Raw genomic sequence first — 54,861 nt, 5'->3', positions numbered from 1 at the left:
GGAGCGGCGCCTGTGGCGCGACGACCGCGCGGCCGGGGCGGCGTACACGGCGCTGTGCGTGGGCGCGGTCGCGGCCGGCGCGCTCGCCCTGGACCGTACGGTCGGGCGGCGTCCGTCGGGCCGGGCGGCGCTGGCCGCGGCGGCCACCTGGACGGTGCTCGGCGGCACCTCGCTGACCCGGGAGGCCCGGACCATCGGACGTTCGCTCGCGGCAGGCGATCTGACGGCCGCGCGGGAGCGGCTGCCGCACCTGTGCGGGCGGGACCCGAGCGCGTTGGACGGCCAGCAGATCGCCCGGGCGGTGGTCGAGTCGGTGGCCGAGAACACCGCCGACGCCGTGGTGAACGCGCTGACCTGGGGCACCCTCGCGGGCACGCCCGGCCTGCTCGCCTTCCGCGCGGTGAACACCCTGGACGCGATGGTGGGCCACCGCTCGCCCCGCCACGCCCGCTTCGGCTGGGCCTCGGCCCGGCTGGACGACGTCGTGGGGTGGCCGGGCGCCCGGCTGACGGCGCTGCTGACGGTGGCCGCCGCCCCGGAGCCCCGGACGGCCTGGCGGATCTGGCGGCGCGACGGTTCCGCGCACCCGAGCCCGAACGCCGGTCAGGCCGAGTCGGCCTTCGCCGGCGCGGTGGGCGTACGGCTGGGCGGAACGCTGCGGTACGGCGAACGGCTGGAGCACCGCCCGGTCCTGGGCGCGGAGTTGCGGCCGGTGACGGTGGACGACATCGAGCGGGCCTGCACGCTGTCCCGGCGGGTGGGCGCGCTGGCCCTGGGTACGACGGTCGCGGGGCACGTCCTGCTGCGGCTCCTGGTGAAGAGGAGTGGGACATGACGAACGCGCTGCTGGTCGCCGGGACGACCTCGGACGCGGGCAAGAGCGTGGTGACGGCCGGGATCTGCCGCTGGCTGGCACGCCAGGGCGTGCGGGTCGCGCCGTTCAAGGCGCAGAACATGTCGCTGAACTCCTTCGTGACCGCCGACGGCGCCGAGATCGGCCGTGCCCAGGCGATGCAGGCGCAGGCCGCCCGGGTGGAGCCGGAGGCGGCGATGAACCCGGTGCTGCTCAAGCCGGGCGCGGACGGCCGCAGCCAGGTGGTGCTGCTCGGCCGGCCGGTCGCCGAGGTCGGCGCGCTGGACTACCGGGAGCGCAAGCCCGTCCTGCTGGAACGCGCCCTGGAGTGCCTGGCGGACCTGCGCCGCCGCTTCGAGGTGGTGGTGTGCGAGGGCGCCGGCTCGCCCGCCGAGATCAACCTGCGCGACCGGGACATCGCCAACATGGGCCTGGCCACGGCCGCCGGACTGCCCGTCGTGGTGGTGGGCGACATCGACCGCGGCGGGGTGTTCGCGGCGATGTACGGGACGCTGGCGCTGCTGTCGGCCGAGGACCAGAGGCACGTCGCGGGCTGGTTCGTCAACAAGTTCCGCGGCGACGCCCGGCTGCTGGCACCCGGTCTGGAGATGCTGCACGGGCTGACCGGCCGCCCGGTGCTGGGCACGCTGCCGATGCTGCCGGGCCTGTGGCTGGACGCCGAGGACTCGCTCGACCTGTCCACGGTGGTGGACCGGGTGGACGGCCGCGGGCCGCTCGGCGCGGACGTGCTGCGGGTCGCCGTGGTGCGCTTCCCCCGGCTGTCCAACTTCACCGACGTGGACGCGCTGGCGCAGGAGCCGGGCGTGCTGGTGCGCTGGGCGACCAGGCCGGAGGAGCTGGCCGACGCCGACCTGGTGGTGCTGCCCGGCACCCGGGCCACCGTGGCGGACCTCGCCTGGCTGCGCGGACGCTGCCTGGAGCCGGCCCTGAAGGCGCGGGCGGCGGCCGGGCTGCCGATCCTCGGGGTCTGCGGCGGGTACCAGATGCTGGCGCGCTCGATCGACGACGAGGTGGAGTCCGGGGCGGGGCTGGTCGACGGGCTCGGCCTGCTGCCGACCCGCGTGCGGTTCGGCCCCGCGAAGGTGCTCGCCCGGCCGGCCGGCGAGGCGTACGGGCAGCGCGTCGAGGGCTACGAGATCCACCACGGAATCGTCGCCGTCGAGGGCGGCGAGGCCTTCGTCTCCGACGGCCGAGGGCGGGGTCTGGACGGCTGCCGGGTCGGCCCGGTCTGGGGCACCACCTGGCACGGCGTGCTGGAGAACGACGGCTTCCGCCGTGAACTCCTGCGCGAGACCGCCGCCTTGGCCGGCCGGGCGTTCGTCCCGGCGCCGGACACCTGCTTCGCCGAGGCGCGCGAGGCTCGGCTGGACCGGCTGGGCGACCTGATCGAGGAGCACGCGGACACCGACGCGCTGTGGAAGCTGATCGAGGGCGGGGTGCCGGCGGCCGGATCGCTGCCGTTCCTGTCGCCCGGGGCACCTGGGAGTGACGCATGACTGACGTCCGCTATCCGTTCACCGCGATCGTCGGCATGGCCGACCTGCGGCTCGGGCTGCTGCTGAACGCGGTCTCCCCGGCCGTGGGCGGGGTGCTGGTGCGCGGCGAGAAGGGCACCGCGAAGTCCACCATGGTGCGCGCGCTGGCCGGGCTGCTGCCCTCCATCGCCACCGTGGACGGCTGCCGCTTCGCCTGCGACCCGGCCGCGCCCGACCCGCAGTGCCCGGACGGGCCGCACTCCGCCGCCACGGGCAGCGAACGGCCCTCCCAGCTGGTCGAGTTGCCGGTCGGCGTGGCCGAGGACCGGATCGTCGGCTCGCTCGACCTGGAGCGCGCCCTCGCCGAGGGCGTCAAGGCGTACGAGCCCGGACTGCTCGCCAAGGCGCACCGCGGCGTGCTCTACATCGACGAGGTGAACCTGCTCCAGGACCACGTGGTGGACCTGCTGCTGGACGCCGCCGCGATGGGCCGCTCGTACGTCGAGCGCGAGGGCGTGTCGGTGCGGCACGCGGCGCGCTTCCTGCTGGTCGGCACGATGAACCCGGAGGAGGGCGAGCTGCGGCCGCAGCTGCTCGACCGCTTCGGCCTCACCGTCGAGATCGCCGCCACCCGGGATCCGGCCGAGCGCGCCGAGGTGGTGCGGCGCCGGCTCGCGTACGACGCGGACCCGGCCGGCTTCGCGGCCCGGTTCGCCGCCCAGGAGCGCGAGCTCGCCGACCGCATCACCGCCGCCCGGGAGTTGCTGCCCAAGGTCGAGCTCGGCGATGTGGCGCTGCGGCAGATCACCGCCGTGTGCGCCGCGTTCGAGGTGGACGGGCTGCGCGCGGACATCGTGATGGCCCGCACGGCCGTCGCGCTGGCCGCCTGGGCGGGGCGGCTGGAGGTGCTGGAGGAGGACGTCCGCAAGGCCGCCCAGCTGGCCCTGCCGCACCGGCGCCGCCGCAACCCCTTCGACGCTCCGGGGCTGGACGAGGAGCAGTTGGACCGGACGCTGGAGGAGCACGCGCAGCCGGCGGAACCGGAGCCTGAGGGCGACGGACCGACGCCGGACGGGGACGGGGACGGCCCGGACGGCCCGGACGGCGGACCCGACGGCAGGGGTCCGGACGGCGGTCCTGACGGCGGCGGGCCGGACGGGGGCGGCCCCGACGGCGGCGGCCCCGACGGCGGCGGCCCCGACGGCGGCGGCGCGCCCGAGCCGTCCGACGACGGCGCCCCGGAGAGCTCCGCGACGGACGGCGACGACCAGCCGCGGCAGCCCGTCCCGGCCCAACACCCCGCCCCCGCCCGGGAAACGGCGCCGGTCGCGGCCGGCGAACCGTTCCGGACCCGGCTGTTCACCGTGCGGGGCACCGGCCACGGCGCCCAGGGCCGCCGCTCCCCCGCCGAGACCACCGGCGGGCACACCGTCCGCGCCCGGCGGCCGCAGGGCCCGCTGAGCCGGCTGCACCTGACCGCTACGCTCCAGGCCGCCGCGCCGCACCAGGTGGCGCGCGGGCGGAGCGGGCGGGCGCTGGTGCTGCACAAGGACGACTTCCGCGAACAGGTGCGCCAGGGGCGGGAGTCCAACCTGGTGCTGTTCGTCGTGGACGCCTCCGGGTCGATGGCCGCCCGGCAGCGGATGACCGCCGTCAAGGGAGCGGTGCTGTCCCTGCTGATGGACGCCTACCAGCGTCGCGACAAGATCGGCATGATCACCTTCCGCGGCGCCGGCGCCGAGCTGGCGCTGCCGCCCACCTCCTCCGTCGAGGTCGGCGCGGCCCGGCTGGAGTCGCTGCCGACCGGCGGCCGGACCCCGCTGGCCGAGGGCCTGCTGCGGGCGCACGAGGTGCTGCGGGTCGAGCGGCTGCGCGACCCGAACCGGCGCCCGCTGCTGGTCGTGGTGACCGACGGCCGGGCCACCGGCGGCGGGCGGGACGCGCTCGCCCGGTCGCAGCGCGCGGCCGCGCTGTTCGCCGCGCAGGGCACCGCGAGCGTGGTGCTGGACTGCGAGTCGGGGCCGGTCCGGCTGGGCCTGGCCCGCACCCTGGCCGGGCGGCTCGGCGGCAGCGCCGTCAGCCTGGACGAGCTGCGCGCCGAGGGCGTGGCTTCGCTCGTCCGCGACAGCCGCCCGGTGAACCGTTCGACCACTTCGATGCGAAAGGCGGCCTGAACCGACATGCCCAAGGGTGTCCCCGAGAGCGTTCCCGACGACGGCCTGACGACCCGCCAGCGCCGTACCCAGCCGATCACCGCGGTGCACACCGGCCCCGGCAAGGGCAAGTCCACGGCCGCGTTCGGCATGGCGCTGCGGGCCTGGAACCAGGGCTGGTCGATCGGGGTGTTCCAGTTCGTGAAGTCCGCCAAGTGGAAGGTCGGCGAGGAGAACGCGCTGCGCGTGCTCGGCGCCTCCGGCGAGGGCGGCACCGTCGACTGGCACAAGATGGGCTCCGGCTGGTCGTGGATCCAGCGCACCGCCGAGCAGGAGATGTCCAGCGAGGAGGCGGCCAAGGAGGGGTGGGAGCAGGTCAAGCGCGACCTCTCGGCCGAGACCTACCGCTTCTACGTGCTGGACGAGTTCACCTACCCGATGCACTGGGGGTGGATCGACCCCGAGGAGGTGGTCGCCGTCCTCGACGACCGCCCGGGCAGCCAGCACGTCGTCATCACCGGCCGGTACGCGCCCGAGCCGCTCACCGGATTCGCCGACCTGGTCACCGAGATGACCAAGGTCAAGCACCCCATGGACGCCGGCCGCAAGGGCCAGCGCGGTATCGAGTGGTAGAGCGTTGAGCACCGTCCCCCGTCTCGTCGTCGCCGCGCCCTCCTCCGGCGCCGGCAAGACCACCGTCGCCACCGGCCTGATCGCGGCGCTCGCCGCGCGCGGGCTGGCGGTGTCCCCGCACAAGGTCGGCCCGGACTACATCGACCCGGGCTACCACGCGCTCGCCGCCGGACGTCCGGGCCGCAACCTGGACGCCTTCCTGTGCGGGCCGGAGCGGATCGCACCGCTGTTCCTGCACGGCGCGGCGGGGACGGACGTCGCGGTGGTCGAGGGGGTCATGGGCCTGTTCGACGGGGCCTCCGGGCGCGGGGAGCTGGCGTCCACCGCGCACGTCGCCAAGCTGCTGCGGGCGCCCGTGGTGCTGGTCGTCGACGGCTCCTCGCAGTCCCGGTCGGTGGCCGCGCTGGTGCACGGCTTCGCCTCCTGGGACCCGCAGGTGCGGCTGGCCGGGGTGATCCTCAACCGGGTCGCCTCCGACCGGCACGAGCAGCTGCTGCGCGAGGCCCTGGAGGAGGGCTCCGGCGTCCCGGTGCTGGGCGCGCTGCGCCGCTCGACGGCGGTCGCCACGCCGTCCCGACACCTCGGGCTGATTCCGGCGGTGGAGCGCTCGGCGGAGGCGCTAAAGGCCGTCGCGGACATGGGCGAGCTGGTCGCCGCCTCGGTCGACCTCGACGCCCTGCTGGAACTCGCCCGCACGGCACCGGACCTGGACGCCGAGCCGTGGGACCCTTCGACCGAGGTCACACCGGTGGCCGGCCGGCCGCGGATCGCGGTGGCGGGCGGCGCCGCGTTCTCCTTCTCGTACGCCGAGAACGCCGAACTGCTCGGCGCGGCGGGCGCCGAGGTCGTCCCGTTCGACCCGCTGCACGCCTGCGCGCTGCCCGCGGACACCGCCGGGCTGGTCATCGGCGGCGGCTTCCCCGAGCTGTACGTGCGGGAGTTGAGCCGGAACACCGAACTGCGCGGCGCCATCGCGCGGTTCGCCGCCTCGGGCGGGCCGATCGCCGCCGAGTGCGCCGGACTGCTCTACCTAGGGCGGGAGTTGGACGGCCTGCCGATGTGCGGGGTGCTGGACACCGCCGCCCGGATGACCGAGCGGCTCACCCTCGGCTACCGCGAGGCCGTCGCCCTGCACGACTCCCCGCTCACCCGGGCCGGCACCCGGCTGCGCGGGCACGAGTTCCACCGGACGGTCTGCGACCCCGGCGCGGGCGAATACCCCGCCTGGGGCTGGCACCTGCCGACCGGGCCCCGCACCGAGGGTTTCGCGGGAGGCAACGTCCACGCCTCCTACCTGCACCTGCACTGGGCCGGCGCGCCCGCGCTGGCCTCCTCGTTCGCGGCCGCGGCCGCGGCCGCGGCGCACCGGGCGGGCCGGTAATTCCGGCTGCGCGCCGGCCGGCCTGTTCCTAGGATGCGCGCATGCACGTGATCGTCCTCAACGGGGGCTCCAGCTCCGGCAAGTCGAGCATCGCCCGCCGCCTCCAGGAGCTGCTGCCGGAGCCGTGGCTGCACCTGGGCGCGGACACCATGGTCTCCACGCTGCCGCCGCGCCTGCTGGGCGGCGGCGAGGGCATCGGCGGGCTCCAGGGCGGGGACGGCGCGGTGCAGGTCGGGCCGGTCTTCGCCGCGCTGGACGCCGCCTGGACGGCCGGAGTCGCCGCGATGGCCCGGGCCGGGGCGCGGATCGTGGTGGACGAGGTGTTCCTCGGCGGCCCCGCCTCGCAGCAGCGCTGGCGCTCCGCCCTGGAGGGCCTGGACGTGCTCTGGGTCGGCGTGCGCTGCGACCCGGCGGTGGCCGCGGCGCGGGAGGCCGCGCGCGGCGACAGGGCGGCCGGAATGGCCGCCGCGCAGGCCGAGTCGGTGCACCGGGGGGTCGCCTACGACCTGGTCGTGGACACCGCGCAGGCCTCGCCGGACGCCTGCGCCCGGCTGGTCCTCGCGCGGGCGGCGGGGCCGCGCTGAGCCTCGCGGAGCGGCGGCCTCCTGCGGTTGACTGGCCGCGACCGCAGTCCCTTCCAGTCGGAGGCACCCGCATGGCCAGGCAGCACACGTACACCGCCGAGATCAGCTGGACCGGCGACCGGGGCACCGGCACCAGCGACTACCGCTCCTACTCCCGCGACCACGAGGTGTCCGCCGAGGGCCTTCCGGTCATCCTCGGCTCGGCCGATCCCGCCTTCCGCGGCGACCCGGCCCGCTGGAACCCGGAGCAGCTGCTGCTCGCCGCGCTCTCCCAGTGCCACCTGCTGTCGTACCTGCACCAGTGCGCGGTGAACGGGGTCGTGGTGACCTCGTACGTCGACCGGCCGGTGGGCACCATGGCCGTGACGCCGGAGGGCGGGCACTTCACCTCGGTGGTGCTGCACCCGCGGATCGAGGTCGCCGAGGCGGGCATGACGGAGAAGGCACTCGCCCTGCACGCGGAGGCGCACCGGGGCTGCTTCATCGCCGGCTCGGTCAACTTCCCGGTGCGGCACGAGCCCGAGGTGACGGTCGCGGGCCGGGCGTAGCGGGCCCGCCCGAGGGCGCCGGGGCCGAATCCGCTCCTAGCCCTTCGCCGGTTCGCGGTCGAGCAGCGCGGCGACGTAGCCGGCCACCTCGTCGCGCAGCTCCTCCGGGGTCGGCACGTACCAGTGGCCGCTGCCCGCCGTGGAGTTGAACAGCACGCCGTCGCACCAGCGGATCAGCCGGCGGGCGTCGGCCGTCGGGTCGGTGGAGCCGGCGCGGGCGAGCAGGACGGCGGCGAGGTCGGTGAAGCCCGCGCCGAAGCGGTCGTAGACGGCGCGCAGTTCGGGCCTGCGGGTGGCCTCCAGGGCGAGCTCCAGCCGGGCCAGGGTGAGCCTGCGGCCGGTGGTGAGTGCCTGGTACAGCGCGTCGGCGCCGAGCTCGACCAGCAGCTCGCGTGCCGGGGCGGCGGGCGCGAGCCGCAGCCCCTCGGTGAAGGCCGGCTGGTCGGCGGTCTCCCGCTCGAGGATCCGGGTGAGCACAAGTTCGAGCAGGGCGGCCCTGGTCCGGGCGAGGTTGGAGGTCGAGCCGGCGGGCAGGCCGGACTCCTCGTCCACGGCGCGGTGGGTCAGCCCGCGCAGGCCGCGGTCGGCGAGCAGGTCGATGGCGGCGTCGGCGATCAGGGTCGGGCGCGCGGGTGTCATGGATCTGATCATGGCCTTTCGACGGTCTCCCCCACCTCACGCCCCCCACTTCACTACAGCCGTAGTTTACCGGACACTACACATGTAGTACGGTGCTGGACAGCTGGCACTACATCTGTAGTGCGAGGAGAGGAGTCCCTCATGGATCTGCAGCAGGCGATCGTCATCGGCGGCGGCATCGGCGGCCTCACCGCCGCCCTCGCCCTCCACCGGCAGGGCATCCCGGTCACCGTCCACGAACGCGCCGGCTCCCTGGAACCCGTCGGCGCCGGACTCGCGCTCGCCCCCAACGCCCTGCGCGCCCTCGACCTGCTCGGCGTCGGCGCCCGACTGCGGGCGCTCGCCGCCCCGCACCCGGCCGTCGGCGTGCGCAACCCCTCCGGCCGCTGGCTCGCCCGCACCACCACCGCCGCCTTCGAGGCCCACTTCGGCGACCCGATCGCCGCCGTCGCCCGCGCCGACGTGATAGCCGCGCTGGTCGACGCCCTGCCGGAGGGCACCGTCCGCACCGCCTCCCCCGCCGCCCTGGTCACCCCCGGCGACACCGAGGAGCCCGCCGTCGTCCGCACCCCCGACGGCGAGCAGCCCGCCGGACTGGTCGTCGCCGCCGACGGCATCCGCTCCGCCACCCGCCGCCTGCTCTTCCCCCACCACCCCGGCCCGCGCTACAGCGGCTTCACCACCTGGCGCACCATCGTCTCCCCGGACCGCCGGCCGTCCGCCGCCGGCGAGATCTGGGGCCGCGGCCGGCTGGCCGGCATCGTCCCCCTCGCCGACGGCCGGGTCTACCTCTACTTCGCCGCGCTCAGCCCGGCCGACACCCGCGCGGCCGACGAACACGCCGAACTCCAGCGGCTGTTCGGCGACTGGTGCGCGCCCCTCCCCCAGCTGCTCGCCCTCGCCGAACCCGACCGGGTGCTGCGCAACGACGTCTGGGACCTCGCCGACCCGCTCCCCGCCCACCACCACGGCCGGGTCGCCCTCCTCGGCGACGCCGCCCACGCGATGTGCCCCTTCCAGGGCCAGGGCGCCTGCCAGGCCATCGAGGACGCCGTCGTCCTCGCCTCCCTCCTCACCCCCGCCTCCGACCTCGCCGCCCCGCTGCCCGCCTACACCGCCACCCGACTGCCCCGCACCACCGCCATCGTCACCGCATCCCGCCGCGTCGGCACCCTCGTCGCCGTCCGCACCCCCGCCGCCACCTTCCTGCGCGACACCGCCCTCACCCTCCTCGGCCTCCTCCCCACCCGCACGGTCCTCAGCCGCACCAACGCCACCTTCGACTGGCACCCCCCGGCGCTCGACACAGAGGCCTGAGCAAGGCCGCCGCCGGCCCCGGATGTCAGTGCCGGGCGGCAGGATGCGGGGCATGGGTGACTCCAGCCGGGCCATCGCGGCGTACTGGGACGCGGCCGCGTCGGCCTTCGATGACGAGCCGGATCACGGGCTGCGCGGGGAGGTGACGCGGGAGGCATGGGTGCGGCGGCTGCGGGGGTGGCTACCGGCGGTGCCGGGGGACGTGGTGGATGTGGGTTGTGGGACCGGGTCGTTGGCGGTGGTGGCCGCGGCGGACGGGCATCGGGTGACGGGGGTGGACCTGTCGCCGCGGATGGTGGGGCTGGCCCGGAGGAAGGCGGCGGCCGCCGGGGTGGCGGCGGGTTTCCTGGTGGGTGACGCCGGGGCGCCGCCGCTGCGGGCGGGCGGTTTCGACGTGCTGCTCTGCCGCCATCTGGTCTGGACGCTGCCCGAGCCGCGGCGGGCGCTGCGTGCCTGGGTGGAGCTGCTGCGCCCCGGCGGGCGGCTGGTGCTGGTCGAGGGGCGCTGGCGCGAGGCCGGGCAGGCCGTGACGCCGTACGTCGCCGGAGCGGGGCCCCTGCCCTGGGACGGGGGCGTCGGGGCGGAGCGGCTCTCGGCGGCGGTGCGCCCGTGGGCGGCCGAGCTGCGGGTGGAGCCGCTCAGCGGGGACGCCGACCTCTGGGGCGGGCCGGTGGACGACGAGCGCTACGCGCTGATCGCCCGGGTGTGACGGGATCTCACGCGCCGCCCCGGAAGGTCCCGCTGAGCGGGTCGCCGCAGAAGCAGGCCGCGCAGCGCAGCCGGGTGTAGATCGCCACCGCCCCCATGCACACGTCCTCCCGGCCGTCCAGCCGGGACGTGGAGGCAGCGGGCTTCCCGCAGTCCAGGCAGCGGCGGTGGGGGCGGGCGGCGACGGAGCAGGCGCGGCAGAGCAGGTGGGTGGGGTGCTCGGCGTGGACCAGGACGGGCTGCGGCCCGCCGTGGAGGAGGTGGTCGCACCAGGTGCAGGACTCGTCCTCCTGCGCCGCGAGCATCCTGGCGCGGGCCTCCTGTTGCCACTCGGCCGCCTGTTCCAGCGGGACCGTCACCGGCGGGCCCCAGCCGGCGGCGGCGAGCCACCGGGCCCCCTCGGCGCCGGCCGCCCGCAGCTGGTCGTCGACGGCGATCTCCCTGGGTGTCCTGCGGTTCATCGGTCTCCTCCGGTGTGTGCGCTACCGCAGGGTCAACGCGGCCGGGGAGCCGGTGGACACGAGGCGTCAGTCGAGGAGCCGTTCGGTGTCGCCGTGGGCGACGAGGAGCTTGTGCAGCAGGGCGTCGAGCTGGGCGCGCTCCTCGGGGTCGAGGGCGGTGAGGAGGCGTTCCTCGTTGCGGATGTGGCCGGGCAGGGCGGCGTCGATGAGCTCCTTGCCGGTCGGGGTGAGGCGGACCAGGACGGCACGGCGGTCGGTCGGGCAGGGGTTGCGTTCGACCAGGCCCTTCGCGCAGAGCTTGTCGACGCGGTTGGTGATCGCGCCGGATGTGACCATCGCGGACTTGAGCAGCGCGCGGGCGTTGAGCTCGTACGGTGCGCCGGAGCGCCGCAGGGTCGCCAGGACGTCGAACTCGGAGGAGTCGAGGCCGCAGGTGGCGAAGTACTCGCGCAGGGCGTTGTCGACCCGGACGTTGAGCCGGCGCAGCCGGCCGATCAGGGCCATCGCGTCGAGGGAGAGGTCGGGGCGGTTCCTGGCCCACTGTTCGGCGATGTCGTCCATGGTGTCGCGCTGGTTCATGCCTGCCGCCCTCTCTCGTCCTCGGTTCCCCCGGTCCCAGATACCTTAACATTCACATACTTGACGTTCGCCTATCCCGGGCGTAGGAATATCTCAACGTTCAGATAATCAACGTTGAGGAGAACGCCATGGACCGCAAGCGCGCAGCGATCGCCGCCACCGCCGCTCTCGCCCCGGCTGCCTGGGGCACCACCTACCTGGTCACCACCCAGCTGCTGCCCGAAGGCCGGCCGTTGCTGCTCGCCGCCCTGCGCGCGCTGCCGGTCGGGCTGCTCCTGCTGCTGATCGGCCGCAGACTGCCCAGGGGGCGCTGGTGGGGCCGGGCGGCGGTGCTCGGGATGCTCAACATCGGCCTGTTCTTCCCGCTGATGTTCGTCGGCGCCTACCGCCTACCTGGCGGCGTCGCGGCCACCCTCGGAGCGATCCAGCCACTGCTCGTCGCCGGCCTCTCGATCGGCGTGCTCGGCGTCCGGCCCGGACGGCGGGCCCTGCTCGCCGGGGTAGTTGGGGTCGGCGGGGTGGCGCTGCTGGTGCTGAAGAGCGGGGCCCGGTTGGACGGCGTGGGGATCGCGGCGATAGTCGCCGGGATCGTGCTGATGGCCATGGGCACCGTGCTGATCCGCCGGTGGGGCCGCCCCGAGGGGGCGACACTGCTCGACCTCACCGCCTGGCAGCTGCTCGCCGGGTCGGTCTTCCTGGTCCCGCTGGCGGCCCTGGTCGAGGGCGCACCGCCCGCCCTGAGCGCCACCAACCTGGCGGGCTTCGCCTACCTCGGGCTGTTCAGCACCGCCCTCGGGTACGTCCTGTGGTTCCGCGGCATCGAGCGCCTGGGAGCCGGGCCGGCGTCCTTCCTCGGGCTGATCAACCCGGTGGTGGCGACGGTCGGCGGCCTGGTGGTCCTCGGCCAGACGCTGACGGCCTGGCAGTGGCTCGGCCTGCTGCTGGCGCTCGGCGCGCTGCTGGTCGGCCAGTCCCCGAGCCGCCCGGCCGCCGCAGCGGTGGCGGCAGCCGGCCAGGCAGCGGGCCAGGCAGACGGGCGGACGGCGGGCCAGGCAGCCGGCCGGGTGGTCGCCCGGTCGACGGACCGGGCGGTCACGCCGCAGCCCGCGCCCACCCGCACGGCCAAGGCGCTGCGCGCCGCTCAGCCGGTGGCGCGGACGTAGATGTCGGCCGCGCCGGGCAGCCCGCCGGGTACGGCGACGACGTAGATCCGCCGGGCGCCGGCCGGGTGGGCGGGCTCGGCGGACGGAGTCCAGCCGGCGGTCGGGGTGGGCGTCCAGGTCGGCGTCGGATCCGGAGTCCGGGTCGGGGTCGAGGTCGGAGCAGGGGTCGGGGCCGGGGCCGGGCCGGGGTGGGATCGCCCGCCTCGGCCCCGGCCTCCGTTTCGGCGGAGGCGGCTCCGGGCTCGGCGTCCCCGTCGGCGTCGGGATCGGCGCCGGACCCGGAACCGGGACCAGCTCCGGCGTCGGCACCCTCGGCGCCCGCGGCGCCCTCGACACCCGCAGAGGCCGCGGCGACCGGAGCGGGAGCCGGCGCCGGGGCGGTCTCGGACGGGGACGCCCCGGCCGACGGCGTGGCGGGGGCGGGGGTGGAGACGGCGGCGGGGGCGGGGGCGGGCGCCGAGGGGAGCACCTCCGGCAGCTCCGGCGCCTCCGCCGGCTCGTCCCCGCCCAGCGCCGCCGCGAGGTCCGGCGGCAGCGGGGCGGCCGGCCCGGGCGCCGGCAGGTCGTACGTCTGCAGGAACTCGCCCAGCCCCGGGTCCTTGCCGCCGCCGAGCCGGTAGTGCAGGTAGGCGACCGGAGCGCCGTCCGACGTCCGGGTGTAGACCGTGCGGACCGGCAGGTAGTACCGGCCCGCGCCCGGGTGCTGGGACGGGTGGAGGCCGGCCAGGCGTTCGGCGCGGTCCCGGTCGGTGTCCCGGCCCGCCTGCCCTTCGGTGAGCGCGTTGACGCCGCGCACCACGAGGGCCGCGGCGACGGACACGCCGAGGACCAGTCCGACGGCGACGGTGCGCCGCAGGACCGGGCGGCCGTGCAGCGCGGGCCAGGAGTCGGCCACCGTCCGCTCTGGTGGGATGCCGTCCACGGTGTCTTGCTCCCCCGTCTCGATCACGACGCCCGGCCCGGATGTTCCCCCGGGACGAATCCCCCGGGGCGTTCGATCAGGACGTCACATTCCGCTCGACGTGGCACCGTAGCCCAGAGTTCCTCAGCCCAGGTAGGCGGGGGCGACCGCGGCCTTGGTGACGAGCCGCACGCTGCCGGAGCCGTCCGCCGGGACGCTCCAGAGGTCGGCCCCGTAGTCCCCGGGCAGGGCGTAGAGCAGGGTGCCGTCGTCGGACCAGAGCGCCTGGTCGTCGATGTTGCGCTGCTCGGCGGTGGCGGTCTCGGTCATCGTCCTCAGGTCGAGGACGTACAGCCGCCACGGGGAGTCGGCGGGCAGGCCGGGGACGCGCTTCTTGTACGCGACGCGGGTGCCGTCGGGGGAGAGCGAGGGGCACTCGACGTTGTCGTGCAGGGTGGTGAGGGTGCGGGCGGTGAGGTCGCCGCGGACGAGGTGGGTCTGCCCGGCGCTGGCCAGGGTGGCGTAGAAGGTGTCGTCGTCGGCGAAGGTGACGCCCCAGAGGTTGATGTCGTGGGCCTGGTACGGGTGGCCGTCCTTGATGACGGCGAAGTCCTCGAGGTTCTCCCGCAGGTTCCAGTCCCGCACGTCCACGATGGAGGAGCGGGTGGAGAAGTCGGTGCCCGCGTACGAGTCGCCGCTGACGAAGACCGTCCAGGCGACGAGGTGCCCGGACGGGGAGACCCGGGCGCGGGTGGGGATGCCGGCGGCGGGGAAGGAGCGCCGCTCGTGCAGGCGGTCGTCGAGCACGACGGCCCGGTAAGTGTCCTCCAGCGCCCCGTGCTGCGCCTGCAGGCAGATGCCGGTGCCGGCGGCGGCGTGGAAGCGCAGGCACTGGACGCCGGAGGCGGTGCGCGGGCCGTCCGGCCGGTCGGCGGGGACGGCGGTGATCTCGTCCCGGTGCGGGCCCCAGGCCATGTTGCGGAACAGCAACTGCCGTCCACTGCTCGGCACTTCCAGGGAGACGGCGCCAGGGCTGACGGCCGGCCCGTCGGCCTGGGCGCGGTCGCGCTCGGCGGTGCGGTCGGCCGCGTAGAGGACGGCCCCGGTGCCGACCGCGCCGAGCACCAGCACGGCGACCAGCAGCACGATCACTCTCGTGCGGTTCTTCAGGTTCACGGACTCTCCTCGACGGCGACGGGTTCCGACCGGTGCAGCACCGCCGCGGCGCCGCCCACGCACAGCGCCAGCGCCCCGGTGGACCACGCCAGCGCGCTCACGCCGCCCACCGCGCTCCACAGCGCGCCGAACAGCAGCGAGCAGGCGAAGCGGGCGAGCGCCTGCCCGGTGCCGACCAGGGCCAGTCCGGCGCCGCGCTGTTCGGCGGGCACCGCGTCGGCCGCGGCGGCGGCGAGCACTCCGTCGGTGGCGGCGTAGAAGGCGCCGTGCAGCACCAGTACGCAGATCACCGCGGGCAGCCCGCGCAGCGGCGACAGCAGCAGCCCGTACCCGAGCAGCAGCACGCCGTGCCCCAGCAGGAAGAGCCGTCGGCGGCCGATCCGGTCGGCGAGCGAGCCGAACGGGACGGCCAGCAGCAGGAAGGCGGCGGCGGTGCCGAGCGGCAGCAGCGGGAACAGGCTGACGGACAGGCCGAGCCGGCGTTGGATCAGCAGGTAGAGGAAGGAGTCGCTGACGGTGGTGAGCCCGAGCAGCACGGCGCACAGGGTGAGCCGGCGCAGGCCGGGCAGCCGCAGCAGGGTGAGGCTGTCGCGGAGCGAGGGCACGGAAACTGATGCTCCACCATCCTGTTGCCGGTTGGGCACGAACAGCAGCAGGATCAGGACGCCCAGCGCGGCGACGCAGGAGCTGACCGTGAACACCGCGTCGTAGCCGTGCCGTTCACCGCCGTCGGCGAGCAGCGGACCGCCGGCCAGGCGCAGCACCAGGAAGGCGGTGAGCGGGCCGAGCAGGGCGCCGGCCGTGTCCATCGCCCGGTGCACGCCGAACGCCCGGCCGCGGTGGGCGGGTTCGGTGGCGAGCGAGATCATCGCGTCCCGGGGCGCGGTGCGCAGGCCCTTGCCGGTGCGGTCGACGGCGATGACGGCGCCGATCAGCGGCACGGTGTGGACGAACAGCAGCAGCGGGCGGCACAGCGCGGACAGCCCGTAGCCGACGGCGGCGACGGCCTTGTGGCGGGCGGCTCCGTCGCGGCCGCGGCGGTCGGCGAGGTGGCCGCCGGCCAGCCGGACCAGGGCGCTGAAGCCGTTCTGGATGCCGTCGAGCAGCCCGAAGCCGAGTGGGGACAGGCCGAGCCCGGTGAGCAGGTAGAGCGGCAGGACGGCGTTGACCATCTCGGAGGAGACGTCGGTGACCATGCTGACGGCGCCGAGGACGAGGACCGTCCCCGGCACGGCGCGCAGGGGCGCACCCCGCCGCGCCTGGCCGGCGGCCGGCGCGACGGGGCCCTTCGAGCTGCGGGAGTCCGCGACGTACACGGGCGTCAGTTCCAGATGCCGGTGATGTCGGCGGCGCCGGCGGAGTTGCCGGCGTGGGCGTTGACCCCGGCCAGGTCCTCCAGGGTGTGCAGCACGTCGTAGTGGTTGTAGCGGGTGGCGGTGGAGCTGCCGGGGGTGACGTGGGCGCCGTAGACCAGGGTCGGGATGCGGTTGCCGGACAGCTTGTTGTCCTCGTCGAAGGTGACCACCAGCAGGCTGTTGTTGCTCTTGGCCCACTGGGCGTACCCGTCGAGGTTGCTCTGCAGCCAGGAGTCGCCGGTGCCCACCGAGCAGTCGTGCATGTCGTCGCACAGGTCCGGGACGACGAAGGAGACCTTGGGCAGGGTGCTGAAGTCGGTCGGGAACGCGTCCATGCCGTAGGCGGTCGAGGTGGGGACGTTGCCGAAACCGAACCACGGGTTGTGCTTCTGCGCGTAGTTGTCGACGCGGCAGTCGGTGGCGCCGGGGGCGGGCAGGCCCTCGTTGTAACTGGCCCAGCTCTGGCCCGCGTCGAGCAGCTCGGAGGCCAGGTTGGGCTGGTCCAGCGCGCCGACGTCCACGCAGCTGTCGTCGACGATGCCCTGCGAGCTGCCCGAGAACAGCATGTAGTAGTTGGGCTGGCTGGGGTGGGTGAGCGCGTAGGACTGGGTCAGCGTGGCGCCGCCGGCCGCCAGCGTGCGGTTGATGTACGGCGCGGCCGAGCTGCCGATGACCTGCGAGTAGGCGTGGTTCTCCAGCATCACCACGACGATGTGGTCGGGCGAGGGCAGGCCGGCCGCGGTGTCGGCGGCGGCGCTGTCGCCCGCGGCCCACAGGCCGAGCGAGCCGGCGACCAGGCCGAGGCCGCCGGCGAGGGCGGTGAACGGGCGGAGCGTGCGACGACGGGCGGGGCGAGGCTCGGCGGCGGGGGTACCGGGGGTGCGCAGTCGTGCGAAGACCATGGGGTCCTCCGGGGTCGGGGCTTCCGGGCAGGAGCGCCGAGAACAGTAGGATCGCGGCGTGTCGTGTACCGCACAAGGGAGGTGAAGAACAGGCGAACAGCTGCGACGCGGTCACCACACGCAGCAGCCGGCGCCGGCGGTGGATCTCACACGCGCCGCGATTGACCCGTTTCGGCCACCCGTGGTGGGATCACGGGGGCTTGGACGAAGGGGCACGGGACGTGATCGGACTGATCGCCGTCGGCGGTGCGGTCCGACCGCTCGCGGCCGATCTCCCGGTCCTGCGGGTCGTCGACCGGGACGACCGGGGCCACGGCGACGTCCTGGTGTTCCCCCGCACCCTGGTGGTCGGGATCGGCGCGGGCAGCGGCGCCGAACGGACCGAGGTGCTGCGGCTGCTGGCGGACACCCTGGCGGAGAACGGCCTCGCCCGCGCCTCGGTGGCCCGGCTGGCCACCGTGACCGGCAAGGCGGACCACCCGGCGGTGCGCTGGGCCGCGTCCCGCCTCACCGGGGTGGCCGTGGACGAGCACCCCGCGGAGCGGCTGGCGGCCGTCTCGGTGCCGAACCCGTCCCAGCTGGTCGGTACGGCCGTCGGCACGCCGAGCGTCGCCGAGGCGGCCGCGCTGGCCAGCGCGCCGGGCGGCCGCCTCGTGGTCGCCAAGCGGAAGTCGGCGACGGCGACGGTGGCGATCGCCCGGGCCGCGGTGCCCGGGCGGCTGGTCGTGATCGACCTCGGGCCAGGCTGGGCCGACCGGTTGGGACCGCGGGCACTGACGGAACTGCGCGCCGCCTCGGTGGTGGTGGGCCGGCCGGACGCGGTCGAGGCGGTAGCCGGACTGCTCCGCCCGACGCCGTGGCAGGCCGCCGCGACTGACCCCCGGACGGTGCCGAGCGCCGGCGGGTGGGCGGGGCCCTGGACCGGCGAGGCGGTGGACGGCACCGGAGCGGCGGTCGACCACCTCGGGGCGGCCGCCGAACTCGCCGCGCACGGCCACGCCGTCGTGCTGGTCACCCTCGGCGACGGCGCGGAGCCCGCAGTGCCACCCGGGCCGTACGACCTCCACCACGTACCCCCGCCGGCCACCGAAGCCGCTCGGCCAGCTCGACCGGCACGACCCTCCCGACCAGCTCGGCCAGCTCGCCCCGCCCGACCAGCAGGAGACCCCGCGTGACCACCACCGAACCCGACCTGCGCCACCACGGCGACGCCGAGGTCCGCGCCGACGGGCGCGCCCTGGTCGACCTCGCCGTCAACGTGCGCACCGGCACGCCCCCGGCCTGGCTCCGCGAGCACCTGGCCGCCACCCTGGGCGACCTCGCCGCCTACCCTGACCAGAGCGCCGCCCGCGCCGCGGTGGCCGCCCGGCACCGGCGCCCGGTCGACGAGGTGCTGCTCACCTCGGGAGCGGCGGAGGCCTTCGTCCTGCTCGCGCGCGTGGTGACGGCACGTCACATCGTGGTGGTGCACCCGCAGTTCACCGAGCCGGAGGCGGCACTGCGGGACGCCGGCCACCCCGTGCATCGGGTCCTGCTCACCGCCGAGGACGGCTTCCGGCTCGCCGCCGTCCCCGAGGAGGCGGACCTCGTCGTCCTCGGCAACCCGACCAACCCGACCTCGGTGCTGCACCCCGCCGAGGCCGTCGCCGCGCTCGCCCGGCCCGGACGCACCCTGGTGGTGGACGAAGCCTTCATGGACACCGTCCCGGGCGAGCGGGAGTCCCTGGCCTCGGTGCGGGGCCTGCCCGGCCGGGTCGTCGTCCTGCGCAGCCTCACCAAGACCTGGGGGCTGGCCGGGCTGCGGATCGGCTACGTGCTCGGCCCGGCACCGCTGATCGCCGAGCTCGGCGCCGCCCAGCCGCTCTGGCCGGTCTCCACCCCGGCGCTGGCCGCCGCCGAGATCTGCAGCGGCCCGGCGGCACTCGCCGAGGCGGAGCAGGCGGCCGCCGAACTGGCCCTGTGGCGCACGTACCTGGTGAAGGGCCTGGCGGCCTTCCCGGTGCTGCGGATCCACGGCGAACCGGCCGCCTCCTTCGTCCTGGTCCGGCTGCCGGGTGCGGCGACCGTACGCGAGCGGCTGCGCGAGCACGGCTTCGCCGTCCGGCGTGGGGACACCTTCCCCGGGCTGGGCGAGGACTGGCTGCGGATCGCCGTACGGGACGAGGAGACCACCGACCGCTTCCTCGAAGCCCTTGAGGCGGTGCTCAGTTAGGACGCGGGCAGCAGCCGGTGGGTGTCGTAGCCCTCGGGGCGGCGGGCCTTCGGCGCGGCATAGGGGTTGAGGGGTCCGTCCACGTCGAGCAGGAGCAGGGGCTGCTGGGTCATGCCGCGAATTGTCCGGCGGCCGCCGGTGATTGACCAGTGATTTGTAGGCTCCCGGCTGCCTCCCCCGGCGGCCGGGGAGCGGGGAACGCCCGCAGGCCCTCCCCGGGTGGGGAGGGCCTGCGGGCGTCGTGCGTACCGCGGGGCGGATCAGACCTGGCCGGCCTTCTCCAGGGCCTCGCAGCAGGTGTTGATCAGCAGGCGGGTGACGACGTAGGGGTCGACGTTGGCGTTCGGGCGTCGGTCCTCGATGTAGCCCTTCTTCTCCACCTCGACCTGCCACGGGATGCGCACGGAGGCACCGCGGTCGGAGACGCCGTAGCTGTAGACGTTCCACGGGGCGGTCTCGTGCTTGCCGGTCAGGCGGGACTGGATGTCGTCACCGTACTGGTTGACGTGCTCCAGCACCTTCTCCTGGGAGGCGCCGAGGGACTCGCAGGCGGTGATGATGGCGTCGTAGCCCTCGCGCATCGCCTTGGTGGAGAAGTTGGTGTGGGCACCCGCGCCGTTCCAGTCGCCCCGCACCGGCTTGGCGTCGAGGGTGGCGTCGATGCCGAACTCCTCGGCGGTGCGGTAGAGCAGGTAGCGGGCGATCCACAGGTCGTCGGAGACGGTCAGCGCGTCGACCGGGCCGATCTGGAACTCCCACTGGCCGGGCATGACCTCGGCGTTGATGCCGCAGATGGCCAGGCCGGCGTCGATGCAGCGGTCGAGGTGCAGCTCGACGATCTCGCGGCCGAAGACCTCCTCGGCGCCGACACCGCAGTAGTAGCCGCCCTGCGGGGCCGGGAAGCCGCCCTCGGGGAAGCCGAGCGGGCGGGAGCCCTTGAAGAAGGTGTACTCCTGCTCGATGCCGAAGATCGACTCCTGCGCGGCGTACTTCTCGGCGATCTCACGCAGCAGGGCGCGGGTGTTGGACTCGTGCGGGGTGCCGTCCGTCTCCAGGACCTCGCAGAGGACCAGGATGTTGTCGCCGCCGCGGATCGGGTCCGGAACGACCTTCACCGGCTCCAGCACGCGGTCCGAGGCGTGGCCCTCGGCCTGGTTGGTCGAGGAACCGTCGAAGCCCCAGGTCGGGATCTTGTCGGCGTTGGGCAGGACGCGAGTCTTGGAACGGAGCTTCGCGGTCGGCTTGGTGCCGTCGATCCAGATGTACTCGGCCTTGATAGCCACGGCGTGTCCCTCGCAATGCTGGGTGGTGGGTGCCCGCGTAGCGTCGCAAGGCGCCGTTTCCCGGTTGTTCCTCTCGTGTAACGCGCATGTGAACCAACCGTCCGCAGTGGCACGGTCACGGTGCGGGAGTGCCGGGTGCGGCACTCCCCCCGCCCGGGGTGCCGCCGGCCGGCGCTCCCGCACCGCCCGCAGGGCCGGGCGGCTCAGTGCCGACGGGCGTGCGCGGCCCGGCGGCGCCGGGTGGCCCAGAGCGCGGTGGCCCCGCCCGCGACCAGGGCGGCGGCCCCGGCGGCCAGCGGGCCGGTGGCGCTGCTGCCGCCGGTGGCGGCGAGCTTCCCGGGCTTCTCCACCCCCGCCTGCGGCACGGCGGCCCGCGCGGTCGCGGGGGTGGCGGCGGTGGTGCCGGTGGTGTCCGCCACCGGCTGGGCGGCGGGCGCGCTGCCGGACACCCCGGGGCCCGGGGTGCCGCCGGGGCCGGGGGTGCCGGGCTTCTCGCAGCTCACCGAGGCCACGGTGATCGTGCCGGTGACCTTGGCGACGTTCAGGTTGAGCGGGTTCACCTGCACCTGCACCTCCAGCGCCGAGGCGGCGGCGGTGGTCGTGGTGGTGGTCTTCTTGGAGAACTCCACCGACACGCTGCCGACCAGCGGCACGTCCACCTTGGTCGGGCCGTACAGCCCGACGGTGACCGGCTTGCCGAGCACGCTCAGCCGGGCGGGCGCGACCACGTTCGCGGTGGGCTGCCCGTCCACCGGGCAGGTCGCCTCCGCGCTCATCGCCTCCAGGCCGAGCAGCGCGGTGGCGGGCAGGCCGGGGGCGTGCACGTCGGCGTTGACCAGCTTGACGGAGGCGGCGGCGCCCTTGGCGTCGGCGCGGGTGACGGACGTGCCGATGTCGGCCTTGACGAGTTCGACCGGGCCGGCCTGGTCGACGCCGTCCACCTTGGCGGTCAGCACCGAGCCTCCCCCAGCCTCCGGCCGGGGGGACCCCCATCCTTGCGCCGGGGTCTCCACCTTGTTGAGGGAGATGTTCACCGGGACGTCCACGGCGTTGTTCAACAGCTTGACGTCCAGGTCGAGTTCGGCGGTCACGGCACGCGCCTTGCCCGGCGAGGGTGCGGCCGGGGGCTGAGTCGAGGCCGGGCCCGAGGCGGGGCTCGAAGCCGGGCTCGCAGGAGCGGCCTGGACGGGCCCGGCGGTGAGCAGCGCGCTCACCGCCACGGCGGCGGATGCGGAAACGATTCGGCGAGACGGCCGAGAAGACATGGCGGGACCCCCACACAGGCGGAACGATGAGCCGCCAGTCTTCTCAAACGATCCGTCATATGAGTCGCACGGAAGGTCATTTCACCCGTTGGAGTGAGATTGACGTTCCGCACTGACCGCGGTCTGCTACGGCAGCCGCCAGTCCACCGGCTGTGCCCCCTGCCGCACCAGCAGCTCGTTCGCCCGGCTGAACGGCCGCGAGCCGAAGAAGCCGCCATTCGCCGAGTACGGGCTCGGGTGCGCCGACTCGATCGCCGGGACCTCCCCGAGCAGCGGCCGCAGGTTGCGGGCGTCACGCCCCCACAGGATCGCCACCAGCGGCCCCCCGCGCGCCGCGAGCGCCCGGATCGCCTGCTCGGTGACCTCCTCCCAGCCCTTGCCCCGGTGCGCGGCCGGCTTGCGCGGCGCGGTGGTCAGCGCCCGGTTGAGCAGCAGCACGCCCTGCCGCGTCCACGGCGTCAGGTCGCCGTTGGACGGCTGCGGCAGGCCGAGGTCGTTGCCGTACTCCTGGAAGATGTTGATCAGGCTCGCCGGGATCGGCCGCACCTCCGGCCCGACCGAGAAGCTGAGCCCGACCGCATGACCGGGGGTCGGGTACGGGTCCTGCCCCACGATCAGCACCCGCACCTCGGCGAAGGGCTGCTGGAAGGCGCGCAGCACGTTCGGGCCGGAGGGCAGGTAGGTGCGGCCGGCGGCCAGTTCGGCGCGCAGGAAGTCGCCCATGGCGGCGATCCGCCCGGCGACCGGCTCCAGGGCGGTGGCCCAACCGGGCTCGACGATCTCGTTCAGTGGACGCGGTGCCATGGTCGCCACCCTATCGGCCTACACCGACGGCCCGTTCAGCGGTTGATCAGGTGATCGACCGCCGGACCGGTCCGGCCGGAGGGCGTCGCAGCGGTCCGGCCGGGGGCGCCGCAGCGGTCCGGCGAGGGCCCCGGGATCAGCCCACCGGCCGCCCCCGCAGCACCACCAGCCGCGGGTCCGCGAGCACCCGTACGTCCGCCCGGGGGTCCTCCCCGTACACCACGAAGTCCGCCGGGGCGCCCTCCTCGAGCCCTGGCCGTCCCAGCCACTGCCGCGCCCCCCAGCTCGCCGCCGACAGCGCCTCCGCCGGGCTCAGCCCGGCCTTCACCAGCTCCGCCACCTCGTCCGCGACCAGCCCGTGCGCGAGCGAGCCGCCCGCGTCCGTGCCGACGAACACCGGGATGCCCGCGTCGTGCGCGGCGCCCACCGTGTCGTAGCGGCGCTCGTGCAGCCGCCGCATGTGCGCCGCCCACGCCGGGAACTTCGCCTCGCCGCCGGCCGCCAGCCCCGGGAAGGTGGCGATATTGACCAGCGTCGGGACGATCGCGATCCCGCGCTCGACGAAGGCCGGGATCAGCTCCTCCGTCAGCCCGGTGGCGTGCTCGATGCAGTCGATCCCCGCCGCCAGCAGGTCCGGCAGCGACTCGGCCGCGAAGCAGTGTGCCGTCACCCGCGCGCCCTCCTCGTGCGCCGCGGCGATCGCCTCGGCCAGCGCGTCGCCGGGCCAGCAGGCGGTGAGGTCGCCGCGGTCGCGGTCGATCCAGTCGCCGACCAGCTTCACCCAGCCGTCCCCGCGCCGGGCCTCCGCCCGGACGTAGGCGGCGAGATCGCCGGGCTCGATCTCGTGCGCGTAGTTGCGGATGTAGCGGCGGGTGCGGGCGATGTGCCGGCCGGCGCGGATGATCCGGGGCAGGTCCTCGCGCTCGTCGATCCAGCGGGTGTCGGCGGCCGAGCCGGCGTCGCGGATCAGCAGGGTGCCGGCGTCACGGTCGGTGAGCGCCTGCTTCTCGCTGGTCGCGGCGTCCACGGCGCCGTGCGCGTCCAGTCCGACGTGGCAGTGCGCGTCCACCAGGCCGGGCAGCACGAAACCGGTCACCGTCCGGACGTCCCCGGCGGTCGGTGGGCGGGTGAAGCTCACCCGGCCGTCCACCACCCAGAGTTCGTCCCGGACCTCCTCCGGACCGACCAGCACCCGACCCCGCACGTGCAGCACCGCGCCATCGCTCATGGCCGCACTCTACCGACGGGCGGGTTCCGGGTAAGCAGCGAGAATGCGGCAGACTCGGAGCGCACCCACCGCCCCGCCCACCGTCCCCGAAGCGAAAGGCCGCCCAAGCCGTGAGCCCCTTCCTCGACCTCCCCCCGCTCAGCGCCGCCGGGTTCGCGGCGATCGAGGACCAGGTGGCCGCGCTGCTGCACACCGAGGCCGACGTGATCGTGACCCAGGGCGAGGCCCTGCTCCCGCTGGAGGCGGCGATCCGCGGCGCCGCGCACCCGGGCTCCACCGCGCTGAACATCGTCACCGGCCCGTACGGGCAGACCTTCGGCACCTGGCTGCGCTCCTGCGGCGCCACCGTCGTCGACCTCGCCGTCCCCTTCGACAGCGCGGTGAGCGCCGCGCAGGTGGCCGAGGCGCTGGACGCCCGCCCGGAGATCGACTTCGTCTCCCTGGTGCACGCCGAGGCCGCCACCGGCAACACCAACCCGGTCGCCGGGATCGCCGCCGTGGTCCGCGAGCACGGCGCCCTGCTGATGGTCGACGCGGTCGCCTCCGTCGCCGCCGAGCCGCTGCTCACCGACGAGTGGGGCATCGACCTGTGCGTGATCGGCGGCCAGAAGGCGATGGGCGGCCCGGCCGGGGTCTCCGCCGTCTCCGTCTCCGAGCGGGCCTGGGAGCGGATCGCCGCCAACCCGGCCGCCCCGCGCCGCTCCTACCTCTCGCTGCTCGACTGGAAGGAGCGGTGGACGGACGCCGGCCGCACCGTGCTGCCGCACGCCCCGGCCCAGTTGGAGATGCTGGCGCTCGGCGCCTGCCTGGACCGGATCGCCGCCGACGGCCTGCCCGCCGTGATCGCCCGGCACCGCGCCGCCTCCGCCGCCACCCGGGCCGGCGTCCGCGCCCTCGGCACCCTCACCCCGTACGTCCCCGAGGACGCCCACGCGGCCCCGGTCGCCACCACCGTGCGCACCCCGGCCGGCCTGCACGCCGCCGAACTCGCCGCCGCCCTCGACCCGGCGCTGCCCGTCCAGGCGGGCGGCGGCGCCCTGGCCGCCGAGATGCTGCGGATCAACCACTACGGCCCGGCGGCCTCGCTGGAGACCGTCCGCGCCTGCCTGGCCGCGCTCGCGACGGCCACGAAGGCGGAGGCCGAACCGGCCCTGGCGGCCGCCGAGGCCGCCTGGACGGCCACGGCCTAGGAAACGGCGACCACGGTCTAGGAAACGCCGGAACGGCCCCCGAACCGCTTCGGGGGCCGTTCCCTCGCTCCGCCGTGCGCTCGCTTCCCGTGCGCTCGACCGCGCTCAGTGCCCGCCCGCGTCCACCACCTCGACGCCCCGGATGTTCCGCTCGATCTCCTCCGTCGGCAGCGCGACCGCCAGCGCCCAGTAGTAGATCACCAGCGAGAACACCACCACGACCCCGATGTCCCACCACAGCGGCAGGTTCCCCTGGGCGCCCACCCCGAAGCTGCCCTGCCAGGAGATCACGCCCATGCCGATCAGGTAGACGGGCAGCCACTGCCCCGCCTTGAAGTCCATCCGCGGCGCGTTCGGCACGCCCCTCGACGCGGCGTACGCGGAGTACCCGCCGAGCAGCAGGTACCCGATGAGGATCGCCAGCCCGAGCCGCCACAGGGTGTCCCAGCCGGACCAGTAGATGACCAGGCCCGCCACCGCGAAGGCGGCCGGCGAGACGACCGTGCCGCCGGGCAGGTGGTACGAGCGCTCCATCTCCGGCAGCCGCCTGCGCAGCACGCCGAAGGCCAGCGGCGCGCCCGCGTACATCAGGACGACGGCCGAGGTGATGAACCCGACCAGCCGCTGCCAGCTCGGGAAGGGCAGGAAGCAGATCACCCCCGCGGCCCAGGCGATGAGCAGGCCCAGCCACGGCACCGAGTTGCGGTCGGTGAACTGCAGGGCCGGCGGCGCGTAGCCGTTGCGGCTGAGGCCGTAGGTGACCCGGGAGCTGGAGGTGATGTAGACCAGGCCGGTGCCGGCGGGCGAGATCACGGCGTCGATGAAGAGGACCGTCGCGAGCCAGCCCAGCCCGATCAGCGTCGCGAGTCCGGCGAACGGCCCGCTGATGCCGGGGTAGGTGAGCTTGCTCCAGCCGCCCGCGACGGTGTCCGGCGGCAGCGCGCCGATGAACACCACCTGGAGCATCAGGTAGACGATCGTGCCGATCACCACCGAGCCGAGCACCGCCCGGGGGATGTCCCGGCGGGGGTTGCGGCTCTCCCCCGCCCACTGGATCGCCTGCTCGAAGCCGAGCAGCGCGAAGATCACCCCGCTGGTGCTGATCGCCGTCAGCACGCCCTTGGCGCCGTCCGGCGCGAAGCCGTGCACGTCGAAGTTGGAGCCGTGGAACTCGGTGATCCCGAAGGCGAAGATGGTCAGGATCGGGATGGCGACCTTCCAGACGGTGGCCACGCTGTTGGTGTGCGCGAGCAGCCGGACCCCGAGGAAGTTGATCGCCACGAAGACGCCGAGCAGGACGGCCGCGACGACGAACCCGGCGCCGGTCAGCGTCAGGTTCTTGTTCAGCAGGCCGTCCGCCCAGCTCCAGTGCTGGGCGTAGTTGATCATCGCCTGGACCTCGATCGGCGCGATGGTCGCCGCCTGCAGCCAGGTGAACCAGCCGAAGGACATCCCCGCGAACCCGCCGAAGGCGTAGTGCGGGTAGCGCGCCGTGCCGCCCGCCACCGGGAACAGCCCGCCCAGCTCGGCGTGGATCAGCGCCAGCAGGATGATCGCCACCGCGCCGATCGCCCAGGACAGCATGGCCGCCGGACCGGCCGCCACCGCGGCCTTCTGCGCTCCGAACAGCCAGCCGGACCCGATGATCGCCCCCACCGAGGCCCACAGCAGCCCGGCGACCCCCACCTCCCGCCTGAGCCCGGTGTGCCCCGCGGGCGGCGGGGTCGTGGTACTGGGATGGGCCATGGCGCAGCTGCCTCTCAGTTCGGGGGAATCCCCCCGACGATGCCGCAGCCCGCCCGGCTCCCCACGCCGAAACGCGCCGGCCCCGGCGGCCCTCACCCGAACAGCGGCCCCGGACGGCCCAGGGCGGCACCTCGACGGGGAGGCGGGCGGCGCGGCCGCCGTCGCCGTCGTCGGGGACCGATCGTTTTTGGCCACGCCTCCCGGCACAGTTCCCGCAGCGTTCACCCGCTCGGCACGCACTCCTCACCGGGGGCAGGCAAGCTCCCGCCAAGCGAGTGGAGTTGGCTATACAACTTCACCCGGAGGAGCCCGTCGAGGAGGACCCCATGACCGAGCAACCGCCGCCCTACTGGCTGCGCGACAACTGCCCCTGCGCCGAGTGCCGGGACCCGCGCAACGGGCAGAAGCTGTTCCAGATCGACGACCTGCCGGACGACCTGGCGATCGCGGCGAGCGCGGAACTCGACGGGAACCTGGAGGTGCTCTGGTCGGACGGGCACCGCTCCCGCTACCCGCTCGGCTGGCTGCACCAGGAGGCCGGGGACGACGGGCGCACCGAGCAGGGCAAGCGGCTCTGGGCCGCCGCCGACTTCGCGCGCGGCATCCCCGAGGCCGACTGGCAGACCTACCTCACCGACCCGGCCGAGCAGGCCGCCGTCCTCGCCGCCGTCCGGCACAGCGGCTTCGCCGTGCTGCGCGGGGTGCCGGCGGTGGAGCGCCAGGTGCTCCGGGTGGCCGAGAGCTTCGGCTACGTCCGGGTCACCAACTACGGCGAACTGTTCGACGTCCGGGTCGAGCCGGATCCGAACAACCTCGCGTTCACCGACAAGGCGATCGCCCCGCACACCGACAACCCGTACCGCGACCCGGTGCCGACGCTCCAACTGCTGCACTGCCTGGAGAACTCGGCCACCGGCGGCGACTCCGGGCTCGTCGACGGCTTCAAGGCGGCGGCCCTGCTGCGCGCGGAGGCCCCCGAGGACTTCGCGGTGCTCACCCGCACGCCCGTCCCCTTCGTCTTCCGGGACCGCCGCACCGAGCTGCGCGCCGACCGTCCGCTGATCGAGGTCGACGCGCTCGGCCGGATCCGCGAGGTCCGCTTCAACAACCGCTCCATCGGCACCCTCCGCGGGGCCGGCCTGGAATCCTTCTACCGCGCCTACCGCCGCTTCGCCGCGATCACCCTGCGCCCGGAGCTCCAGCTCACCTTCCGCCTGGACGCCGGCGACTGCCTGGTCTTCGACAACACCCGCCTGCTGCACGCCCGTACCGCGTTCCAGCAGGACGGCCACCGGCACCTCCAGGGCTGCTACGCGGACCTCGACTCGCTCTCCTCCACCCTCGCCGTGCTGCACCGCCGCACCGCCGCGCTGGACGGGATCGCCGAGCTGTTCGCGGGCGAGGGCGCCGGGGAGTACCTCGGCGAGGCGGTGACCATGGCCGAGCACATGCTGCAGGCCGCCGCTGCCGCCGAGGCGGCCGGCGCGCCGGACCACCTGGTCGCCGCCGCCCTGCTGCACGACGTGGGCCACTTCCACGGCACGCTGCACGGCCGGGACCTGATGGGCGGCCGTGACAACCGGCACAGTGACACCGGCGCCGACTGGCTGGCCCGCTGGTTCGGCCCGGAGGTCACCGAGCCGGTCCGGCTGCACGTGGCCGCCAAGCGCTACCTGTGCGCGGTCGAGCCCGGCTACCGCGCCCGGCTCTCCGAGGCCTCCGAGTACACCCTGCGGGTCCAGGGCGGCCCGATGGACGAACGGGAGGCCGCCGCCTTCAACGAACTCCCGGGCGCGGCCGACGCGGTGGCGGTACGGCGCTGGGACGAGCAGGCCAAGGCGCCGGGCGCGTCGGTGCCGGGCTTCGAGCACTACCGGCCGCTGCTCGCCGCCCTCATGCGCTGAGCCGCACCGCCCGGGAGCCGGGCCCCGGGCTCAGGTTCTCGGGCCCCGGGTCCTGCTCCCGGCCGACCGAGCTCAGCCCGGCTCCCAGGACTCCCGAGCGAGCTCAGCCCAGCTCCGGGACTCCCGGCCGGAGCTCAGTCCAGTTCCCGGGCGTGCCGCGAAAGCGCCGAGGTGGCCAGCGAGTTGTGCACGCTGAAGGCCACCGTGCCGGGCAGGTAGCGGTCCTGGGACCACTCCACCGGCGTGCCGGTCGGGTCGGTGGTGCGCCGCCGCTCGCGCAGCAGCGGGCCGCCCCGGCGGCAGCCGAGCAGCCGGGCGTCCTCCGCGTTGGCGGCGACGATGTCGATGGTGTGGTCGGCGTCGGTGAACAGGATGCCGTGCTCGCGCAGCACTTCGGTGTGCGAGACCACGTCCGGCGGCAGCTCGGCGACGATCTCGCCGACCCGCGGCGGGTAGATGGTGCGCTCGACCATCACCGGCGTGCCGGAGAGCGTGCGCAGCCGGACCGTCACGTACACCTCCGCGCCCGGCTCCAGGCGGAGTTGCTCGCGCTCGGCGGCGTCGGCCGGGCGGCGCACCAGCGAGTCCAGGATGCCGCCGGGGTCCTCGCCCATCGAGTACGCCCAGTGGGTGAAGCTGAGCAGTTCGGAGAAGCTCTGCACCCGGGCGCCCCCGAGCACCACCCGGCGGGTGCCGCGGCGGGAGGTGACCAGCCCGTCCGAGCGCAGTACGGCGAGCGCCTGGCGGACGGTGCCGCGGGAGACCCCGTACTTCTCGGCCAGCGCGCCCTCGGCGGGCAGCCGGCCCGCCTCGCCGTACGCGCCGGTGGTGATGGCCTCGCGAAGATCGGCGGCGACCTTGCGGTACAGGGCGCCGGCAGCGCGCTCGACGGGGCGCCCGGGCTCTACTGCCACGTCACTCAATTGTCCCTCCAGGGGCGGTGTCCTGCGCAGCCGTACCGGCGCGGACAGCCCGACCTTACCCCGCTGCGCATTCAGAGCATCGCACCGAACGGATCATCCGCCGATGGCCGGATTCCACCGTTCCCGTAGCCGACCCCGGCTCTGAGCCGTCCGTTCACCTTCCCGTCACCGGACTCCGGCGTACTTACCCACGTCAGCAAAGTTGGCTAGTCAACTCGGACGGCTCCGACGTCGGTCGACCCGGGCGGTTCCGAACCGGCCGACTCCGGCGGCTCCCGGCCGCCACCCCCGCTGATCCCCCCCGATCAAGACACCCGTTCGCAGTTCCCCCTTCTCAGGAGACTGACCCGTGTCCGTGCACCGCGCCCGCACCGCCGCCTTCGCGGCCGTCCTGACCGCCGCCGCGCTGTCCCTCACCGCCTGCGGTTCCGCCGGCTCCTCCTCCGCGAAGTCCGGCGGCGACGCCGCGGGCGGCAAGAGCGCCAAGACCGCCACCTCCGTCGCCGACTTCGGCGGCATGGACGCCCTGGTCGCCGCCGCCAAGAAGGAGGGGAAGCTGCACGTCATCACGCTGCCGCGCGACTGGGCGAACTACGGCAAGCTGATGGACGACTTCAAGGCCAAGTACGGCATCGAGATCGAGGACGAGAACCCCGACGGTTCCAGCCAGGACGAGATCAACGCCGTCACCTCCCGCAAGGGCCAGGACCGCGCCCCCGACGTCGTCGACCTCGGCTCGGCCTTCGCGATCAGCGCCGGCAAGCAGGGCCTGCTGGCCCCCTACAAGGTGACCGACTTCGACAAGATCCCGGCCACCATGAAGGACGCCAACGGCCTGAGCTACAACGACTACGGCGGCTACATGTCGATCGGCTGCGACGCCAAGAAGGTGGCCGTCTGCCCGAAGACCTTCGCCGACCTGCTCAAGCCCGAGTACAAGGGCATGGTCGCCCTGAACGGCAACCCGACCAAGGCCGGTGCCGCCTTCGGCGCCGTCTACGCGGCCGCGCTCGCCAACGGCGGCTCGCTGGACAACATCCAGCCCGGCATCGACTTCTTCGGCAAGGTCAAGCAGGCCGGCAACTTCAACCCGGTCGAGGTCACCCCGGCGACCATCGAGAAGGGCGAGACCCCGATCAGCATCGACTGGTCGTACCTGAACGCCGGCTACAGCGACAAGTTCAAGGACAAGGGCATCGACTGGCAGGTGGCCATCCCCTCGGACGGCTCCTACGCCCAGTACTACAACCAGGCGATCAACAAGGACGCCGCGCACCCGGCCGCCGCGCGCCTGTGGGAGGAGTACCTGTACAGCGCCCAGGGCCAGAACGGCTTCCTCGGCGGCTACGCCACCCCGGCCCTGTTCGACTCGATGAAGGCCGCCGGCACCCTGGACGCCACCGCCGCCGCCAAGCTGCCGGCCGTCGAGAAGCCCTTCACCACCTTCCCGACCCAGGACCAGACGGACGCGGCCAAGAAGGTCGTGACCGAGAACTGGGCCAAGGCGATCGCGGGCTGACCTGAGATGACCACGGCTCCCACCCCGGTGCCGGCCACCGCCTCCGCCGCGAACAGCGGCGGAGGCACCACCGCCGGCCCCGCCACCCCCGCCCAGGCCCCGGCCGCCGCCACCGTCGCCACCCCGGCGACCACGGCGACCGCCCGGGCCCCCCGCCCGGCCAAGCGCCGGGCCGGCGGCAGCCACGCCTGGCTCGCCGCCCTCCCCCTGCTGCTCTTCTTCGTGATCGGTTTCGGCCTGCCGGCCGTCGCGATCGCCATCGGCGCGTTCACCACCTCCTCGGACGCGCCCGACGGCGGCGGTGCCTTCACCACGGACAACCTCACCGGCTCGCTCCAGGGCGCCTACTGGACGGCTCTGTGGGGCAGCGTCAAGCTCTCCCTGCTGACCGCGCTGATCGCCACCGTCGTCGGCCTCCCGCTGGCCCAGGCCGTGGCGACCTCCCGCTTCCGGGCCTTCCGCGAAGCCGTGATGTCCGCCTCCGGCGTGCTCGCCAACTTCGGCGGCGTCCCGCTGGCCTTCATGTTCGTCGCCACCCTCGGCAACTCCGGCGAGGTCACCAAGAAGCTCGGCCTCACCAAGCACGGCTGGAACCTCTACACCTTCTCCGGCCTGTCGGTGGTCTACCTGTACTTCCTGGTCCCGCTGATGGTCATCACCATCACCCCGGCCCTGGAGGGCCTCAAGGCCCAGTGGCGCGAGGCCGCGTACAACAACGGCGCCACCGCGCCGCAGTACTGGCGGCACGTGGCGCTGCCCGTCCTGCTGCCCTCGCTGCTCGGCGGCTTCGTACTGCTGTTCGGCGCCTCCTTCGCCGCGTACGCCACCGCCGAGGCCATGGTGGGCAGTTCGGTGCCGCTGATCTCGATGCAGATCGGCGACGCGCTGTCCGGCAACGTCCTGGTCGGCCAGGGCAACCTCGCCCTCGCCCTCGGCCTCGACATGATCGTGGTCGCCTGCCTGGTGATGGCCCTGTACCTGCCCCTTCAGCGCCGGAGTGCCAAGTGGCTCGCCTGATCGAACGCATCCGTTTCGGCCGCGGCCTGATCCTGCTGGTCTGCGGGATCTACTTCGCGGTGCCGATGGCCGCCTCGCTGTGGTTCAGCGTCGACGACAACAAGGGCGGCACCACCTTCCGCGCCTACACCCAGTTGCTGAACGCCCCCGGCTTCACCGACAGCCTGGTGCTCAGCCTCGAACTGGCCGCCGTCACCGTCGCCGTGCTGCTGCTCCTGCTGGTCCCGGCGGTGCTCGCCGCCCGGCTCGGTGCGCCGAAGCTGCGCCCGGTGATCGAGGTCATGTGCTCGATGCCGCTGGTCGTACCGGTCGTCGCGCTCACCACCGGCATCATCGGCGTGCTGCGCTGGGGCCCGGACTACCTCCAGGACACCCCGCTGTTCCAGACCATCGTGGCGATCCAGGACCCGGACTTCCCGATCGTCCTGGTCATCGCCTACGTGCTGATGGCGCTGCCGTTCGCCTACCGGGCGATCGACGCGGGCCTGCGCGGCGTGGACGTGGCCACCCTGGTCGAGGCCGCCCGCAACTGCGGGGCCGGCTGGCTGCGCGCGGTGTTCACCGTCGTCCTGCCCAACCTGCGCAGCGCACTGCTGAACGCCGCCGTGCTCACCGTCGCCCTGGTGCTCGGCGAGTTCACCACCGCGTCCATCCTCGGCTTCTCGCCCTTCTCGGTGTGGATCAACTCCAACGGCAAGAGCGACGGCCAGATGTCCGTCGCGGTCTCGATGCTCAGCCTGCTGATCGTCTGGGTCGTCCTGCTGCTGATGTCCGCGGTCGGCCGGGGCCGCAAGGCCGCCCGGTCCTGACCGCCGCGGCCCGGCACTGCCGGCCCCGGTCCAACCCCCCTTTGTTTTCCAGGAGTCACCAGCCATGACCACGGCCACCGCCCCCGTCACCGGCGTCGCGCTCGCCCCGGGCAGCGCCACCGTCGAGTTCCGCTCGCTGCGCCGCTCCTTCGGCGCCACCACCGCCCTCGACGGCCTCGACCTGACCGTCCACCCCGGTGAACTCGTCGCCCTGCTCGGCCCGTCCGGCTGCGGCAAGACCACCGCGCTGCGCATCCTGGCCGGGTTCGAGCAGCACGACTCGGGCGAGGTGCTGGTCGACGGCCGGGACATCACCTCGATCCCCGCGCACAAGCGCGACGCGGGCATGGTGTTCCAGTCGTACAGCCTCTTCCCGCACCTGAGCGCGCTGGACAACATCGCCTTCGGCCTGCGGATGCGCGGCACCGGCAAGGCCGAACGCCGCAAGCGCGCCGAGGAGTTGCTGGAGCTGGTCGGCCTGCCGCACCGCGCCGGCCACTACCCGCACCAGATGTCCGGCGGCCAGCAGCAGCGCATCGCGCTGGCCCGCGCACTCGCCCTGCAGCCGCGCGTGCTGCTGCTGGACGAGCCGCTGTCCGCCCTGGACGCCAAGGTCCGCCTCCAGTTGCGCGAGGAGATCCGGCGCCTCCAGCAGGAGCTGGGTATCACCACCCTGTTCGTCACCCACGACCAGGAGGAGGCGCTGTCGATGGCCGACCGGGTCGCGGTGCTGCGGGCCGGCCGGCTCGAGCAGTGCGCCACCCCGGCCGAGCTGTACGGCCGCCCGGCCACCGCCTTCGTCGCCGAGTTCGTCGGCACCATGAGCCGCATCCCGTGCACCCGCACCTCGGACGGCGTCGAGGTGCTCGGCCGCCGGCACGCCGTGGACGGCACCCTCCCGGCCGACGGCGACCTCCAGGTGCTGGTCCGCCCGGAGAACGTCACCCTCACGCCGTCCGGGACCGGCCCGGCGCTGGTGATCACGGCGTCCTTCCTGGGCGCCGTCACCCGGCTCACCGTCCGCCTGGACGACGGCACCGAGGTCAAGGCCGACCTGCCCACCGAGGCCGCCGCCGCCCTGCCGGCCGGCTCCCGCGCCGACCTCACCCTGCCGGACCGCCCGGTCCTGGTGGACCGCCGCACCGTCTGAGAGCGGCAGCCGGAGAATCCATCGCGGGGGCCCCTGCAGGGAGGACCGCGTCCTGCCATGTCCCGCCCCCGCGCCGTCCGAGGAACCACCGAAGGTACCGCCATGCCTGAATCCGTGTCCGCACTCCCCTCCGCCGTCCTCTTCGACATGGACGGCACCCTGGTCGACACCGAGCAGCTCTGGTGGCAGGCCGCCGCCGAGCTCGCCGAGGAGCTGAACCACCCGCTCACCGACCAGGACGCCCCCGAGGTGCTCGGCCAGGCCGTCGAGCACACCGCCGCCCACCTGCACCGGGTCAGCGGCACCGCCCGTACCGAGGCCGAACTCGCCGCCCGGCTGGGCGAGACCTTCGCCGGCAAGGTCGCCGCCGAGACGGTGCCGCGCCCCGGCGCGCTCGCCCTGCTGGCCTCGCTGCGCGAGGCGCGGGTGCCCACCGCGCTGGTCTCCGCCTCCCCGCGCCGGGTGGTCGACCTCGTGCTCTCGGCGATCGGCCGCGACTGGTTCGACGTCACCCTCGCCGCCGAGGACACGCCCCGCACCAAGCCCGCACCCGACCCGTACCTGGCCGCCGCGGACCGGCTCGGCCTGGACCCCGCCGCCTGCGTCGCCGTCGAGGACACCCCGACCGGCGTCGCCTCCGCCACCGCGGCCGGCTGCGCCGTCCTCGCCGTGCCGTCCACCGCCGTCCCGATGCCCGACGGCGACCGGATCACCCTGCTCGCCAGCCTGGAACAGGCCGATCTCGCGCTGCTCGGGAAGCTCTGCGTCGCGCCGACGGTTTGACGGCGACATGTCCTACGTCCTGCTCGCCCTCGCCATCATCAGCGAGGTCTGCGCCACCAGCTGCCTGAAACTCACCGAGGGCTTCACCCGCCTCTGGCCCAGCATCGGGGTCGGCATCGGCTACGCGCTCTCCTTCTTCCTGCTCGGCCGTGCCCTCAAGCACATACCGGTCTCCGTCGCCTACGCGGTCTGGTCGGGCGCCGGGACCGCGGCGGTCGCCGGGATAGGCGTGGTCGCCTTCGGGGAGTCGCTGGGCAGACTGCAGTGGCTGGGACTCGCCCTGGTGATCGCCGGCGTGGTCGTGCTCAACCTCAAGGGCGGTCACTGACTCCTCGTCAGTTCGCCTGCCGCCGGGCCGGAGTGGAAAGTCGAAAGCACCGACTTCCCGCTCCGGCCCGTTCGCTACTGTGTCGCCATGACGGACCCCAGGCCCCACCACTACCGTTTCGCCCACCGCGTGCTCTCCCGCCAGGTGCTGGAGTTCGGCCCACGGGTGGCCAGACCCGCACCGGACGGCGGCAGCCTGCTGCCCGTCCTCACCGGCATCTGGGACGACCTCGGCCAGAGCCTCCCGCCCGAGGACCGGCTGTCCAGCCACGGCCTCGACTGCCGCCACCTCACCACCGACGACCACGCGATGCTGCTCGTCACCCTCCCCACCCCGGTCGCCTCCACCGAGGCCCACTTCGCCGCCGCCGTCCTCCCCCGGGGCGCCAAGGCCGTCCGCTACCTGACCCTGGAACACTCCTTCAACCCCTTCGACGGCAGCATCGGCACCGTCCTCGGCGAATGGACCACCGAGAGCCACCTCAACCACGGCCCCGGGCCCTCCCCCGTCGCCGAACTCTTCATCGCCGCCGTGGCGCAGCTCGCCACCCCGGAGAAGCGCGGCTTCTGGCGCCGCTGAACCCGCGGCCGCGGCCCGCCCGGCCCGCCCGCCCCGCCCCGCCCCGCCCCGCCCCGCCGTCAGGATTCCGTCCGCGTCCCGGCGGAAACCGGCACCACCGATCACCCATCCGGCCACCGGCGTTATGCTCGGCCGGTCCGACAACCGACGCATCGGGGGAGATGATGGCCGATTTCACGGTCAGCCCGGAGCTCCTGGCCCAACTGGCCAAGGACCTCAAGGGCTGCGGCGACGAACTCGACCAAGGACTGAAGGCACTCAAGGAAGCGAGCCGCGACGGACTCGGCTTCGACTTCCTGGAAGACGCCGGCAAGCACTTCCAGGAGAAGTGGGAGTACGGCCTCAAGAAGGTCCGCGAGTGCGTCAAGGTACTCGACGACGGACTGGACAAGGTCGCCCAGTCCTACGACGGCACCGAGAAGTCCATCACCAAAGCCCTCAGCCCGGCGGCGGGGCAGTCATGACCGACCCCAAGCCCCAGCCCGACTGGTCCGGCCTCGGCTTCAACCCCGCCCCCGGCGACCCCGGCGCCGTGGCCGGCCTCAGCGGAAGCCTGCGCCGGGTCTCCCAGCACCTCACCGGCGTCCACACCACGCTCTCCCAGATCTCCGCCAACCAGGGCGAGTGGACCGGCGACGCCGCCAAGGCCTTCGCCGGCCAGTTCGGCAAGCTCCCCGGCTACCTCCAGGACGCCGCCGACTCGATCACCGCCGCCTACCAGGCCCTCGACACCTGGTACCAGACGCTGAACGAACACCAGCCCAAAGCCATCGAGTTGGCCCGCGCCGCACTCACCGCCAAGCAGGACAAAGAACAGGCCGAACAGGCCCACCGCACCGCGGCCGTCGCCCCCGACCTCGAACTCGCCGGCAAGAGCTTCCCCGACGACGCGTCCCTCGCCGCCGCCGAAAAGCGCTACAACGCCGCCAAGAACCACCTCGACCAGGCCGCCAAACTGGTCAACAGCGCCACCACCACCCTCACCGGCCTCCAGAACCAGGCCCACGAACTCGCCGAGAACCACAAGTCCGACGCCCACAAGACCGCCACCGCCATCCGCAAGGCCGCCGACAGCAAGGCCCCACCGGAGCCCGGCTGGCTCAGCAAGGTCGGCAACTGGCTGAAGAACCACGGCGCGGACCTGCTGACGGTGGCGGCGGGCGTCTGCGGCGTCGCGGCGATCTTCTTCCCTGCCTTCGCCCTGCCGGCGATCCTGCTCAGCCTGGCGGCAGCGGGTGGGCATGCCTCCAAGTACATCGCCGAAGGAACGCTCCTTCCGCCGCAGAAGTACATCGGCAACTGGCTGACACTGGGCGGCGACCTCCTCGGCGCGATCCCCGGAGCAGGCGTCGCCAAGTCCGGTTGGACCGCCGCCCGGGAGGCGAGTGCCGCTGGCGCAGGCCTGCGCGGAGCGGTGAGTGCCGGGAAGACCGAAGTCCGGATGGCCGCGCGGGCCGCCGATCCTGCAAGTCCGGTCTTCACCAAGACGATCGAGAAGCAGGCAGTCAAGTACGGAGTGTCCAAGGAGACGGCGATGAACATCTCCGACGGCGTCCAGGCCGCCACCACCGCCGGACTCAACGCACCGACCGCGTACGCGCTCACCAAGGACAATCCGACCGACGATCTCAACAGCGCGGTCAACTACACCACCGGGGCCAACAACGTGGTCGGATCCGTCGGCGCCGTCTCAGGCGGCGGAAAGCTCTACCCCGTGGTCGGCACGGTGACTGCCGTCGGCAGCCTGCTCGGCATGGGCGGATGGGCGGCGGGCTATGGCCGTTGACATCGCCGAGAACACGGCTCCCACCTTCTGGCTGTCCCTGCCGCCGGGCTTCACCCCCCTCGACCTGGACGAGGACCCGGGCGTCCGGATGGAACGCACCGCAGAGATGCTGGACACCGTCTTCGCGGCTGCTCGCCCCGAACAGAGGCTCAGCGCCATGATCGCCGCCGAGACCGCGCTGCAGGCTCAACTGCGGGAGGGCGCCGTCCACGTCTCCAGCTGCCTGGTCCGAGCCGAGGACGGCGAACCCATCCACGGCATGCTCGCCGTGTTCCTCCGCCCTCAGGAACTCGGCCCGCGTGACAGCTACCCCGCCCGCGTCGCCGAGGACCTGGCCGAGGCCTGGCCGGACGCCGACGTCGGCGTGGTGGACCTGCCCGTCGGCCGGGCCGCCCTCGCCGCCCGGGAGCTGACCGTCCCGGTGCCCGGAGCGGTGTGGGGCGTGCCCGAGCCCACCGTCAGCACGGTGCGCCAACTCGAACTGCTGATCCCCCACCCGTGGAGCCCCCACGTGGTCGCCGCCGTCTTCACCACGGAGCACATCGACTACTGGCCCGAGTGGCTCCCGCTGCTGGCGGCTGCCTTCCGGGGAATCTCCTTCCACCCGCCCCGGGACGAGAGCCTCGACGACCTGCCGCCCGAGCAGTGGGACAACATCCGGAAGGCCTTCGGATGACCGTCACCCGAGACGACCCGGCCGCGCGCACGGGCAACGGATGGCTCCGCCGCGCCCTCGCGCTCCTCACCATCCTGAGCTGCCTGTTCGTCGGAGTCGTCCTCGCCTACGTCTACGTCGGCACCCTCCTGTCCGTCGTCCTGGGATTCCTCTACGTCGTGGCGGTGGGCGTCGGGGTCTCGAAGCTCGGAGAGCCCGGCAGCGGCCCGGAGTCGAAGGATGTCGGCGCCTCGGTGGTCCTGGCAGTCCTCGTCCTCTTGATGGCCACAGGAGCGGGTACCGACGTCTGGCACAACATGGTGCTGTCGTCCGGCCGGGACGTGCACGCCGTGGTCGTCTCCGAGCACGTCGAAAGGTCCATCCACGGATCGACGACGGAGTACACCCTCGCGTCGACGGGGGAAGGAAACGTGCCCGGAGGGCCGTTGCGGCCCGATTCCGCGCGGTTCAAGCCCGGCGACACGGTCACCGTCCGGGTGGACCCGGCCGGACGCGTGGCCCCCAAGCTCCCCGGGGAGGCCGACTCACTGGCCTCCCTCTGGCTCGCCATCGGGCTCAACGCGGCCTTCGCGCTACTCCTGCTGTGGTTCGCCCATCCCAGCAGCCGACGCCCGGCGCCACGCCCGGCCGGGCGTTGGCGGGAGGACCTGCGCCGACTCGACGGACTACCGCTCGCCGCATTGGCGACGGCCGTCTCGGCGCCCTGGCTCATGCTCTTCCTGCTCGTGCGAGGCAACCTCGGCCTGGCCCTGATGGTCGCCATCCCCTACCCGATCGCCGCACTGGCGGCTGACGGTGCGCTGGTGCGCGACGAGGACCGGAAACGGCCGCAGGGGCTGGTCCTCCTCCTGGTCGTCATGGTCTTCGCCCTCCTGGGCGGCCTGCTGCCCTGACATCGGTGAAGACTTGCGTTCGAATGGCAAAGCGATCGTCGTCACACCAACCATCCACAACCCCGCACCACCGGCCGACATCTCATCCCTCACTGCCGACGGCCGCGACAGGAGTATGGGAGATGACGGGATGCCAGGTGACGGCGCGAAGGCCAGCGGACTCGGAGTCGCCGGCTTCATGCAGATGTACCTCAGTGTCGAAGTCGCCTACGGCACCCTCGCCCGCATCAAGGAAACCATCCGGTCAGCCAGCTGGTGGGAGGACGTACAGCAGAGGTTCGAGCGGATGCTCGCAGAACGGAACATGACCCGGGGCGAGTACTGCGAGAACACCTGGATCGACCTCGAGATCGACGAGGAGATGTACGAATACCTGGAGAAGCTCCACACCTATCTCTTTCTCGACCAGGGGGATCTCCCCCTGCCGCCCGACTGATGGGCAGACCAGCTACTCGCGCGAAGGGTCCAGGACCTCACGCCAGTTCCGATGCTGTGCAGTCGATGGTCGACCGACTCAAGGCCGTCAAGTGGAAGACACCCGGCGAAGCCTACGACAAGGGCTACTCCCGCGCCGCACTCATGAAGGAGTACTTCCGCCGAGCCGCGCTCTGGCTCGACGGCTACGGAGAACCTGAACGGTGGCCCTTCTTCGACCTCGCAGAAATCGTGAACGCCGACATCCGAGTCGACCCGGCAGTGATCGCAGACATCGAGGACTTCATCGATGATGCCTGCGGCTCGTCGTACGCAATGGACAGCGGCGCCGCCGCCGTTCAGTGGGCCGCCCTGACCAACACGCCCGGAATACAACTGCCGTCACTGCCGGACCCCTTCGAACCCCTCCTTCGACTCTACGAGCGCGGCGGCGCCGGCTTCTCCTTCGCCAACGGCTTCATCGACTTCGGCGTGATCATGGTGAGGCGCGGTAACTGGCGCATGCACTTGTCCCCGACCCCCATCATCGAGCTGAACGACGAAGTCCTCGACTCGCTGGACGAACGCAAGTGGGCCGAACTCAACGCGCTAGCAGATCGCAGCAACCACTCGACGGGCCACGGCTTACCGAACTCCCGGGAAAGGGACACAGGACACTAGCGTGCGGTGGAGGATCGCTTGGCCGTGATCAGATACACCTGCCTGGAAGGGCACAATGCCCGCTGACGGTGACCGTTGGCGACCCCGGCCGCGCCGGAGCCGCCAGCGCGCCGAGCTGCGAGAGCGCTCCACGAAAGGTCATGACGTCCGTGAGTTCCGACGCTGTGCAGTCGATGGTCGACCGCCTCAAGGCCGTCAACTGGAGGTCACCCGGCGAGGCCTTTGAGAAGGGCTTTTCCCGTGCCGCACTGATGGAGGAATACTTCCGACGTGCCGCGCTCTGGATCAACGCCTATGGGGAACCGCGCCGGTGGCCCTTCTTCGACCTCGCGGAAATCGTGGATCCCGACGTCCGTGCCGACCCGGCGGTGATCGCGGTCATCGAGGACTTCATCGACGAGGCCTGCGGCTCGTCCTACGCCGTGGACAGTGGCGCGGCCGCCGTCCGCTGGGCCGCCCTGACCAGCGCGCCCGAGGTACGACTGCGCCCGCTGCCGGAGCCGTTCGAGCCCCTGTTGCGACTCTACGAACGCGGCGGCACCGGGTTCGCCTTCGCCAACGGTTTCGTCGACTTCGGCATGATCATGGTTCCGCGCGGCAACTGGCGCATGCACCTGTCCCCCACTCCCGTTGTCGAGCTGAACGACGAAGCCCTCGACGCGGTCGATGCGGAAGGCTGGGCTCGGGTCAACCGCGCCATATAGAGCACGACGGTCGGAAGGGGCAGCAGCACACCGATGAAGGCGAGTCGCACCGACGCCCTCATGGATCGCCTGGCCGCGATCAGGTGGTTCAACCTGGAGGGCCACAACGCGCATGCAGCCTCCATATCTCTGCTGATGATCGAGTATCTGCGCCGGGCCTCGCTCTGGGCCGAGGTGCTGGGCGGTCCGCCGAAGTGGCCCATATTCGATGTCGCCGGGGCCCTCGCACCGGAGGTTCAAGTGGACCGCGAGGTTGCCGAGTGGCTTGAGGAGTTTCTCCTGGCGAACGTCGGTGGCATCTCTACCGAGAACGCCTGCCGCGCGGCCGTACGGTGGGCAACCTTGCAGGACACGCCGGGAGTTCGACTTCCGGGCCTTCCTGATCCGTTCGAGCCCCTCATCCTGCTGTACGAGCGAGGCGGAGAGATCATCCCTGACGAGAGCTGGGCCTACAACTTCGGCATCCGGCGAGTGCAGATCAAGCCCTGGCACGAACACTTCGCCCCGGAGCCGGCAACGGCCCTCGACCCCGCCACCCTGGACGCCCTGGACGCCCTGGACGCCCTGGACGCCGAGTATCACCAGGCCCGCGCCCAGCGCGGCTGCCCGACCGCAGGCTGACAGCCGCCCCCGCCCGTGGCGTCGCGCCGGGCGGGCGTACGCTCCACTCCGTCGCGCCGGGGGGCGACCGACGAGTGGGGGAAGGCATGGCGGGGACGAGGGGCCGGCGTGGGACGGTGGTGTTGACGGCCGGGTTGGTGGCGGCGGTGCCGGTGGGGACGTTCGGGCTGGTGTTGGTGAGCACGTACGCCGGTTGGGGTCTGGCCTGGTTGCTGGGGGTGGCGGTCGGGCTCGCGTGGGTCGCGGGCCTGGTGCGGCTGCTCGGGGTGGCGGGTTGTTGGGTGGCGGGGTTCGGGGCGATCCTGTGGCTCATGGCGCTGGGGGCCGCCACCTCGGCGCGGGACGCGATGGTCCTGGATGCCTCGGGGGTGACGGTCACCGCCCGGATCGCGGCGGCTCACGACTACCCGCAGGGCAGGCATCCCGGTTCGACATACGACCTCGCGGACGAGCACGGCGTGCCGCTGCCGGGCGGCGCGGTGTTCGCGGCCCTGCGCTCGCACGCGGTCGGGGACCGGCTCACGGTCCGGTACGACCCCAGGGGTGTCGCGGAGGCGCGTGTTCCGGAGGAGGTCGACTTCTCCAGGGACGCGGCCCTGGCGCTGGCCTTCAACGCCGCCATGATGGCGGCCACCGCGGGCCTGGGCGTGGCGGTGATCCGCCACGGCCGTCCGCGCCGGGTGCCGTTCCGCCGCGCGAGCGGCGGGGGCGGCGGGGGCGGCGGAGGCTGCGGCGGCGGGGATAGGGCCGGTGCCGGGGACGGCGGCGCCCCTCTGGAACGCCGCGCGCCCCCGGCGGTGACCTACTCCCGCACCACCCGGGCCCGCAGGTAGTTGCGCCGCCCGAAGTTGGGCTCGTCCACCGCCGTCAGCTCCTCCACCTGGAACCGGTACAGCGCCGCCGCGCCGCCCCCGGTGAGGAACTGCCGCCGGACGTCCTCGTCCTGCGCGAAGGAGGGGTACCGCCCCTGGTAGGCCGCGAGCGCCTCCTCCGCCTGCCGCCCCCGGGCTTCGCCGGCGCTCCCGGTCAGCTGGAGTCCGCGCAGTTGCTCGCCGTAGACCGGCGGCGGCAGGAAGACGGTGGCGGCGGCCCGGGCCTCCTCGGCCAGGTGGTGGCTGTGCCGGGTGGAGCGCTCGCTGACGAAGTAGAGGACGAGGTCGTCGTCGTGGGCGAAGAAGGCCAGGTTGGCGTGCGGCCCGTGTTCGTGGCCGGCGGTGGCGAGGGTGAGCACCATGGCTTCGGCGAGCAGTCCTTCGACGCCCTTGTGCAGTAGGTCGCCGGGCCAGTCTCCCTGGGTGATGTCGAGTCGGTACGGCATGGGGCACTCCCTCCGCTGGCACGCCCGGGGCCTTCGCGCCCCGGGCACGACTGAGCCGGGCGGGTGCCCCGGTGGGGGCTCCACGCCCGGCTCACATGCTCCACCCGCCGTCCGAAACCGGACAAGGGGCGGGCCGGCGACGAAATGTCAGTGCTGCCGACGAAATGTCAGTGCTGCCGCGTGCCGTACGGCTCGTACCCGCGGGTCGCGACGGGCATCGCACCGGCGCCCAGCAGCGGGCGCAGCGCGCTCGCGCGCATCTTGTCCACCAGCGGCCCGCAGCGTCCGGCCACCGGCGCCAGGACGAGCGCGACCAGGGTGCCGACCAGCGCGCCGACCGCCACGTCGTGCGGGTAGTGCACGCCGACCCAGACCCGGGAGGCGGCCATCAGCGCGGCGAAGACGGTGGCGACGGCGCCGAGTCGCCGGCTGACGAACCAGAGGGCGATCGCGGCGGCGAAGGCGATCACCGAGTGGTTGCTCGGGAAGGACCAGTCGCCGGTGCCCGGGCAGGTTTCCAGCGAGACGCTGCCGCGAATCTGGGCGCAGGGCCGGAGTTCGTCGACGGCGCTCTTCAGCACGGAGTTGAGGCCGTAGGCGATGACCACGATCACCGGCGAGGCCAGCACCCTGGCCATCGTCGCGGAGTCGGCGCCGCGCGCCCGCCACCAGGCGTAGAGCATGAAGACCGCGAACAGTCCGAGGCCGATCGCCGACCAGACCTTGATCAGGTCGTTCAGCCAGTGCGGCGCCGACTGCGCCCACCCGTTGACCCGGGTGTACAGGCTGCCGTCGATGCCGCTGCCGTCGTAGACGGCCAGGGCCCGTGGGGACATCACACGTCACCTCCGTGACGGCGCGCCTTACGGGCGCGGAACAGTTCGAGAAGAATGGGGAGCACGGAGACAACTACTACCAGACCGATGATCGGCAGCAGATATCGGTCGATGCCGGGTACGGAGGACCCGAGCCCGTACCCGGCCAGCACGACCCCGACGGTCCACACCGCACCGCCGGTCACCTGCCAGAGGGTAAACGAGCGGACGGGTACGTCGAGCACGCCGCAGAGCGGATTCAGCACCGTTCGGACCACCGGGATGAACCTGGCCAGCACGATCGCCTTGCCGTGCCCGTACCGGGCCAGCAGCCGCTCGGCCCGTTCGACGCCGTCGAGCAGGCTCTTCCGCCGGGTGCGGCGCAGCAGGGCCCGGCCGCCGCGCCGGCCGATCAGGTAGCCGACCTGGGCACCGACCAGCGCCCCGACGAGGGCGGCGGGCAGCACCTGCCACAGGTGCAGGTGCGGGCCTTGGACGGCGCCGGGCACGCAGAGCAGGCCGGCGGTGAACAGCAGCGAGTCGCCGGGCAGGAAGAAGCCGACCAGCAGGCCGGTCTCGGCGAACAGCACCACGGCGATGCCGAGTGCGCCGAAGGCGGCGAGCAGCGAGGACGCGTCCAGCGGGTTCACCGCCAGGTGAGCCGCGTCGACGGGGAACTGGAGCAAGGCCGGCGGACCTCCCGTACGTTGGAGGGCGGTCCGCAGCGGGACCCGCCCGATCGTCTACAGTGACGTAGACGGTCTACACGACTGTAGACGATTGCTGGAGGAAGCGCCGCCATGTCCGACCTACCGTCCGCCCGCCGGCCCGCCGGGGAGCTGGAGGCCGAGGTGCTGGCCGCCCTCTGGTCGGCCCGGCAGCCGATGACGCCGCAGGACGTCCAGACGGCGCTCGGCGGGGACCTCGCCCGCACCACCATCGCGACGATCCTGGCCCGGCTGCACGACAAGGGGACGGTCGAGCGCACCCGCGCGGGCCGCGCCTACGCCTACACCCCGACCGTCCAGGACACCGCGGGCCTCGCCGCCCGCCGGATGCACACCGAGCTCGGCCGCGAGGCCGACCGCTCCACCGTGCTCGCCCGCTTCGTCTCCGACCTCTCCGCCGAGGACGAGCGACTGCTGCGCGAGCTGCTCGGCGACGGCGAGCCCGGATCCGCGGGCAGGGCGGGGGCCGGCACGCCGTGATCCTCGCCGTCTGGGCCCCGCTGCTGCTGCCCTTCCTGGCCGTCCCGCTGGCCCGCCGCCTCGCCGACGCCCTGGCGCCCCGGCCCGCCGCCTGGCTGCTGGCCGGCACCGCCGCCGTCCTGGCCGGAGGCACCCTGTGCTCGCTCGGCCTGCTCGCCGCCGCCGGGGTGCTCCAGCTGCCGCCGGTCGCCGCCCTCGGCCACCTCTCGCTGCCCTGGCTCACCGCCGTCGCGCCGGACGCCCGGCTGGTGGCCGCCGCGGCCGGCCTGGCGCTCGCCACGCTCGCCGCACTGGCGGTGCGCACCGCGTGGCACCGCCGGCTGGACCTCCGGACCGCCCGGGCCGCCCTCCCCGCCGACCCGGCCCCGTCCCACGACCGGCACCGCGCCGACGACCACCGCCCCACCGCCAGCCGACACCCCGCCGACGACCGACACCGCGCCAGGCCTCCCGCCGCCGATGCCGCGGACGCCGCCGACGCCGCCGACGCCGCCGACGACCAGCATCCGGACATGCGCCCCCGGCGCGCCCCGATGCGCCGAGCGCGCGCCGCACAATGGCCGCTGCCCGGCGGCCGGAGCCCGCTCACCGCTCTGCTGCCCCCGCCCGGCCACCACCCGCTGACAGTGCTGGACGACGAAAGCGCCGACGCCTTCGCCCTGCCCGGCCGTCTGCGCCGCCCCGGGCGCCCGGCCGAACCCGGCCGGATCGTGGTCACCGCCGGCATGCTGCGGGCCCTCAGCGGCCCCGAGCGCGCCGCACTGCTCGCCCACGAACGCGCCCACCTGACCGCCCGCCACCACGTCTTCCTCGCTCTCGCCCAGCACGCCGCCCAGGTCCACCCGGCGCTCCGCCCCCTGCGCACGCCCCTCGGGTACCACCTGGAGCGCTGGGCCGACGAGGTGGCAGCGGCCCGGATCGGCGACCGCGCCGTGACCGCCCGCGCGGTCGGCCGGGCCGCCCTCGCCGCGAACCGGTCGCCCTGGCCCGCCCGGCCCCGGCTGATCGCCGCAGCCCACGCCGGGCCCGTCCCGCGCCGGGTCGCCGCGCTGCTCCGGCCCGGGCCGGCCACCACCTCCGGCACCCGGTCGCGGGTCGTCGCCCTGGCCCTGGCCGCCTGTCTGGCGCTGACCACCGGCGCCGCCCTGGAGGCCACCGCCGACCTGCACCGCACCGTCGAGGCCGCCCAGCACGAACCCGGCGTGCAACGCTGAACCGCCCCGCGCGGTTTTCGTACCGACCGGTATGCCGAGTTGGCATACCCCATGCCCACCGGCCCACCGCACCCGTACGCTTTCGTCAGCGCGTCGACCCCGACGCGTCCTCGAACGGCGGCGAGGAGCAACGCGAGTGCGGCAGACCGGACGGCAGTCCCGACGACCAGAGCGCCGCACCCCGCCGACCGCGGCGGAGCTGGCCAGGGTCCACGAGCGTGCCCTCGCCGACACCGCCGCCCGCGAACTGCCCCTGCGGGAGGGCGGCGGGCCCGGCCCGATCGGTCCCCGCCCCGAGATCGGCGACTCCTGGGCCCGGCTGCAACGCCTCGGCCTCGACCCCGACGCCGGCGCCGCCACCGTGCTGCTCGGCCCCGCCGAACTGGAGCAGCGCCGCCGGGCCAGCGGACTGGACACCGTCCTGCCGGTGCTGCGCGAAACCCTGCTCGGGGCGGCCGACCCGGCCCCGCTGATCCTCGCCGTCGCCGACGCCGAGGGCCACGTGCTGTGGCAGGACGGCGAGCGCGGGCTGCGCCGCAGCGCCGACCGGATCGGCTTCGTCACCGGCGCCCGCTGGATCGAGGAGAGCGTCGGCACCAACGGCATCGCCGTCGCGCTGCGCGCCCAGCGCCCGATGCACGTCCACTCGGCCGAGCACTACCTGCGCAGCCACCACACCTGGACCTGCGTGGCCGCGCCTGTGCACGACCCGGCCACCGGCCGGCTGGTCGGCGCGATCAACCTCAGCGGCCCGGCGCACACCGTCCGCCCGTTCCTGCTCCAGCTCACCGCCACCGCCGCCCGGCTCGCGGAGACCGAGCTGCGCGCCCACCGGCTGGAGGCGCTCAACCAGCTGCGCAGCCTGGCCGCCCCGCTGCTCGCCCGGGTCGGCGGCCCGGCCCTGGTGGTGGACGCGGCCGGCTGGACCGCCGCCGCGGCCGGGCTGCCGCCACCCAGCCGGGTGCGGGTGCCCAGCGAGGGCTGGGCCCCGGCGACCGTGCAGTGGGTACCCGGACTCGGCGAGTGCGCGCTGGAACCGCTCGCGGGCGGCTGGCTGGTGCGCCCGGTCCGCCCGCCCGAGGCGGACGGCTCCGGCACGGTCACCGCCGAACGGGCCGAGGGCGCCCGGCTCCGGCTCGACCTGCGCCGCCCGGACCGCGCCGAACTGTCCGTACGGGGCGCGGCCGACAGCTGGTCACATCCGGTGAGCCCGCGCCACGCCGAACTGCTGCTCCTGCTGGCCACCTCGCGCGAGGGCAGCACCGCCGCCCAGCTCGCCGGGGCGCTGTTCGGCGACGCGGGGCGGACGGTGACGGTCCGGGCCGAACTGTCCCGGCTGCGCCGCTACCTGGGCGGGCTACTGGCCCACCGGCCGTACCGGTTCGCCGACTCGGTGCTGGTCACCGTGGACGGCCCGGAGGACCCGTACGACCTGCTGCCCACCTCCACCGCCCCGGCGGTCCGTCGGCTGCGGGCCGAACTCGCGGCGGGCACGGCACGGCTGCCGGGCGCCGCGGCGCCGCTCCCGTCCCAGCGCTCCGCGGGGCGCGGTGCGGGCCGCGCTCAGCCGCCCGCTAGCAGCGCGGCCAGCTGGTCGTCGGTCGGGCCGCACTCCCGCTCCTGCTCGGCGGAGACCAGCGCGTAGGTGCGGTCCAGCCAGTCCTGGACCCGGGGCTTGGAGGCCTCCAACAGGGCGCTGCCGTGCGGGGATTCGAGCGCCAGGTGCAAGGTCGAGCCGTGGCACGGGCAGTAGGCCGGCCACAGCTTGACGTCGCCCTGGCCGCTCAGCGAGCGCAGGCCGTCGCGCAGCAGGTCGCGGGAGAACACCCAGTCCGCCTCGTCCGGCCGCCCCTGGTGGAAGGTCAGCAGCACCTCGTACGGGCGCGAGGCGTCGAAGCGGAACCGGGTGCGCACCTCGCCGACCACTTCCTCGCCCAACGAGATCCGCAGCGTCAGCACCTCCTCCACCGCCGCCGGAGCGGCGGTGGAACCGCCCCCATCGCCGCCCGTGGGGGTGGCGGCGAGGGGGGCACTGGAGGCTGCGGACAGCGGGTCGGGCGACATGACGGTCTCTCCGGGAACGGCGCGGGATGCGATCAGCCTGCGCCACCGGCGTCCGGTCGGGCAAGGGTTGCAAGGGGGTTGCAATAACCCCCGTCCGGCCCGGACACCCCTTACTCAACGCTGTCAGACGGATCGTCAACTTCAGCGCTTGGAACGGCTGTCCACGGAATGGATGGTTCCTGTCCGCGATTCGACCGCCCGCTGGTACGCTCTCCCCCTCCCGATGCGGGCGGCGGCGGAACCGGTGCGAACCGGTCGGATCCGGGCCCAGCGGCACGTGCGTGGGAGAATACGGCCGACGCGACGGCGACTTCGGGGAGGAGGGGTCCGGTTGGCTGCGCGCGAGGACACCGCGCGGGACGTGCGGCACGAGCCCGAACGGCACGGACGGCACGGCCGGCCGCGCCCCTTCGGCGGCCGGTTCCGGTTGCCCACCCTGCGCTTCTCCGGCGCCGCGATGGCGATGTCCACCGTCGTGGGCATCAGCATCGCCACCACGCTCCTGCTCAACGAACAGCAGGGCATCGGCCGTCGGGCCGGCGTGGCCCGGGTCGGCACCACACCGCCGCCCACCCCCGGCACCACCGACCAGGCCGAGGCGGCCGCCGAACGGACGCCGACCAGCCCCGCGCCCTCCGACCGCCCGCACGGCGCCAAGCCCACCGGGCGCCCCTCGGCGCACCCGTCCGCTCCCTCCGCGAACGCCGCCACCGCACCCTCGGCCAAGCTCCCGGCAGGCACGTCCACCCCGGTCGAGCCCACGACCGGCGGGCAGGCCTCGGCCGGGCACGAGCCCCGTTCCACCGCCGGCGGCCCCGCCGCGGACACCGGAACAGGCACCGGAGCGGACACCGGAGCGGGGGCGGCCGCCGCGGCCGGGCCGTCGCCCTCGGCGCAGCCGCCGAAGTCCTCGGACGGCCCGGCGGGCGGCGCGCAGGCGGGCGCCGCCCAGTCGCCACACGTGCCCGGACTGCGGCCGGTCACCCCCGGCCCGTCCGCCCAGCCCGCTCCGGACAGCCCGCTGCCGCCAGGCGCCGCCGCGCGCCCGGGCGACCTCGGCGACGTGGGCGCCGCCGCCGTCGGGAGCGCCCACGAGGGCACCTCCCCGGACCCCGGCATCCCCGGCACCCCCGCCCCCATCGGCCTCACTGTCCCCACCGGCCCCACCGACGCGGTGGCGGACCAGGCCCTGACCGGCACCGGTCGGCTCACCCCGCTCGGACGCGACGGCCTCCGGCACGCACTCGAGCTCGCCGTGTCCGAGCCGGTCACCGCCCTGCAGGCCGAATTCCGCTTCCCGCCGGGCGAGTTGGCCCCCGGCAGCGGCACCGTCTGGACCGACCTGCCGGGCGCCGCGGTGACCGTCCAGCAGGAGCGCGGCGCCCTGGTCTACCGCTTCACCACCCCACCCGGGACGGACGTCCAGCCCGGCCGCTTCGGCTTCGTCGTCCACGGCACCCGCCCGGCCGAACCGGTCGGACCGGCGCGCACGTCGGCCCCGGCGGAGAGCTGGAACGCCGCCGCCTTCGGCATCGACCACCCCCGGGCGGTCGCCGCGCTCGGCGGCTTCGGCCCGCCGCTGCCGCTGCCCGCCGCCCAGCCGCAGGCTCACGCACGCCGCTGACCTCCCGCCGTCCGCCGCCCGCCCAGGCACCGGGCGACCGGCCGGCGGCCGACCAGGCATCGCCCGACCAGGCAGCGTACGTCCGCCCGCTGACCCACCGTCGGACCGCCCCGGACACCCCACGACCGGACAGCTCGGCACCCCCACCGGGCTCGTCCCCGCGCCCGCGTTCGTTACTGTGTGCAGCACCCGGCCCGGCGGCCAAACCGGTCCCACCGGCCCCGGCCAGGCCGTCGTTCCGCACCCGAGGAGGAGTCCGTGTCCACCGTCCTGACCCAAGGCGGCAACGCACCGCTGACCGCCGCGCGGGTGACCGTAGAGGTCACCGCGCCCAAGGCGCTGGACGTCTCCGGCCTGCTGCTGACCGACGCCGGCAAGGTCCGGTCGGACGCCGACTTCGTCTTCTTCAACGCCCCGAACGGACCCGGCGTCACCCTCCGCCCGGCCGCCGCCGGAGCGCCGGACGCGATCACCGTCGACACCCCGGCCGTCCCCGCCGACATCAGCAAGATCGTGGTCACCGCGAGCCCGGCCGACCAGACCTCCACCTTCGCCGGGATGGAGCCCACCGCGACCGTCCGCGACGCCGACACGGGCGCCGTCCTGGCCACCTTCACCCCGCCCCGGCTGGGCCTGGAGACCGCGCTGATCGTGGTCGAGGTCTACCGGCGCGGCGGGGCCTGGAAGGTGCGCGCGGTCGGCCAGGGCTACGCCGACGGCCTCGCGGGCATCGCCACCGACTTCGGCGTCAGCGTGGACGACTCCCCCGCACCCGCACCCGCACCCGCAAGCCAGACCCCGGCCCCGCCGAGCGCACCGACCGTCCAGATCAGCTCCCCGGCCGCACCGTCGCTGCCGCCCGTCCCGCCGGTCCCGCCCGCGGCCCCCGTCCCGCCGGTCGACCCGCGGATCGCCCTGGCCACCGCCCCGCCCGTCCCCCCGGCGCCGCCCGCGCCGCCCGCAGCGCCGCCGACCCCGGCCGACCGCCCCAAGGTCACCCTGGACAAGGGCCGCGTCAACCTGGTCAAGGGCAGCTCCGTCTCCCTGGTGAAGAACGGCCGCCCCTTCCTCTCCTCCGTCCGGATGGCCCTCGGCTGGAAGTCCGCCGCCCGCGGTCGCGACATCGACCTGGACGCCTCCTGCCTGGCCTTCGACGCCCAGCGCAAGCGGCTGGAGACGGCCTGGTTCATGAAGCTGAGCATCTTCGACGGCGCGATCGCCCACTCCGGCGACAACCTGGTCGGCGGCGAGGGCGGCGACGACGAGGCGATCACCGTCCACCTGGAGGGCCTCCCGGCCGAGGTCCACGCGCTGGTCTTCGTGGTCAACTCCTTCTCCGGCCAGAAGTTCACCGAGGTGCGGGACGCCTACTGCCGCCTGGTGGACGCCCGGAGCGACGAGGAGCTGGTCCGCTTCGACCTCACCCACTCCGAGCCGCACACCGGCGTGGTGATGTGCAAGCTGGTCCGCCGCCCCGCCGGCGAGTGGGAGATGACGGCGCTCGGCGAGTACGTCGACGGCAAGACCGCCCGGGCGATGATCGAGCCCTCCGCCGCGCTGATCTAGCGGGCAACGCCACGGGTGCGGCGTCGGTTCACCCCTCTGACGCATCAAGTCGTGCACGGATCGACTCGATTGATTCTCAGGGGGGTGGAACCCCACTCTCCCCTCCACCCGCTGAGGAGAGACCGTGCCACGCTTCCTGTCCCACCTCGCCGTCGCCGGCACCGCCGTCGCACTCGCCGCCGGTCTGATCACCCCCACTGCCTCCCAGGCCGCCACCAAGCCCGTCACCCACGCCGGCACGCTGAAGTGGGCCGCCCTCGGCGACTCCTACACCGCGGGCGTGATCGAGGCCACCGGCGAGCCGACCGCGCCCGAGGACGGCTGCGCCCGCACCACCGGGTCCTACCCCGAACTGCTCCGGCGAGACCTCGGCTCCCTGGTCAGCCTGCACAACGCCAGTTGCAGCGGCACCACCACCCGGGACGTGTCCGCGAACAAGCACAGCCCGGCCGGCCGGCCGCTCCCGCCGCTCGGTACCGACCCCAACGCCCCCTACCCGGCCGTCGCGCCACAGGTCGACGCGGTCGACCCGGACACCGACGTGGTCACCGTCGGAGTCGGCGGCAACGACCTGGACTTCGCCGGGATCCTCAAGGACTGCGTCATGCTGGGCGTCACCAGCCTCAACCGGGGCACGCCCTGCAAGGACAAGCACGACGCCCGGATGCCCGGCCTGCTCGCCGGACTGCGCACCGACTACTCGGCCATGCTCGGCACGCTGCGGACGAAGGCCCCGACGGCCCGGATCGTCTCCGTCGGCTACCCGCACCTCGTCCCCGAGAACGCCGCCCTCTGCACCTACGGCGACCTGCTGCAGTTCTCCACCGTCACCACCGGCGACCTCGCCTGGATCCGCACCGCCGTCGTGGAGCCGCTCAACGCGGTCATCGCGCAGGAGACCACCGCCCGGGGCGGCACCTTCGTGGACCTCTACGCCGACTCCACCGGACACAGCATCTGCGACGCCGACCACTGGCTGGACGGGCTGCTGACCAGCATCCGTCCGCTCAGCTACGGCCTGGTGCACCCCAACGCCCGGGGCCAGGCCTTCGCTGCCGCCCGGGTCAGATCCGCCGTCCTCGGCGGCTGACCGGACGCCCCACGCGGGCTGACCGGGCGCCCCACGGCGGCGGGGCGGAAAACCGGTGGCCCGCCGGCCCGTCCCGCGATCATCCTGTGCGGATGCCCATGCGCGAAGCCACCCCCGAGGACTGGCTCTGGCCGTTCTTCCGCTCCGTCGTCGCCGCCGGCGAGACCTTCCCTACCCCCTCGACATGGACTCGGAGACGGGCCGGAAGTGGTGGATGCACTCCGCCCCCGACCGCACGGTCGTCGCGGTGGACGCCGCGGGGCGGGTCGTCGGCACCGCCACCATGAACCGCAACCGCCCCGGCAACGGCTCGCACGTGGCCAGCGCCAGCTACCTGGTCGACCCGGCGCACCACGGCCGGGGCATCGGGCGGGCCCTGGTCGAGGACAGCCTCGACTGGGCCCGCCGGGCCGGCTACCGCGCCATGCAGTTCAACGCGGTCGTCGCCAACAACCACCACGCCGTGGCGCTCTACCGGTCCCTCGGCTTCGAGATCGTCGGCACCGTCCCGGAGGCCTTCCACCACCCGGTCGACGGCTACGTCGGCCTGCACGTCATGTACCGCCGGCTGTAAGGCGCGTCACTCCTCGATCGCCCCGCCGACCCGCCGCAGGTGCTGCCGGAAGCTGTACGACGGGTCGGCGGCGCGCCGCTCCAGGTAGTCGTCGAAGGCGGTCTGCCGGCGCAGCGTGTCCCCGGCGGTGATCCGCTCGGCCTGCGCCCGCTCGGTCCGGGCGATGCCCTCGGCCGCCTCCAGCACCTCCCCGACCCGCCAGGCCGGTACGAACACCACGCCGTCCCCGTCCGCGAACACCACGTCGTCGGTGCCCACCAGGTGCGGCCCGACCCGCGCCGACACCAGCGCCTCCGGCTCCCGCCCGTCCAGGCGCATCGGCCCCAGCGGCAGCGCCCCGTAGCTGAACACCGGCAGCCCGATCTCCAGCAGCTCCCGGGTGTCCCGGTGCAGCCCCCACACCACGATCCCGGCCACCCCGGCGGCCCGAGCCTCCAGCACGGCGAGGTCCCCGATGCAGGCCTCGTCCGTCCGTCCGCCGTTGTCGATCACCAGCACGTCCCCGTCCCGCGCCGCCCCGTACGCCTCCAGGAAGACGTCCACACTCCCGTAGTGCCGCACCGGCAGCACCCGCCCCGCCACCCGCGCCCCGGGCACCACCGCGCCGATCCCCACCGGCGCCGCCCGCAGCCCCACCCCGACCCGCACGCACGCATCCGCCACCACCGCCGTGGACAGCCCCGCGAACTCCTTCAGCATCCCCAACTCCTTCCACCGAGACCCCAGTTGACCAGCACCGGAATCCTAGCCGAGCCCTGGACTCCACACCGCGAGGAGTGCACAGAGGTTCACTTGGCGGCGTTCGGCGAGTCTCTCGTTCTCCCCGCTCCCTTCGATTTCGACTTGGACACCAAGGACTTCCGGCAGGAACGGCGAAACGGCCCGCACCCCCTCCCACACAGGGGGTGCGAGCCGTTCCGGCGTGCGGAGCGCGCTAGTTGCGGGTGGCCATGGCGCGCAGGAAGAAGGTGAGGTTGGCCGGGCGCTCGGCGAGGCGGCGCATGAAGTAGCCGTACCACTCCTGGCCGTACGGGAGGTAGACCCGCACGGTGTTGCCCTCGCCGGCGAGGCGCAGCTGCTCCTCGGGGCGGATGCCGTACAGCATCTGGTACTCGAAGGAGTCCCGGTTGCGGTTGTTCCACTGGGCCAGCTGGCCCGCGATCTTGATCATGTTGGGGTCGTGCGAGGCGATCATCGGGTAGCCCTCGCCGGCCATCAGGATCTTCAGCGCGCGGACGTACGCGAGGTCGACCTCCTGCTTGCCCTGGAAGGCGACCGACTCCGGCTCCTTGTAGGCGCCCTTGCACAGCCGCACGCGCGAGCCCGCGCCGGAGAACTCGCGGCAGTCGGCCTCGGTGCGGCGCAGGTAGGCCTGGAGCACGACGCCCAGCCAGGGGAAGTCCGTCCGCAGCTCGCGCGCGATGGCGAGGGTGGAGTCGGTGGTGGTGTGGTCCTCCATGTCGAGGGTCACCGTGGTGCCGGCGTCGGCGGCGGCCTCGCAGATGCGGCGGGCGTTCTCCAGCGCGATCTTCTCGCCGTCCACCGGGAGGAACTGGCCGACGGCCGACAGCTTGACGGACACCTCGGCACCGGCCGCGAGTCCCGTCTCCTTGAGGGCCTTGAGCAGGTGCTCGTAGGCCTCGGCGGTGCCGGCGGCCTGGGCGGCGTCCTGGGTGTCCTCGCCGAGGTGGTCCAGGGTGACCTTGCGGCCGGTGGCGACCAGGTCGTCGCAGGCGGTGACGGCGTCGTCGAGGGCCTCACCGGCGACGAAGCGCTCGACTATCGCGTGGGTCGGGGGGAACTTCTCGACCACGGTGCGGACCTGCGGGGACCGTGAGGCCGCGAGAAGGACGGAACGGAGCATCGTGACTCCTGGAGCTGGTGTTTCCAAGGGTGGCAGAAGGGGGGCCGGGGGGGGGGGGGGGGGGGGGGGCCGCTCCCCGGGGGGGGGGGGGGGGGGGAGGGTGGGGGGGGGGTGGGGGAGGGGGGGGGGGGGGCGGGGGGGAGAGGGGGGAGGGGGGCCG

Annotated in this window: 54 protein-coding genes and 1 pseudogene (1 of these 55 cut by a window edge); 37 read left to right on the top strand and 18 right to left on the bottom strand. The window is 74.1% G+C overall.

The genetic code is table 11. The features are described from left to right. The 7 genes from ACZ4WV_RS21955 to ACZ4WV_RS21925 form a co-directional block, all read left to right on the top strand. Positions 1 to 835, top strand: partial view of a cobalamin biosynthesis protein gene (locus ACZ4WV_RS21955; protein ID WP_465749175.1) — the 3' portion only. It extends 128 nt beyond the left edge of the window; the window shows 835 of its 963 coding nt (coding positions 129–963); its start codon lies beyond the left edge, outside the window; it ends in the stop codon at positions 833 to 835. Beyond that, entirely contained in the window at positions 832 to 2,370 is a 1,539-nt protein-coding gene (locus ACZ4WV_RS21950; protein ID WP_465749173.1) for a cobyric acid synthase, read from the top strand. Before ACZ4WV_RS21955 ends, ACZ4WV_RS21950 begins: the two co-directional genes overlap by 4 nt. After that, positions 2,367 to 4,523, top strand: a complete 2,157-nt coding sequence (locus ACZ4WV_RS21945; RefSeq protein WP_465749171.1) for a putative cobaltochelatase — start codon at positions 2,367 to 2,369, stop codon at positions 4,521 to 4,523. Before ACZ4WV_RS21950 ends, ACZ4WV_RS21945 begins: the two co-directional genes overlap by 4 nt. Positions 4,524 to 4,529: 6 nt before the next feature. Then, positions 4,530 to 5,135 carry a cob(I)yrinic acid a,c-diamide adenosyltransferase gene (gene cobO, locus ACZ4WV_RS21940; protein WP_465749169.1) on the top strand — a complete coding sequence of 202 codons (606 nt, stop codon included), beginning with the start codon at positions 4,530 to 4,532 and terminating at the stop codon, positions 5,133 to 5,135. A 4-nt stretch (positions 5,136 to 5,139) separates the two neighbouring features. Beyond that, positions 5,140 to 6,516, top strand: a complete 1,377-nt coding sequence (locus tag ACZ4WV_RS21935) for a cobyrinate a,c-diamide synthase (RefSeq protein WP_465749167.1) — start codon at positions 5,140 to 5,142, stop codon at positions 6,514 to 6,516. 41 nt (positions 6,517 to 6,557) lie between these two features. After that, on the top strand, positions 6,558 to 7,100 hold the full coding sequence (gene cpt / locus ACZ4WV_RS21930; RefSeq protein WP_465749165.1) for a chloramphenicol phosphotransferase CPT: 543 nt from the start codon (positions 6,558 to 6,560) through the stop codon (positions 7,098 to 7,100). A gap of 71 nt (positions 7,101 to 7,171) precedes the next feature. Next, positions 7,172 to 7,648 (top strand): OsmC family protein, encoded by a 477-nt coding sequence (locus tag ACZ4WV_RS21925; RefSeq protein WP_465749163.1) that lies wholly within the window; start codon positions 7,172 to 7,174, stop codon positions 7,646 to 7,648. 36 nt (positions 7,649 to 7,684) lie between these two features. Here the strand turns inward: ACZ4WV_RS21925 and ACZ4WV_RS21920 are convergent, their stop codons facing one another. After that, positions 7,685 to 8,287 (bottom strand): TetR/AcrR family transcriptional regulator, encoded by a 603-nt coding sequence (locus ACZ4WV_RS21920; RefSeq protein WP_465749161.1) that lies wholly within the window; start codon positions 8,285 to 8,287, stop codon positions 7,685 to 7,687. A 141-nt stretch (positions 8,288 to 8,428) separates the two neighbouring features. Here ACZ4WV_RS21920 and ACZ4WV_RS21915 point away from each other — a divergent pair, with 141 nt between their 5' ends. Next, the gene (locus ACZ4WV_RS21915) at positions 8,429 to 9,604 is read left to right on the top strand and encodes an FAD-dependent monooxygenase (protein WP_465749159.1); all 1,176 of its coding nucleotides are present in this window, start codon (positions 8,429 to 8,431) and stop codon (positions 9,602 to 9,604) included. A gap of 52 nt (positions 9,605 to 9,656) precedes the next feature. Then, a complete protein-coding gene (locus ACZ4WV_RS21910) occupies positions 9,657 to 10,313 on the top strand; it encodes a class I SAM-dependent methyltransferase (RefSeq protein ID WP_465749157.1) in 657 nt (218 codons plus the stop codon). A 7-nt stretch (positions 10,314 to 10,320) separates the two neighbouring features. Here the strand turns inward: ACZ4WV_RS21910 and ACZ4WV_RS21905 are convergent, their stop codons facing one another. Both ACZ4WV_RS21905 and ACZ4WV_RS21900 read right to left on the bottom strand, forming a co-directional pair. Continuing rightward, on the bottom strand, positions 10,321 to 10,773 hold the full coding sequence (locus ACZ4WV_RS21905) for a hypothetical protein (protein ID WP_465749155.1): 453 nt from the start codon (positions 10,771 to 10,773) through the stop codon (positions 10,321 to 10,323). A 66-nt stretch (positions 10,774 to 10,839) separates the two neighbouring features. After that, the gene (locus ACZ4WV_RS21900; RefSeq protein ID WP_465749153.1) at positions 10,840 to 11,352 is read right to left on the bottom strand and encodes a MarR family winged helix-turn-helix transcriptional regulator; all 513 of its coding nucleotides are present in this window, start codon (positions 11,350 to 11,352) and stop codon (positions 10,840 to 10,842) included. Positions 11,353 to 11,480: 128 nt separating this feature from the next. Between ACZ4WV_RS21900 and ACZ4WV_RS21895 the strand changes: the two genes are divergently transcribed. After that, positions 11,481 to 12,515: an EamA family transporter gene (locus ACZ4WV_RS21895; protein ID WP_465749151.1), complete on the top strand. Its 1,035-nt coding sequence runs from the start codon at positions 11,481 to 11,483 to the stop codon at positions 12,513 to 12,515. A 1,045-nt stretch (positions 12,516 to 13,560) separates the two neighbouring features. On the opposite strand, the gene ACZ4WV_RS21890 is transcribed toward ACZ4WV_RS21895, so the two are convergent. Genes ACZ4WV_RS21890 through ACZ4WV_RS21880 form a run of 3 tightly spaced genes read right to left on the bottom strand, consistent with a single transcriptional unit; the run spans position 13,561 to position 16,849 of the window. Continuing rightward, positions 13,561 to 14,586 carry a TolB-like translocation protein gene (locus ACZ4WV_RS21890; RefSeq protein WP_465749219.1) on the bottom strand — a complete coding sequence of 342 codons (1,026 nt, stop codon included), beginning with the start codon at positions 14,584 to 14,586 and terminating at the stop codon, positions 13,561 to 13,563. A 2-nt stretch (positions 14,587 to 14,588) separates the two neighbouring features. Beyond that, entirely contained in the window at positions 14,589 to 15,908 is a 1,320-nt protein-coding gene (locus ACZ4WV_RS21885) for an MFS transporter (protein ID WP_465749149.1), read from the bottom strand. Positions 15,909 to 15,913: 5 nt separating this feature from the next. Further along, entirely contained in the window at positions 15,914 to 16,849 is a 936-nt protein-coding gene (locus tag ACZ4WV_RS21880) for an alkaline phosphatase family protein (RefSeq protein WP_465749147.1), read from the bottom strand. A 221-nt stretch (positions 16,850 to 17,070) separates the two neighbouring features. Here ACZ4WV_RS21880 and ACZ4WV_RS21875 point away from each other — a divergent pair, with 221 nt between their 5' ends. Next, positions 17,071 to 18,024, top strand: a complete 954-nt coding sequence (locus ACZ4WV_RS21875; protein WP_465749145.1) for a cobalamin biosynthesis protein — start codon at positions 17,071 to 17,073, stop codon at positions 18,022 to 18,024. Further along, complete coding sequence (gene cobC, locus ACZ4WV_RS21870) at positions 18,021 to 19,061, top strand: Rv2231c family pyridoxal phosphate-dependent protein CobC (protein WP_465749143.1); 1,041 nt, start codon at positions 18,021 to 18,023, stop codon at positions 19,059 to 19,061. Before ACZ4WV_RS21875 ends, cobC begins: the two co-directional genes overlap by 4 nt. Before the next feature lie 260 nt (positions 19,062 to 19,321). On the opposite strand, the gene glnII is transcribed toward cobC, so the two are convergent. The 4 genes from glnII to ACZ4WV_RS21850 form a co-directional block, all read right to left on the bottom strand. Continuing rightward, positions 19,322 to 20,344 carry a glutamine synthetase gene (gene glnII / locus ACZ4WV_RS21865; protein ID WP_465749141.1) on the bottom strand — a complete coding sequence of 341 codons (1,023 nt, stop codon included), beginning with the start codon at positions 20,342 to 20,344 and terminating at the stop codon, positions 19,322 to 19,324. A 203-nt stretch (positions 20,345 to 20,547) separates the two neighbouring features. Continuing rightward, positions 20,548 to 21,609, bottom strand: coding sequence for an SCO1860 family LAETG-anchored protein (locus ACZ4WV_RS21860; protein WP_465749139.1), 1,062 nt, complete (start codon positions 21,607 to 21,609; stop codon positions 20,548 to 20,550). A gap of 126 nt (positions 21,610 to 21,735) precedes the next feature. Continuing rightward, a complete protein-coding gene (locus ACZ4WV_RS21855) occupies positions 21,736 to 22,413 on the bottom strand; it encodes a uracil-DNA glycosylase (RefSeq protein WP_465749137.1) in 678 nt (225 codons plus the stop codon). Positions 22,414 to 22,549: 136 nt separating this feature from the next. Next, positions 22,550 to 23,641, bottom strand: coding sequence for an amidohydrolase family protein (locus ACZ4WV_RS21850; RefSeq protein WP_465749135.1), 1,092 nt, complete (start codon positions 23,639 to 23,641; stop codon positions 22,550 to 22,552). Between the two features lie 110 nt (positions 23,642 to 23,751). On the opposite strand from ACZ4WV_RS21850, the gene ACZ4WV_RS21845 reads away from it, so the two are divergent. After that, complete coding sequence (locus ACZ4WV_RS21845) at positions 23,752 to 24,831, top strand: pyridoxal-phosphate-dependent aminotransferase family protein (RefSeq protein WP_465749133.1); 1,080 nt, start codon at positions 23,752 to 23,754, stop codon at positions 24,829 to 24,831. A 105-nt stretch (positions 24,832 to 24,936) separates the two neighbouring features. Here the strand turns inward: ACZ4WV_RS21845 and ACZ4WV_RS21840 are convergent, their stop codons facing one another. After that, positions 24,937 to 26,577, bottom strand: a complete 1,641-nt coding sequence (locus ACZ4WV_RS21840; protein ID WP_465749131.1) for an APC family permease — start codon at positions 26,575 to 26,577, stop codon at positions 24,937 to 24,939. Positions 26,578 to 26,903: 326 nt separating this feature from the next. Here ACZ4WV_RS21840 and tmpA point away from each other — a divergent pair, with 326 nt between their 5' ends. Further along, on the top strand, positions 26,904 to 28,481 hold the full coding sequence (tmpA, locus tag ACZ4WV_RS21835; RefSeq protein WP_465749129.1) for a 2-trimethylaminoethylphosphonate dioxygenase: 1,578 nt from the start codon (positions 26,904 to 26,906) through the stop codon (positions 28,479 to 28,481). A gap of 134 nt (positions 28,482 to 28,615) precedes the next feature. On the opposite strand, the gene ACZ4WV_RS21830 is transcribed toward tmpA, so the two are convergent. Then, positions 28,616 to 29,395 carry a GntR family transcriptional regulator gene (locus ACZ4WV_RS21830; protein WP_465749127.1) on the bottom strand — a complete coding sequence of 260 codons (780 nt, stop codon included), beginning with the start codon at positions 29,393 to 29,395 and terminating at the stop codon, positions 28,616 to 28,618. Between the two features lie 358 nt (positions 29,396 to 29,753). Here ACZ4WV_RS21830 and ACZ4WV_RS21825 point away from each other — a divergent pair, with 358 nt between their 5' ends. The 16 genes from ACZ4WV_RS21825 to ACZ4WV_RS21750 all read left to right on the top strand — a co-directional run bounded on the left by ACZ4WV_RS21825 (position 29,754) and on the right by ACZ4WV_RS21750 (position 42,197). After that, a complete protein-coding gene (locus tag ACZ4WV_RS21825; protein ID WP_465749125.1) occupies positions 29,754 to 30,923 on the top strand; it encodes an ABC transporter substrate-binding protein in 1,170 nt (389 codons plus the stop codon). Between the two features lie 6 nt (positions 30,924 to 30,929). Continuing rightward, a complete protein-coding gene (locus tag ACZ4WV_RS21820; RefSeq protein WP_465749123.1) occupies positions 30,930 to 31,940 on the top strand; it encodes an ABC transporter permease in 1,011 nt (336 codons plus the stop codon). Then, positions 31,940 to 32,749: an ABC transporter permease gene (locus ACZ4WV_RS21815; RefSeq protein WP_465749217.1), complete on the top strand. Its 810-nt coding sequence runs from the start codon at positions 31,940 to 31,942 to the stop codon at positions 32,747 to 32,749. Before ACZ4WV_RS21820 ends, ACZ4WV_RS21815 begins: the two co-directional genes overlap by 1 nt. Positions 32,750 to 32,813: 64 nt before the next feature. After that, positions 32,814 to 33,899 (top strand): ABC transporter ATP-binding protein, encoded by a 1,086-nt coding sequence (locus tag ACZ4WV_RS21810; protein ID WP_465749121.1) that lies wholly within the window; start codon positions 32,814 to 32,816, stop codon positions 33,897 to 33,899. Between the two features lie 102 nt (positions 33,900 to 34,001). Further along, a complete protein-coding gene (locus ACZ4WV_RS21805) occupies positions 34,002 to 34,682 on the top strand; it encodes an HAD family hydrolase (RefSeq protein WP_465749119.1) in 681 nt (226 codons plus the stop codon). 7 nt (positions 34,683 to 34,689) lie between these two features. Beyond that, on the top strand, positions 34,690 to 35,010 hold the full coding sequence (locus tag ACZ4WV_RS21800) for a DMT family transporter (RefSeq protein ID WP_465749117.1): 321 nt from the start codon (positions 34,690 to 34,692) through the stop codon (positions 35,008 to 35,010). A gap of 87 nt (positions 35,011 to 35,097) precedes the next feature. Beyond that, the gene (locus tag ACZ4WV_RS21795) at positions 35,098 to 35,589 is read left to right on the top strand and encodes a hypothetical protein (protein WP_465749115.1); all 492 of its coding nucleotides are present in this window, start codon (positions 35,098 to 35,100) and stop codon (positions 35,587 to 35,589) included. Between the two features lie 161 nt (positions 35,590 to 35,750). Beyond that, positions 35,751 to 36,053 carry a WXG100 family type VII secretion target gene (locus ACZ4WV_RS21790; protein WP_465749113.1) on the top strand — a complete coding sequence of 101 codons (303 nt, stop codon included), beginning with the start codon at positions 35,751 to 35,753 and terminating at the stop codon, positions 36,051 to 36,053. Continuing rightward, entirely contained in the window at positions 36,050 to 37,375 is a 1,326-nt protein-coding gene (locus ACZ4WV_RS21785; protein ID WP_465749111.1) for a WXG100 family type VII secretion target, read from the top strand. The genes ACZ4WV_RS21790 and ACZ4WV_RS21785 overlap by 4 nt, the downstream gene beginning before the upstream one ends. Next, positions 37,365 to 38,051 carry a hypothetical protein gene (locus ACZ4WV_RS21780; RefSeq protein ID WP_465749109.1) on the top strand — a complete coding sequence of 229 codons (687 nt, stop codon included), beginning with the start codon at positions 37,365 to 37,367 and terminating at the stop codon, positions 38,049 to 38,051. Before ACZ4WV_RS21785 ends, ACZ4WV_RS21780 begins: the two co-directional genes overlap by 11 nt. Further along, the gene (locus ACZ4WV_RS21775) at positions 38,048 to 38,944 is read left to right on the top strand and encodes a hypothetical protein (RefSeq protein ID WP_465749107.1); all 897 of its coding nucleotides are present in this window, start codon (positions 38,048 to 38,050) and stop codon (positions 38,942 to 38,944) included. Before ACZ4WV_RS21780 ends, ACZ4WV_RS21775 begins: the two co-directional genes overlap by 4 nt. Positions 38,945 to 38,957: 13 nt before the next feature. Continuing rightward, entirely contained in the window at positions 38,958 to 39,380 is a 423-nt protein-coding gene (locus ACZ4WV_RS21770; protein WP_465749105.1) for a hypothetical protein, read from the top strand. 65 nt (positions 39,381 to 39,445) lie between these two features. Then, on the top strand, positions 39,446 to 40,039 hold the full coding sequence (locus tag ACZ4WV_RS21765) for a hypothetical protein (RefSeq protein ID WP_465749103.1): 594 nt from the start codon (positions 39,446 to 39,448) through the stop codon (positions 40,037 to 40,039). Between the two features lie 149 nt (positions 40,040 to 40,188). Beyond that, entirely contained in the window at positions 40,189 to 40,743 is a 555-nt protein-coding gene (locus ACZ4WV_RS21760) for a hypothetical protein (protein WP_465749101.1), read from the top strand. Between the two features lie 60 nt (positions 40,744 to 40,803). Next, positions 40,804 to 41,364 carry a hypothetical protein gene (locus ACZ4WV_RS21755; protein ID WP_465749099.1) on the top strand — a complete coding sequence of 187 codons (561 nt, stop codon included), beginning with the start codon at positions 40,804 to 40,806 and terminating at the stop codon, positions 41,362 to 41,364. Between the two features lie 86 nt (positions 41,365 to 41,450). Next, complete coding sequence (locus tag ACZ4WV_RS21750; RefSeq protein ID WP_465749097.1) at positions 41,451 to 42,197, top strand: hypothetical protein; 747 nt, start codon at positions 41,451 to 41,453, stop codon at positions 42,195 to 42,197. On the opposite strand, the gene ACZ4WV_RS21745 is transcribed toward ACZ4WV_RS21750, so the two are convergent. The 3 genes from ACZ4WV_RS21745 to ACZ4WV_RS21735 form a co-directional block, all read right to left on the bottom strand. Next, positions 42,167 to 42,682, bottom strand: coding sequence for a pyridoxamine 5'-phosphate oxidase family protein (locus tag ACZ4WV_RS21745; RefSeq protein WP_465749095.1), 516 nt, complete (start codon positions 42,680 to 42,682; stop codon positions 42,167 to 42,169). The two genes, ACZ4WV_RS21750 and ACZ4WV_RS21745, sit on opposite strands and share 31 nt — an antisense overlap. A 167-nt stretch (positions 42,683 to 42,849) precedes the next feature. Then, on the bottom strand, positions 42,850 to 43,518 hold the full coding sequence (locus tag ACZ4WV_RS21740; protein WP_465749093.1) for a phosphatase PAP2 family protein: 669 nt from the start codon (positions 43,516 to 43,518) through the stop codon (positions 42,850 to 42,852). Further along, entirely contained in the window at positions 43,518 to 44,183 is a 666-nt protein-coding gene (locus ACZ4WV_RS21735; protein ID WP_465749091.1) for a DedA family protein, read from the bottom strand. Before ACZ4WV_RS21735 ends, ACZ4WV_RS21740 begins: the two co-directional genes overlap by 1 nt. A 114-nt stretch (positions 44,184 to 44,297) precedes the next feature. On the opposite strand from ACZ4WV_RS21735, the gene ACZ4WV_RS21730 reads away from it, so the two are divergent. From ACZ4WV_RS21730 to ACZ4WV_RS21720, 3 genes are all read left to right on the top strand, one after another. After that, positions 44,298 to 44,705, top strand: coding sequence for a BlaI/MecI/CopY family transcriptional regulator (locus ACZ4WV_RS21730; protein ID WP_465749089.1), 408 nt, complete (start codon positions 44,298 to 44,300; stop codon positions 44,703 to 44,705). After that, complete coding sequence (locus ACZ4WV_RS21725) at positions 44,702 to 45,919, top strand: M48 family metalloprotease (RefSeq protein ID WP_465749087.1); 1,218 nt, start codon at positions 44,702 to 44,704, stop codon at positions 45,917 to 45,919. The genes ACZ4WV_RS21730 and ACZ4WV_RS21725 overlap by 4 nt, the downstream gene beginning before the upstream one ends. 136 nt (positions 45,920 to 46,055) lie before the next feature. Beyond that, positions 46,056 to 47,564 (top strand): GAF domain-containing protein, encoded by a 1,509-nt coding sequence (locus ACZ4WV_RS21720; RefSeq protein WP_465749085.1) that lies wholly within the window; start codon positions 46,056 to 46,058, stop codon positions 47,562 to 47,564. On the opposite strand, the gene ACZ4WV_RS21715 is transcribed toward ACZ4WV_RS21720, so the two are convergent. Further along, positions 47,483 to 47,983 carry an SsgA family sporulation/cell division regulator gene (locus tag ACZ4WV_RS21715; protein WP_465749083.1) on the bottom strand — a complete coding sequence of 167 codons (501 nt, stop codon included), beginning with the start codon at positions 47,981 to 47,983 and terminating at the stop codon, positions 47,483 to 47,485. The two genes, ACZ4WV_RS21720 and ACZ4WV_RS21715, sit on opposite strands and share 82 nt — an antisense overlap. Before the next feature lie 331 nt (positions 47,984 to 48,314). Here ACZ4WV_RS21715 and ACZ4WV_RS21710 point away from each other — a divergent pair, with 331 nt between their 5' ends. The 4 genes and pseudogenes from ACZ4WV_RS21710 (at position 48,315) to ACZ4WV_RS21695 (ending at position 52,837) form a co-directional block, all read left to right on the top strand. After that, positions 48,315 to 49,607, top strand: a complete 1,293-nt coding sequence (locus ACZ4WV_RS21710; RefSeq protein ID WP_465749081.1) for a hypothetical protein — start codon at positions 48,315 to 48,317, stop codon at positions 49,605 to 49,607. A gap of 270 nt (positions 49,608 to 49,877) precedes the next feature. Beyond that, on the top strand, positions 49,878 to 51,173 hold the full coding sequence (locus ACZ4WV_RS21705; RefSeq protein ID WP_465749215.1) for a TerD family protein: 1,296 nt from the start codon (positions 49,878 to 49,880) through the stop codon (positions 51,171 to 51,173). A 124-nt stretch (positions 51,174 to 51,297) separates the two neighbouring features. Continuing rightward, positions 51,298 to 52,263, top strand: coding sequence for an SGNH/GDSL hydrolase family protein (locus ACZ4WV_RS21700; protein ID WP_465749079.1), 966 nt, complete (start codon positions 51,298 to 51,300; stop codon positions 52,261 to 52,263). A gap of 92 nt (positions 52,264 to 52,355) precedes the next feature. Continuing rightward, positions 52,356 to 52,837: pseudogene (locus ACZ4WV_RS21695) on the top strand (GNAT family N-acetyltransferase). Between the two features lie 6 nt (positions 52,838 to 52,843). Here the strand turns inward: ACZ4WV_RS21695 and ACZ4WV_RS21690 are convergent. Continuing rightward, positions 52,844 to 53,536, bottom strand: a complete 693-nt coding sequence (locus ACZ4WV_RS21690; RefSeq protein WP_465749077.1) for an RraA family protein — start codon at positions 53,534 to 53,536, stop codon at positions 52,844 to 52,846. Between the two features lie 235 nt (positions 53,537 to 53,771). Next, a complete protein-coding gene (locus tag ACZ4WV_RS21685) occupies positions 53,772 to 54,701 on the bottom strand; it encodes a proline dehydrogenase family protein (protein WP_465749075.1) in 930 nt (309 codons plus the stop codon). Positions 54,702 to 54,861: the final 160 nt, after the last annotated feature.

This window comes from Kitasatospora sp. NPDC029312 (assembly GCF_055569215.1).
The sequence above is the reverse complement of the archived record's forward strand: the minus strand, read 5'-3'. Positions and strand labels throughout refer to the sequence as shown.

What these genes read in the sequence shown, in the direction of transcription:
- ACZ4WV_RS21950 (WP_465749173.1), top strand. Translation starts at nt 832, where the DNA reads ATGACGAACGCGCTGCTGGTCGCCGGGACGACCTCGGACGCGGGCAAG.
- ACZ4WV_RS21945 (WP_465749171.1), top strand. Translation starts at nt 2,367, where the DNA reads ATGACTGACGTCCGCTATCCGTTCACCGCGATCGTCGGCATGGCCGAC.
- cobO (WP_465749169.1), top strand. Translation starts at nt 4,530, where the DNA reads ATGCCCAAGGGTGTCCCCGAGAGCGTTCCCGACGACGGCCTGACGACC.
- cpt (WP_465749165.1), top strand. Translation starts at nt 6,558, where the DNA reads ATGCACGTGATCGTCCTCAACGGGGGCTCCAGCTCCGGCAAGTCGAGC.
- ACZ4WV_RS21925 (WP_465749163.1), top strand. Translation starts at nt 7,172, where the DNA reads ATGGCCAGGCAGCACACGTACACCGCCGAGATCAGCTGGACCGGCGAC.
- ACZ4WV_RS21920 (WP_465749161.1), bottom strand. Translation starts at nt 8,287, where the DNA reads ATGACACCCGCGCGCCCGACCCTGATCGCCGACGCCGCCATCGACCTG.
- ACZ4WV_RS21915 (WP_465749159.1), top strand. Translation starts at nt 8,429, where the DNA reads ATGGATCTGCAGCAGGCGATCGTCATCGGCGGCGGCATCGGCGGCCTC.
- ACZ4WV_RS21910 (WP_465749157.1), top strand. Translation starts at nt 9,657, where the DNA reads ATGGGTGACTCCAGCCGGGCCATCGCGGCGTACTGGGACGCGGCCGCG.
- ACZ4WV_RS21905 (WP_465749155.1), bottom strand. Translation starts at nt 10,773, where the DNA reads ATGAACCGCAGGACACCCAGGGAGATCGCCGTCGACGACCAGCTGCGG.
- ACZ4WV_RS21900 (WP_465749153.1), bottom strand. Translation starts at nt 11,352, where the DNA reads ATGAACCAGCGCGACACCATGGACGACATCGCCGAACAGTGGGCCAGG.
- ACZ4WV_RS21895 (WP_465749151.1), top strand. Translation starts at nt 11,481, where the DNA reads ATGGACCGCAAGCGCGCAGCGATCGCCGCCACCGCCGCTCTCGCCCCG.
- ACZ4WV_RS21880 (WP_465749147.1), bottom strand. Translation starts at nt 16,849, where the DNA reads ATGGTCTTCGCACGACTGCGCACCCCCGGTACCCCCGCCGCCGAGCCT.
- ACZ4WV_RS21860 (WP_465749139.1), bottom strand. Translation starts at nt 21,609, where the DNA reads ATGTCTTCTCGGCCGTCTCGCCGAATCGTTTCCGCATCCGCCGCCGTG.
- ACZ4WV_RS21855 (WP_465749137.1), bottom strand. Translation starts at nt 22,413, where the DNA reads ATGGCACCGCGTCCACTGAACGAGATCGTCGAGCCCGGTTGGGCCACC.
- ACZ4WV_RS21850 (WP_465749135.1), bottom strand. Translation starts at nt 23,641, where the DNA reads ATGAGCGATGGCGCGGTGCTGCACGTGCGGGGTCGGGTGCTGGTCGGT.
- ACZ4WV_RS21840 (WP_465749131.1), bottom strand. Translation starts at nt 26,577, where the DNA reads ATGGCCCATCCCAGTACCACGACCCCGCCGCCCGCGGGGCACACCGGG.
- tmpA (WP_465749129.1), top strand. Translation starts at nt 26,904, where the DNA reads ATGACCGAGCAACCGCCGCCCTACTGGCTGCGCGACAACTGCCCCTGC.
- ACZ4WV_RS21820 (WP_465749123.1), top strand. Translation starts at nt 30,930, where the DNA reads ATGACCACGGCTCCCACCCCGGTGCCGGCCACCGCCTCCGCCGCGAAC.
- ACZ4WV_RS21810 (WP_465749121.1), top strand. Translation starts at nt 32,814, where the DNA reads ATGACCACGGCCACCGCCCCCGTCACCGGCGTCGCGCTCGCCCCGGGC.
- ACZ4WV_RS21805 (WP_465749119.1), top strand. Translation starts at nt 34,002, where the DNA reads ATGCCTGAATCCGTGTCCGCACTCCCCTCCGCCGTCCTCTTCGACATG.
- ACZ4WV_RS21800 (WP_465749117.1), top strand. Translation starts at nt 34,690, where the DNA reads ATGTCCTACGTCCTGCTCGCCCTCGCCATCATCAGCGAGGTCTGCGCC.
- ACZ4WV_RS21795 (WP_465749115.1), top strand. Translation starts at nt 35,098, where the DNA reads ATGACGGACCCCAGGCCCCACCACTACCGTTTCGCCCACCGCGTGCTC.
- ACZ4WV_RS21790 (WP_465749113.1), top strand. Translation starts at nt 35,751, where the DNA reads ATGATGGCCGATTTCACGGTCAGCCCGGAGCTCCTGGCCCAACTGGCC.
- ACZ4WV_RS21785 (WP_465749111.1), top strand. Translation starts at nt 36,050, where the DNA reads ATGACCGACCCCAAGCCCCAGCCCGACTGGTCCGGCCTCGGCTTCAAC.
- ACZ4WV_RS21780 (WP_465749109.1), top strand. Translation starts at nt 37,365, where the DNA reads ATGGCCGTTGACATCGCCGAGAACACGGCTCCCACCTTCTGGCTGTCC.
- ACZ4WV_RS21775 (WP_465749107.1), top strand. Translation starts at nt 38,048, where the DNA reads ATGACCGTCACCCGAGACGACCCGGCCGCGCGCACGGGCAACGGATGG.
- ACZ4WV_RS21765 (WP_465749103.1), top strand. Translation starts at nt 39,446, where the DNA reads ATGGTCGACCGACTCAAGGCCGTCAAGTGGAAGACACCCGGCGAAGCC.
- ACZ4WV_RS21755 (WP_465749099.1), top strand. Translation starts at nt 40,804, where the DNA reads ATGGATCGCCTGGCCGCGATCAGGTGGTTCAACCTGGAGGGCCACAAC.
- ACZ4WV_RS21750 (WP_465749097.1), top strand. Translation starts at nt 41,451, where the DNA reads ATGGCGGGGACGAGGGGCCGGCGTGGGACGGTGGTGTTGACGGCCGGG.
- ACZ4WV_RS21745 (WP_465749095.1), bottom strand. Translation starts at nt 42,682, where the DNA reads ATGCCGTACCGACTCGACATCACCCAGGGAGACTGGCCCGGCGACCTA.
- ACZ4WV_RS21740 (WP_465749093.1), bottom strand. Translation starts at nt 43,518, where the DNA reads ATGTCCCCACGGGCCCTGGCCGTCTACGACGGCAGCGGCATCGACGGC.
- ACZ4WV_RS21730 (WP_465749089.1), top strand. Translation starts at nt 44,298, where the DNA reads ATGTCCGACCTACCGTCCGCCCGCCGGCCCGCCGGGGAGCTGGAGGCC.
- ACZ4WV_RS21715 (WP_465749083.1), bottom strand. Translation starts at nt 47,983, where the DNA reads ATGTCGCCCGACCCGCTGTCCGCAGCCTCCAGTGCCCCCCTCGCCGCC.
- ACZ4WV_RS21690 (WP_465749077.1), bottom strand. Translation starts at nt 53,536, where the DNA reads ATGCTGAAGGAGTTCGCGGGGCTGTCCACGGCGGTGGTGGCGGATGCG.
- ACZ4WV_RS21685 (WP_465749075.1), bottom strand. Translation starts at nt 54,701, where the DNA reads ATGCTCCGTTCCGTCCTTCTCGCGGCCTCACGGTCCCCGCAGGTCCGC.